The sequence below is a fragment of the Pseudomonas sp. 1 R 17 genome, assembly GCF_900067035.1.
GTDB classification, from domain to species: Bacteria; Pseudomonadota; Gammaproteobacteria; order Pseudomonadales; family Pseudomonadaceae; genus Aquipseudomonas; species Aquipseudomonas marginalis.
The window spans coordinates 2,501-58,553 of the sequence record NZ_FKLB01000032.1; the positions used below are offsets into that span (position 1 = coordinate 2,501).

Annotated in this window: 58 protein-coding genes (2 of these 58 cut by a window edge); 30 read left to right on the forward strand and 28 right to left on the reverse strand. The window is 60.8% G+C overall.

Annotated features, from left to right (window positions below; translation table 11 throughout):
• The 3 genes from BFP99_RS10065 to BFP99_RS10075 form a co-directional block, all read left to right on the forward strand.
• Window positions 1-34, forward strand: partial view of a hypothetical protein gene (locus BFP99_RS10065; protein ID WP_065926021.1) — the 3' portion only. 296 nt of this gene lie to the left of the window's left edge; 34 of the gene's 330 nt are visible here — the last part of the coding sequence; its start codon lies off the left edge, out of view; it ends in the stop codon at window positions 32-34.
• Between the two features lie 24 nt (window positions 35-58).
• The gene (locus tag BFP99_RS10070; protein ID WP_065926020.1) at window positions 59-430 is read left to right on the forward strand and encodes a PH domain-containing protein; all 372 of its coding nucleotides are present in this window, start codon (window positions 59-61) and stop codon (window positions 428-430) included.
• A gap of 347 nt (window positions 431-777) precedes the next feature.
• Window positions 778-1,356, forward strand: coding sequence for an RNA polymerase sigma factor (locus BFP99_RS10075; protein ID WP_065926019.1), 579 nt, complete (start codon window positions 778-780; stop codon window positions 1,354-1,356).
• Between the two features lie 62 nt (window positions 1,357-1,418).
• Here BFP99_RS10075 and BFP99_RS10080 read toward each other — a convergent pair whose 3' ends face one another.
• The gene (locus BFP99_RS10080; RefSeq protein WP_065926018.1) at window positions 1,419-2,111 is read right to left on the reverse strand and encodes an EndoU domain-containing protein; all 693 of its coding nucleotides are present in this window, start codon (window positions 2,109-2,111) and stop codon (window positions 1,419-1,421) included.
• Window positions 2,112-2,325: 214 nt separating this feature from the next.
• Here BFP99_RS10080 and BFP99_RS10085 point away from each other — a divergent pair, with 214 nt between their 5' ends.
• The 3 genes from BFP99_RS10085 to BFP99_RS10095 all read left to right on the forward strand — a co-directional run bounded on the left by BFP99_RS10085 (window position 2,326) and on the right by BFP99_RS10095 (window position 4,670).
• Complete coding sequence (locus BFP99_RS10085; protein WP_027607593.1) at window positions 2,326-2,949, forward strand: hypothetical protein; 624 nt, start codon at window positions 2,326-2,328, stop codon at window positions 2,947-2,949.
• Between the two features lie 301 nt (window positions 2,950-3,250).
• Window positions 3,251-4,405: an S-type pyocin domain-containing protein gene (locus BFP99_RS10090; protein ID WP_065947191.1), complete on the forward strand. Its 1,155-nt coding sequence runs from the start codon at window positions 3,251-3,253 to the stop codon at window positions 4,403-4,405.
• Between the two features lie 19 nt (window positions 4,406-4,424).
• Window positions 4,425-4,670, forward strand: coding sequence for a colicin E3-like toxin immunity protein (locus tag BFP99_RS10095; protein WP_370737660.1), 246 nt, complete (start codon window positions 4,425-4,427; stop codon window positions 4,668-4,670).
• A 228-nt stretch (window positions 4,671-4,898) separates the two neighbouring features.
• Here BFP99_RS10095 and BFP99_RS10100 read toward each other — a convergent pair whose 3' ends face one another.
• The 3 genes from BFP99_RS10100 to BFP99_RS10110 form a co-directional block, all read right to left on the reverse strand.
• The gene (locus tag BFP99_RS10100) at window positions 4,899-5,465 is read right to left on the reverse strand and encodes a hypothetical protein (RefSeq protein ID WP_065947193.1); all 567 of its coding nucleotides are present in this window, start codon (window positions 5,463-5,465) and stop codon (window positions 4,899-4,901) included.
• Window positions 5,466-5,589: 124 nt separating this feature from the next.
• The gene (locus tag BFP99_RS10105) at window positions 5,590-6,942 is read right to left on the reverse strand and encodes a sensor histidine kinase (protein ID WP_065947194.1); all 1,353 of its coding nucleotides are present in this window, start codon (window positions 6,940-6,942) and stop codon (window positions 5,590-5,592) included.
• Window positions 6,939-7,601: a response regulator gene (locus BFP99_RS10110; protein ID WP_065926015.1), complete on the reverse strand. Its 663-nt coding sequence runs from the start codon at window positions 7,599-7,601 to the stop codon at window positions 6,939-6,941. Before BFP99_RS10110 ends, BFP99_RS10105 begins: the two co-directional genes overlap by 4 nt.
• Before the next feature lie 147 nt (window positions 7,602-7,748).
• Between BFP99_RS10110 and BFP99_RS10115 the strand changes: the two genes are divergently transcribed.
• The 5 genes from BFP99_RS10115 to BFP99_RS10135 are packed head-to-tail and all read left to right on the forward strand — an operon-like array spanning window position 7,749 to window position 12,471.
• Window positions 7,749-8,015 carry a PepSY domain-containing protein gene (locus BFP99_RS10115; protein WP_065926014.1) on the forward strand — a complete coding sequence of 89 codons (267 nt, stop codon included), beginning with the start codon at window positions 7,749-7,751 and terminating at the stop codon, window positions 8,013-8,015.
• Window positions 8,015-8,560, forward strand: coding sequence for a cytochrome b/b6 domain-containing protein (locus BFP99_RS10120; protein WP_065947195.1), 546 nt, complete (start codon window positions 8,015-8,017; stop codon window positions 8,558-8,560). The genes BFP99_RS10115 and BFP99_RS10120 overlap by 1 nt, the downstream gene beginning before the upstream one ends.
• A 22-nt stretch (window positions 8,561-8,582) precedes the next feature.
• A complete protein-coding gene (locus BFP99_RS10125; RefSeq protein WP_065947234.1) occupies window positions 8,583-9,851 on the forward strand; it encodes a sialidase family protein in 1,269 nt (422 codons plus the stop codon).
• On the forward strand, window positions 9,851-10,450 hold the full coding sequence (locus BFP99_RS10130; RefSeq protein ID WP_065926011.1) for a hypothetical protein: 600 nt from the start codon (window positions 9,851-9,853) through the stop codon (window positions 10,448-10,450). The genes BFP99_RS10125 and BFP99_RS10130 overlap by 1 nt, the downstream gene beginning before the upstream one ends.
• Entirely contained in the window at window positions 10,450-12,471 is a 2,022-nt protein-coding gene (locus BFP99_RS10135) for an LTA synthase family protein (RefSeq protein ID WP_065947235.1), read from the forward strand. The genes BFP99_RS10130 and BFP99_RS10135 overlap by 1 nt, the downstream gene beginning before the upstream one ends.
• On the opposite strand, the gene BFP99_RS10140 is transcribed toward BFP99_RS10135, so the two are convergent.
• A complete protein-coding gene (locus BFP99_RS10140) occupies window positions 12,472-12,846 on the reverse strand; it encodes a c-type cytochrome (protein WP_065926010.1) in 375 nt (124 codons plus the stop codon). It lies immediately after the preceding gene.
• A gap of 42 nt (window positions 12,847-12,888) precedes the next feature.
• Window positions 12,889-13,431: a demethoxyubiquinone hydroxylase family protein gene (locus tag BFP99_RS10145; RefSeq protein ID WP_256098116.1), complete on the reverse strand. Its 543-nt coding sequence runs from the start codon at window positions 13,429-13,431 to the stop codon at window positions 12,889-12,891.
• Window positions 13,432-13,629: 198 nt separating this feature from the next.
• On the opposite strand from BFP99_RS10145, the gene BFP99_RS10150 reads away from it, so the two are divergent.
• From BFP99_RS10150 to BFP99_RS10160, 3 genes are all read left to right on the forward strand, one after another.
• Entirely contained in the window at window positions 13,630-14,010 is a 381-nt protein-coding gene (locus tag BFP99_RS10150; RefSeq protein ID WP_065926009.1) for a response regulator, read from the forward strand.
• Window positions 14,011-14,206: 196 nt separating this feature from the next.
• Entirely contained in the window at window positions 14,207-14,821 is a 615-nt protein-coding gene (locus BFP99_RS10155; RefSeq protein ID WP_065947196.1) for a biliverdin-producing heme oxygenase, read from the forward strand.
• Window positions 14,818-17,061 (forward strand): ATP-binding protein, encoded by a 2,244-nt coding sequence (locus BFP99_RS10160; RefSeq protein ID WP_065947197.1) that lies wholly within the window; start codon window positions 14,818-14,820, stop codon window positions 17,059-17,061. Before BFP99_RS10155 ends, BFP99_RS10160 begins: the two co-directional genes overlap by 4 nt.
• Window positions 17,062-17,083: 22 nt before the next feature.
• Here the strand turns inward: BFP99_RS10160 and BFP99_RS10165 are convergent, their stop codons facing one another.
• A complete protein-coding gene (locus tag BFP99_RS10165) occupies window positions 17,084-18,403 on the reverse strand; it encodes an ATP-binding protein (protein WP_065947198.1) in 1,320 nt (439 codons plus the stop codon).
• Complete coding sequence (locus tag BFP99_RS10170; protein ID WP_065926005.1) at window positions 18,400-19,110, reverse strand: response regulator; 711 nt, start codon at window positions 19,108-19,110, stop codon at window positions 18,400-18,402. The genes BFP99_RS10165 and BFP99_RS10170 overlap by 4 nt, the downstream gene beginning before the upstream one ends.
• A 164-nt stretch (window positions 19,111-19,274) precedes the next feature.
• Here BFP99_RS10170 and BFP99_RS10175 point away from each other — a divergent pair, with 164 nt between their 5' ends.
• The 5 genes from BFP99_RS10175 (at window position 19,275) to BFP99_RS10200 (ending at window position 25,770) form a co-directional block, all read left to right on the forward strand.
• A complete protein-coding gene (locus tag BFP99_RS10175) occupies window positions 19,275-20,063 on the forward strand; it encodes an MlaA family lipoprotein (RefSeq protein ID WP_065947199.1) in 789 nt (262 codons plus the stop codon).
• A gap of 454 nt (window positions 20,064-20,517) precedes the next feature.
• A complete protein-coding gene (locus BFP99_RS10185; protein ID WP_065947200.1) occupies window positions 20,518-22,416 on the forward strand; it encodes an alkaline phosphatase D family protein in 1,899 nt (632 codons plus the stop codon).
• A gap of 135 nt (window positions 22,417-22,551) precedes the next feature.
• Window positions 22,552-23,553: a diguanylate cyclase domain-containing protein gene (locus BFP99_RS10190; RefSeq protein WP_065947201.1), complete on the forward strand. Its 1,002-nt coding sequence runs from the start codon at window positions 22,552-22,554 to the stop codon at window positions 23,551-23,553.
• Between the two features lie 148 nt (window positions 23,554-23,701).
• Window positions 23,702-24,952, forward strand: coding sequence for a 2-aminoadipate transaminase (locus tag BFP99_RS10195; RefSeq protein ID WP_065947202.1), 1,251 nt, complete (start codon window positions 23,702-23,704; stop codon window positions 24,950-24,952).
• A 101-nt stretch (window positions 24,953-25,053) separates the two neighbouring features.
• Window positions 25,054-25,770, forward strand: coding sequence for a hypothetical protein (locus BFP99_RS10200; protein ID WP_065925999.1), 717 nt, complete (start codon window positions 25,054-25,056; stop codon window positions 25,768-25,770).
• A gap of 50 nt (window positions 25,771-25,820) precedes the next feature.
• Here the strand turns inward: BFP99_RS10200 and BFP99_RS10205 are convergent, their stop codons facing one another.
• From BFP99_RS10205 to hmpA, 9 genes are all read right to left on the reverse strand, one after another.
• Complete coding sequence (locus BFP99_RS10205) at window positions 25,821-26,903, reverse strand: pyoverdine biosynthesis transaminase PtaA (protein WP_065947203.1); 1,083 nt, start codon at window positions 26,901-26,903, stop codon at window positions 25,821-25,823.
• Window positions 26,904-27,063: 160 nt separating this feature from the next.
• Entirely contained in the window at window positions 27,064-27,762 is a 699-nt protein-coding gene (queC, locus tag BFP99_RS10210) for a 7-cyano-7-deazaguanine synthase QueC (RefSeq protein WP_065925997.1), read from the reverse strand.
• A gap of 104 nt (window positions 27,763-27,866) precedes the next feature.
• Window positions 27,867-28,754, reverse strand: a complete 888-nt coding sequence (cyoE, locus tag BFP99_RS10215) for a heme o synthase (RefSeq protein ID WP_027607620.1) — start codon at window positions 28,752-28,754, stop codon at window positions 27,867-27,869.
• 11 nt (window positions 28,755-28,765) lie between these two features.
• Complete coding sequence (cyoD, locus tag BFP99_RS10220) at window positions 28,766-29,107, reverse strand: cytochrome o ubiquinol oxidase subunit IV (protein WP_010206434.1); 342 nt, start codon at window positions 29,105-29,107, stop codon at window positions 28,766-28,768.
• A complete protein-coding gene (locus BFP99_RS10225; RefSeq protein WP_010206435.1) occupies window positions 29,107-29,733 on the reverse strand; it encodes a cytochrome o ubiquinol oxidase subunit III in 627 nt (208 codons plus the stop codon). Before BFP99_RS10225 ends, cyoD begins: the two co-directional genes overlap by 1 nt.
• Before the next feature lie 3 nt (window positions 29,734-29,736).
• Window positions 29,737-31,755, reverse strand: a complete 2,019-nt coding sequence (gene cyoB / locus BFP99_RS10230) for a cytochrome o ubiquinol oxidase subunit I (RefSeq protein WP_065925995.1) — start codon at window positions 31,753-31,755, stop codon at window positions 29,737-29,739.
• A 3-nt stretch (window positions 31,756-31,758) separates the two neighbouring features.
• Entirely contained in the window at window positions 31,759-32,700 is a 942-nt protein-coding gene (cyoA, locus tag BFP99_RS10235) for a ubiquinol oxidase subunit II (protein WP_027607622.1), read from the reverse strand.
• A gap of 792 nt (window positions 32,701-33,492) precedes the next feature.
• A complete protein-coding gene (locus tag BFP99_RS10240; RefSeq protein ID WP_027607623.1) occupies window positions 33,493-33,999 on the reverse strand; it encodes a disulfide bond formation protein B in 507 nt (168 codons plus the stop codon).
• A gap of 198 nt (window positions 34,000-34,197) precedes the next feature.
• Window positions 34,198-35,379 (reverse strand): NO-inducible flavohemoprotein, encoded by a 1,182-nt coding sequence (gene hmpA / locus BFP99_RS10245; RefSeq protein ID WP_065925993.1) that lies wholly within the window; start codon window positions 35,377-35,379, stop codon window positions 34,198-34,200.
• A gap of 147 nt (window positions 35,380-35,526) precedes the next feature.
• Here hmpA and norR point away from each other — a divergent pair, with 147 nt between their 5' ends.
• Window positions 35,527-37,071, forward strand: a complete 1,545-nt coding sequence (gene norR, locus BFP99_RS10250; protein WP_065925992.1) for a nitric oxide reductase transcriptional regulator NorR — start codon at window positions 35,527-35,529, stop codon at window positions 37,069-37,071.
• A 66-nt stretch (window positions 37,072-37,137) separates the two neighbouring features.
• On the opposite strand, the gene BFP99_RS10255 is transcribed toward norR, so the two are convergent.
• A complete protein-coding gene (locus tag BFP99_RS10255; RefSeq protein ID WP_065925991.1) occupies window positions 37,138-38,049 on the reverse strand; it encodes a DMT family transporter in 912 nt (303 codons plus the stop codon).
• Between the two features lie 138 nt (window positions 38,050-38,187).
• Here BFP99_RS10255 and BFP99_RS10260 point away from each other — a divergent pair, with 138 nt between their 5' ends.
• Window positions 38,188-39,060 carry a helix-turn-helix domain-containing protein gene (locus tag BFP99_RS10260; protein WP_065947204.1) on the forward strand — a complete coding sequence of 291 codons (873 nt, stop codon included), beginning with the start codon at window positions 38,188-38,190 and terminating at the stop codon, window positions 39,058-39,060.
• Here the strand turns inward: BFP99_RS10260 and BFP99_RS10265 are convergent.
• The 8 genes from BFP99_RS10265 to BFP99_RS10300 all read right to left on the reverse strand — a co-directional run bounded on the left by BFP99_RS10265 (window position 39,057) and on the right by BFP99_RS10300 (window position 49,417).
• Window positions 39,057-41,558, reverse strand: a complete 2,502-nt coding sequence (locus BFP99_RS10265; protein ID WP_065947205.1) for a LuxR C-terminal-related transcriptional regulator — start codon at window positions 41,556-41,558, stop codon at window positions 39,057-39,059. The two genes, BFP99_RS10260 and BFP99_RS10265, sit on opposite strands and share 4 nt — an antisense overlap.
• A gap of 160 nt (window positions 41,559-41,718) precedes the next feature.
• Entirely contained in the window at window positions 41,719-43,077 is a 1,359-nt protein-coding gene (locus BFP99_RS10270; RefSeq protein ID WP_027607629.1) for a DUF1329 domain-containing protein, read from the reverse strand.
• Window positions 43,078-43,103: 26 nt separating this feature from the next.
• Window positions 43,104-44,885, reverse strand: a complete 1,782-nt coding sequence (locus BFP99_RS10275; protein ID WP_074847597.1) for a DUF1302 domain-containing protein — start codon at window positions 44,883-44,885, stop codon at window positions 43,104-43,106.
• A 482-nt stretch (window positions 44,886-45,367) separates the two neighbouring features.
• Window positions 45,368-46,279 (reverse strand): SDR family oxidoreductase, encoded by a 912-nt coding sequence (locus tag BFP99_RS10280; RefSeq protein WP_065925987.1) that lies wholly within the window; start codon window positions 46,277-46,279, stop codon window positions 45,368-45,370.
• A 237-nt stretch (window positions 46,280-46,516) separates the two neighbouring features.
• Complete coding sequence (locus BFP99_RS10285; protein ID WP_065947206.1) at window positions 46,517-47,419, reverse strand: alpha/beta fold hydrolase; 903 nt, start codon at window positions 47,417-47,419, stop codon at window positions 46,517-46,519.
• Window positions 47,419-48,201 carry a class II aldolase/adducin family protein gene (locus BFP99_RS10290; protein WP_065925985.1) on the reverse strand — a complete coding sequence of 261 codons (783 nt, stop codon included), beginning with the start codon at window positions 48,199-48,201 and terminating at the stop codon, window positions 47,419-47,421. Before BFP99_RS10290 ends, BFP99_RS10285 begins: the two co-directional genes overlap by 1 nt.
• A gap of 153 nt (window positions 48,202-48,354) precedes the next feature.
• The gene (locus BFP99_RS10295) at window positions 48,355-49,041 is read right to left on the reverse strand and encodes an LrgB family protein (protein ID WP_065947207.1); all 687 of its coding nucleotides are present in this window, start codon (window positions 49,039-49,041) and stop codon (window positions 48,355-48,357) included.
• Entirely contained in the window at window positions 49,031-49,417 is a 387-nt protein-coding gene (locus tag BFP99_RS10300; protein WP_065926023.1) for a CidA/LrgA family protein, read from the reverse strand. The genes BFP99_RS10295 and BFP99_RS10300 overlap by 11 nt, the downstream gene beginning before the upstream one ends.
• A 98-nt stretch (window positions 49,418-49,515) precedes the next feature.
• On the opposite strand from BFP99_RS10300, the gene BFP99_RS10305 reads away from it, so the two are divergent.
• Window positions 49,516-50,412 carry a LysR family transcriptional regulator gene (locus BFP99_RS10305; RefSeq protein ID WP_065925983.1) on the forward strand — a complete coding sequence of 299 codons (897 nt, stop codon included), beginning with the start codon at window positions 49,516-49,518 and terminating at the stop codon, window positions 50,410-50,412.
• On the opposite strand, the gene BFP99_RS10310 is transcribed toward BFP99_RS10305, so the two are convergent.
• On the reverse strand, window positions 50,393-50,848 hold the full coding sequence (locus tag BFP99_RS10310; protein WP_065925982.1) for a flavodoxin: 456 nt from the start codon (window positions 50,846-50,848) through the stop codon (window positions 50,393-50,395). The genes BFP99_RS10305 and BFP99_RS10310 overlap by 20 nt on opposite strands.
• Before the next feature lie 129 nt (window positions 50,849-50,977).
• Here BFP99_RS10310 and BFP99_RS10315 point away from each other — a divergent pair, with 129 nt between their 5' ends.
• Window positions 50,978-51,445 (forward strand): PAS domain-containing protein, encoded by a 468-nt coding sequence (locus tag BFP99_RS10315; RefSeq protein WP_065925981.1) that lies wholly within the window; start codon window positions 50,978-50,980, stop codon window positions 51,443-51,445.
• Window positions 51,446-51,504: 59 nt separating this feature from the next.
• Window positions 51,505-52,110 (forward strand): hypothetical protein, encoded by a 606-nt coding sequence (locus tag BFP99_RS10320; protein WP_065925980.1) that lies wholly within the window; start codon window positions 51,505-51,507, stop codon window positions 52,108-52,110.
• A 2-nt stretch (window positions 52,111-52,112) separates the two neighbouring features.
• On the opposite strand, the gene BFP99_RS10325 is transcribed toward BFP99_RS10320, so the two are convergent.
• Window positions 52,113-53,072: a MerR family transcriptional regulator gene (locus BFP99_RS10325; protein ID WP_065947208.1), complete on the reverse strand. Its 960-nt coding sequence runs from the start codon at window positions 53,070-53,072 to the stop codon at window positions 52,113-52,115.
• A gap of 214 nt (window positions 53,073-53,286) precedes the next feature.
• Here BFP99_RS10325 and BFP99_RS10330 point away from each other — a divergent pair, with 214 nt between their 5' ends.
• The 6 genes in view from BFP99_RS10330 to BFP99_RS10355 are tightly spaced (at most 57 nt apart) and all read left to right on the forward strand, a layout consistent with a single transcriptional unit that may run on beyond the window.
• On the forward strand, window positions 53,287-53,847 hold the full coding sequence (locus tag BFP99_RS10330; protein WP_065925978.1) for an antibiotic biosynthesis monooxygenase: 561 nt from the start codon (window positions 53,287-53,289) through the stop codon (window positions 53,845-53,847).
• 57 nt (window positions 53,848-53,904) lie between these two features.
• Entirely contained in the window at window positions 53,905-54,615 is a 711-nt protein-coding gene (folM, locus tag BFP99_RS10335; RefSeq protein WP_065925977.1) for a dihydromonapterin reductase, read from the forward strand.
• Between the two features lie 20 nt (window positions 54,616-54,635).
• Window positions 54,636-55,196 (forward strand): GTP cyclohydrolase I FolE, encoded by a 561-nt coding sequence (folE, locus tag BFP99_RS10340; protein WP_025858052.1) that lies wholly within the window; start codon window positions 54,636-54,638, stop codon window positions 55,194-55,196.
• 2 nt (window positions 55,197-55,198) lie between these two features.
• A complete protein-coding gene (gene folX, locus BFP99_RS10345) occupies window positions 55,199-55,570 on the forward strand; it encodes a dihydroneopterin triphosphate 2'-epimerase (RefSeq protein ID WP_003194073.1) in 372 nt (123 codons plus the stop codon).
• Window positions 55,571-55,593: 23 nt separating this feature from the next.
• Entirely contained in the window at window positions 55,594-55,890 is a 297-nt protein-coding gene (locus BFP99_RS10350; protein ID WP_027607644.1) for a DUF1244 domain-containing protein, read from the forward strand.
• Window positions 55,883-56,053 carry the start of a HopJ type III effector protein gene (locus BFP99_RS10355; RefSeq protein WP_065925976.1) on the forward strand. Its footprint extends 171 nt past the window's final position, so the window shows 171 of its 342 coding nt (coding positions 1-171); it begins with the start codon at window positions 55,883-55,885; the stop codon falls past the right edge of the window. The genes BFP99_RS10350 and BFP99_RS10355 overlap by 8 nt, the downstream gene beginning before the upstream one ends.

Here is a 56,053-nt window from a genome sequence, read left to right on the forward strand (position 1 = left end):
GACACTGAAGGACTACCTTAAAGCCATTCAGTAACGGACTCACCACAAGGACCTTCACATGATCGACTTCAACAACAAAGGCTTCTTCAAACTCAAGCAAAACAACGAATACGCCGAACGCGTCGCGGCCCTGCTGCTGGACGGCGAAGAAGTCATCGACGCCTACAAAGCCATGCGCGATGGCGTGGTCTTCACCACCAAACGCATCATCGCAGTGAACGTACAAGGCATAACAGGCAGCAAGAAGGACTTCACCTCGCTGCCGTACAAAAACATCGTCGCGTACTCGGTGGAAACGTCCGGGACGTTTGACCTGGATTCGGAACTGGAGATTTACTTTTCGTCGCTGGGAAAAGTGAAATTTGAATTCACCGGCAAGACCTCGATTGTCGAAATCTCCCGCTTGATCTCCAAGCACTTGCTGACCTGATCAGCAGGCATGCTCAGAGCATCAAAGATGACGCCTATTGATCGTCATCCTGCTGTTGAACCGAGCCCGATTACCTAAAAGTAAACCGCCGCTTACTACACGCAACCTCATCAACTAAGTGGAGCCCCCAGTCAACAGCTGACGCTACCCACATTCACCAAGCCAGAACTCAGGAGCATGAGGCTACCGCCCCCCAATCTGCATTTCCTACACCGTCTCCCCTTATTTCACTAGCCCACGTTCACAAACCCTGTCGTTATTCCGTCCTGCTTGCTCCGGCCAGTGCCTCACACGCTTTGCAAAAAAAGCCTGTCGGGCCTGGCGCCGCAGTTGATCAGGGAATGATTATGGCGAGTGACAGGGATGCGAAGCCGCACGGTGTCGAGCACGGCTGTGCGCCGAATGAAATTTGGCTGTTCTTGATCCATCACGACGCAATCATTCGTCAGCGCTGTCGACGGTTGCTGCGCCGCCCCCAGGATGCAGAGGACGCCTTGAGCGAGGTGCGCCTGCATTTGTTCAACCTGTTGAGCAAGGCCCCCGAACGCTTGAATAGCGTGGAGAATGTGCCCGCCTGGCTCAAGCGGGTGGCGCACAACTTTTGTATCGACCGCCTGCGCAAAACGCCGGTCACCTGCAGCCTTGAATGGCTTGATCACGATCTGTATGAAAGCGTCACCTGGCAACCGCCGCATGATGACCCGGAGCGCAATGCGTGCGGACAAGAAGCCTTGCAGGCCCTTAACCTGGCCATCGGCCGGTTGCCAGCGACACTTTCGCAGGCGTTGGCGCTACGTTGCATCGATGGCCTGGAATACGAAGGTATGGCAGGCACGTTGCTGATCAGTGAGTCCAACGCCCGAAAGCGTGTGCAACTGGCACGGCAGCAATTACGGGGTTTACTCGGTCCGATTTGCGGCACTTGATCCATTGGCAAGCCCCGCAAGAACAAGCCTGCCCCAAATCATTGGGGCAGGCTTTTCCATACTCAGAAAGCCGCGATCGGGAAGGCGGAATTCACCCACCAAACCAAGGCAGCACCAGGTGCAGGGGGAATACCGTTGAGATAGCCGCCAACTGTAAATGCCAGCCCTTGCTCATCAACACAATAAGGATTGGGAACGACGGCGATCACCGTCGGCGCGGAAGGCCCGAAGAAAATCTGGCTGTTTCCCCCACCCATCACCAGGCCAGAGCTCAGGTGCATGAAGGCATAGCGAATCGACGTGACAACCTGCTGTTGCGTGCAACTGTCGGGGAAGAACGTGGAAGGCCCTGCCTTGGCCACCCACGTCCCCGTCGCCACGTTAAGCACTTCTACGTTGGCGTTTGCATAACGGTAATCGTTAGGTGGATTAAGCCCGTAAGGCACCATGTATGTACGAGGACCGATGGTACGAGCGGCAACCGGGTCAAGCGCCAGTGGCCCCACCTGCGGATCATGGTTACCGGGCCGAGAGTGAAACCCCACCGCATTGCCAGCGGCGTTGATCTCGCCACAGAAGATATGCCGTTGGTTTATCTGCGGGTTGCTACGGCTGTTAGGGATAGCCACGTTGCTGACCTGCACCGGTAGCGGGATCACCGCGGCTGAAGCCGCAGCGCAGTCCATCTGCGCAGCAGCCGACAGGCTCAATAGTGCGCTGGCCACACCCGTGGCAACGACGGTAAGTGCGTGCATGACAATACTCCTTTCTGACAATCGGGACGGAATGTCCCTTCGTCAGGACGCAACGCGACTACAGTTGTGAAGCGTACATGACCGCGTCTGCACGGCTTTCTTGCACCGCGAGGAAGAAGTTGAAACAGATCTTCACAAGCGGTGACTCGGTACGTCAGGAGGGATAAGCCAAGGCATGTTGCTCCGGCTTGAACAGGGAACAAGGAGAAGGACAATGACCACATTCAATGTGAACTTTGCTGTCGATGATATGGAAGGCAAGACCGTTCTGGTATTTCTCAAACCCCAACAGCCTCAGCGCGATTATCGGATTCACGCCTGGCAGATCCTGACCGGCTCTGCCGGTGCCACGGAGTCGTTCGACTACGAGGCCATTATTGAAACCGATGTCACCACCCTTGGTGAAAAAGACAGCAATACCATCATCTCGGGCCGTCGCACGCTTAACCCTGGTACCTTGCTTCAGGCGGTCAGCCCTAACGGATTGTCGCCGTACCTTGAGCCGGCGGCGCTTTCACTGGCCAAGGAGAAACTCACACCGCAGCAGTGCGGCATCATCAACAAAACCAACCCGTACCTGCAGTTCGACAGCAACTGGTACGTCAACGGTCGGCCTGTAGTGACCATGCCAAAAGTGGACTCGAGCATGACCGTAAGCTTTGAATACGAGCCCAACTTTTACTTCATGGTGGCAACGCCTCCGATGGTCGGGCAGACCTATATCGTGCAGAACTTCTCGGACATGACCCAGTTCATCGCCCCCATCACCGCCACTGAGGTGAACGTGACGGTAAGCCGTGCCAGCGGCCTGTGGTCGTTCGATTTCGCGCCGATGTAACGTTGAACCACGCGGCGAGCAAATCGCCGCGTGCCTTACCTGACCACACCCGTCCCCTCGCTGCGTGGCGTCTCGCCGGGTTGGATACGGAGAGTGTCATGCCAGTTGAAAACCCGGGCTTCACCGATAATTCCCACATTTGAGTCACTGAACGAAACAAACGAAAATCGAAATAATCGAAGCAGCGCGACTGACTCAAACATCAGTCTACTTTTCCGACACTAGCCAACGAATTAAGCCGATATCAGCTTCTGATCCCCCCTCGTAGCCTCACTCCCTAGCACAAGGAAGTGAGCCATCCATGTCAGAACGCTTTTACCCCCCCACCGAAGAAGAGTTACTCAAACAGCGAATCCTGACCCCACAGCCGTCGCGGGCGCCGTATTCGCCATCTGTTGATTTTTACGAGCCATCCCCTGCTCCGGCACCCACGCCAGCCAAACCTCCCGGCTGCGTCTTCATCAAGCCCTGCCAACTGCCTGACGGCATCACCCATTACTTCAACCCCGCCGATTATGTCCCGTTGGAGCTGATCAAAGAGTACGGCAATTTAAGCCTGCTGGGTGGGCGTGAGGTAGACGGTCGGCGCGCAGTTGCCTTGCGCAAGATCGGTGGCAGTGCACTACCGGCGGGTCTAGGACAGTTGGCGTTGCGTTCGGCGTTTTTTGAGTCGGCAGCCACTGCAGTCGGATCCGTCGCCGGTGGCCTGTTGACGGGTTTGGTGGCGTTGGCCTGGCCATCAGAGTTGGGAGATAGCGCGCTCTACAGCGAGGCGCAATTGCGTTCGATGCAAAGGGCGCGTTCGCAGATGCGTTTGCATATCGAGCAACGCGAGGACGGCACGCTCAAGGGGTATGGGTTTTACACCGGCAATAATCCTGATTGGCAAATGATTGATGTGGTGCAGTTCCAAAGCCGTGGCGATCAATTTGTGGCGGATTTGGGTGAGGGTGTCGAGCTGATCTGGACGCCCGCCGTTGATCCAAGTGACACGCTGGGTATTCCGACCCTGGAGGCTGCGCCGCAAGCACCGGTGATCTGGATTTACCCACCGACGGAGAAAGCGGCGCAGATTCTGGTAAACCCGATTTATCCGCCGGAGTATCGGGATTTTATCCTGGTGTTCCCGGTGGAGTCGGGGGTTCGACCACTGTATGTGGTGGTTAGTGTTAAGGCTGGGGATCACAAGTACCACAGGGCTCCAAATACTGAACAAATAACTGGCTTTGGAAACCTGATAAAAGCAAAACCCATGACTCCCAGACAGGGCGGTGCCGGGCTGAGAGAGCGTTGGATTGAGGAAAAAGGCAGGAGAGTTTATGAATGGGATTCCCAACATGGAGAGTTGGAAGTTTATCTTGCAAGTGATGGGAGCCATTTAGGTGCGTTCAGTCACATAACCGGCGAGCAGCTAAAAGAGCCGAAGAAAAAACGAAACATCAAAAAATATCTATGAGGGACACATGGGACTAAAAATGAGATTGGAATGGTTCGACAGAACCACAGAGCGGCTACGCGGAACGGAGGACTCAGCGGACCTAGGAAACGACTACTCCGTGATTTCTAAACTTGGACTGTCGATAGACGAGGACGTCAATAACGGTATGTTTGAACTGCGGCGGGAATGGCTATCACAGATACAGACACACTTCTCTCATGAAATTGCTCTTTCAGAAAGCGACTACTTCATCGCGTTTGATTACGAAGGTGCAAACGAATAACACAGACTTAGAGAATTCATCTTCATGCGCAGACTGTCGTTCAGGCAGGCCTCCACGAAGTTGGCTTTCACTTCATCCACGAGGACGAAAAAGGAAACGTTTTCGAATCAGAGCATTGGTACTTCGGCGAAGTCAGCACGACCGATGAAGACCCTGGCGGAGAGCGCTGGAAGTATCAAACCTTCAGGTCCTTCCAAGCGCAGCATCCGCATTTGTTCGGCCGTCCAACTAACCCTCTTTCGCCTCACTCCCCTCCCCCCCAATCAGAACCCGTTTCCCCGGATCCGTAATATCAAACACCTGCTGCGCACACGCCGAAGGTTTGAACTGGAACTCCACCAGATACACCTTGCCCTTTTCAGGCTGGAAGCTACTTAGCAGAGGCCCGCAAATGGCGTAGATGCCAGGGCGTGAGTCGGTGGACGAACTGGCAACGGTCAACTTCTTGCCAGGATCTGCCTGGATCTCCAACTGCGGGAAGCGCTTAAACCCAGCGCTGGCCACCGTCTGGTTGAGCTTTGCAATCCAGTTGAAGACGCGGCCTTCACCTGTATCCATCACCGTGCCCAGGGTTTCCATGCGTTGATCGAGGTCGCCTTCGCGACGTATCGAGAACTCGACGGGAGCGGTGCCGCCGTAGGCTTTCATGATGACTTTGGCGTGCTCAGCATCGACAGCCACGGTTTTCTGGCGCAGCTGGATGCCGTCCTTGAGCAGGCTGGGCGATGAGTCACGTGGGTTGGATTGGCAGGCACACAGCGCCAGGGCCAGGGAGAGCAGTGCGATTCGCTTCACGGGAGGATGTCCTTATCAGGGTGACAGATGATGATGACTGGACCAGTGATTAAACAGAATGTTCCGCAGTGGAGCGACCGCGATGCAGGGGCTCGACAGCGCCCACATTTGAGCCGTGATCGATTCAGGCCTCGCTGAACACCAACCGTGCGCACAAGCCGCCCTGCTCACGGTTATGCAACGCCAACCGGCTGCCGATCTTGCCCACGATCATCTCCACAATCGCCAGCCCCAGCCCTGCGCCATTGGCATTGCCACGGCTGTAGAACCGCTCGAACAAACGCCCCATTTCCGCCTCATCAATGCCCGGCCCCTGGTCCTCCACGCTAAGGCAATGGGCACCAATCACCACTTTCACTTCGCTGCCCGGCGGGGAGAAGTTGAGGGCGTTGGTCACCAGGTTTTGCAGGGCGATGGCCAGTGCTACAGGCTCGGTTTCGATCCAGCAGTCTTCATCCCCTTCCAACACCAACTCCACGCCTTTTTCCATGGCCAGCGGTGTCAGTTCGGCGAGTTCTTCGCGCACCAGCTCGGTGAGTTGTACGCGGCTGCGCTTGGGATTGTTCAACTGCGGTTCGATACGCGCCATGGTCAGCAGTTGGCTGCCAATGCGGGTGGCGCGGTCGACGCCGTTGACCAGGAAGTCCAACGCTTCGCGCCGCTGGGCCTCGGTACCGGCGCTTTGGGCGTTCTGCGCGTGGATGCGCAGGATCGCCAGGGGGGTGCGCAGTTCGTGGGCGGCGTCGGCGATAAAACGGCGTTCGCGTTCCAATAGATCATCCACTTGAACCAACAGTCGGTTGAGCGCGGTTTGCATCGGCTCCAGGTCACTGGGCAGCGGCTTGAGGTGCAGCGGTTGCAAAGTCTCGGCGGTTCGCCCGCGAATTTTACGGGCCATGGCGCGCAAGGGTTTGAGGCCCCAGCCGATCACCAGCCAGATCAACACCGTGAGCAGCGGCACGCCGATCAAGGTGGGCCAGAGGGTGTGGCGCATGATGCGCTGGATCACGTCCTGACGAATATCGTCGCGCTCGCCCACCCATATCAGCAGGCCTTGCTGCGGGTCGGCAAGGAGAAAGGCGCACCAGTCGTTGCCGTTGTCCATGATGTCGTGGGAGCCCAGGGTAGCCGGCGGTGCGGCCAACACTGGCGCTTCGGCGGAGCGTACGAGTAATTGGCCGTCGCTGCGCCACACCTGGAAGGTCAACCGGGTTTCATAAGGGTGGGCAACGCCGTCTTCGCCGACACGGCTCATGGCCTGATCGAAGGCCTGGTACAGGCGGTCCCAGTCGGCTTCGCCAGGGTCGCGCTGGCGCAATACGCCTTGCAACAGGCGTGCGCTTTGGGCGAGTTGAGCGTCGTAGACTTCTTCGATTTCATGGTGGCTGTCGCGCAGCACCAGCCAGCTGATCAGCGCGTCGCCCAACAGGATCAGCACCAGGACAGGGATGAGGATACGAGCACGCACGGAGGTCATGGTTTAAGCGCCAGTACATAGCCAACGCCGCGCACGGTGCGGATCAGCTCGGTGGATAACTTTTTACGCAGGTTGTGGATCAACACTTCCAAGGTGTTGCTCTCGACCCGGTCCTGCCAGCCATACAACGCGCGGGACAGGCGCTCGCGGGTCACCACTTTGCCTGGGCGTACCATCAGTTGGTGCAGCAATTGGTATTCCATCGGGGTGACGATGATGTCCGCGTCCAGGTACCGCACTTGCTGGGTAGCTGGATCGAGGCTGACGCCGGCATGTTCCAGCATCGGTTGCGCGCGGCCCTGACTGCGGCGCAACAAGGCGCGCACGCGGGCCTTGAGTTCTTCCACATCGAAGGGTTTGACCAGGTAGTCGTCGGCACCGGCGTCCAGGCCGGCGATGCGCTCGGCGGTGCCGTCGCGGGCAGTGAGGATCAGCACCGGCAGGTCGTGCTGCTCGGCGCGCAGTTGCTGCAACAGGTCCAGGCCATCGAGGCGCGGCAGGCCGAGGTCGAGCAGCAACAGGTCGAAGCTTTCCATGCGCAGGGCATGCAGGGCCGCAACGCCATCCTGCAACCAATCCAGGGTGTAGCCTTCAACGCCCAATGCCACGCGAATCCCTTGGCCAAGGGCACGATCATCTTCGACAAGGAGTAGGCGCATAGCAAAACCTCTGTAGGAATCGGCGGCATCATGCCGGGTTCTGGCCGAGGCTATTTCGGCAAAGATGTTACCGCGCGTTGCCAACTAAGGTTGCGCTAAGGTTGATTTTGCACTGTGAAATCTCCCACATCTGCTGAGAGCTTTTCCATGCGCAAAATTCTCCTGCTGTCCCTGATTATCGCCAGCCCCCTGGCCCTTGCCGGTCCGCAATGCACCACCGCCGAACGCTCGCAATGGCAAGACGAAAAAGCCTTCCAGGACAAGCTCAAGGCCGAAGGCTACGAGATCAGCAAGTTCAAGGTCACCGACGGCAACTGCTACGAAATCTACGGTTTCGACAAGGACAAGCGCAAGGTAGAGATCTACCACGATCCGGTCACCGGCAAGGCCGTGAAGACTGAGATCAAAGGCTGATGCCAGGCGAATCCCTGCGCCTGTGGGACCCGCTGGTGAGGCTGTTTCATCTGTCGATCGCCGGGGTCTTTGTCGCCAATTACTTCTTTAACGAAGCAGGCGACGACTGGCATGTCTGGCTGGGCTATTACGCCATGGCCTGGCTGCTGGTGCGCGTGGTGTGGGGATTCATCGGGCCGCGCAGTGCACGTTGGGCGGATTTCTGGCCGACCCCGAAACGCTTGAAAAACCATCTGCGCTCGCTGCTCAACCGCCGCCCGCAGCATCGCCTGGGCCACTCGCCCCTCGGCGCGCTGGTGATGCTGTTGATGTTGCTGGCGTTGCTGGTCGTCGGCATCAGCGGCTTTTTGATGCAGGAAGTGGATGCCCTGTGGGGCGCCGATTGGCCCCTGCAAATCCATGAGACCGCCGCCAATGTGCTGTTGGGCCTGGTGTGCATCCATGTGCTGGCCGCGGTGTTTGAAAGTATCCAGGTGCGGGACAACCTGCCGTTATCCATGCTCACCGGTCGCAGGAAGCGCCTGCCGGATGAGCCTGCGCAGTAATCCTTTTCTCGACAGGTTCTCTATGCGCTCCGCCTTACTGATCTGCAGCCTGCTCGGCGTGTTCCTGGCCGCATGGCTAAGCCATCCGCCCCATGTACTGGCACACTTTGCCCAAGTGGCGCCGAACACCTCGAAGGTGGCGGCGGCCCCGCAATACACCAGCCGTTTTGTGTCCTCGCAGCTCACTGACTTTGTCCACGCTTCCTCGGTCACCGCCCTGCCCGGCGGCGACTTGATGGCCGTGTGGTTTGCCGGTTCCCGTGAAGGCGCCGCCGATGTGCAGGTGCGCACCGCACGCTTCGATGCCCGCAGTGGCGAATGGGGTGCCGAGCGGGTGCTGGCCACGCGGGAAAGCACCCGCGACGGCACCCAGCGTTATATCCGCAAGCTCGGCAATCCGGTGATTGCCCTGGGGCCGGATAAACGCCTGTGGATGTTTTATGTGTCGGTGTCGGTCGGTGGCTGGGCCACCAGTGCAATCAACCTGATGGTGTCCGACGACCTCGGCGCCAACTGGTCCGCGCCCCGACAGTTGGTGACCTCACCGTTTTTCAACATCAGTACCCTGGTACGCGCCGCGCCGGTGTTCCACGCCGACGGCTCCATCGGCCTGCCGGTGTACCACGAGTTCATGGGCAAGTTTGCCGAGTACCTGTACTTGAGTGCCGACGGCGCGGTAATCGACAAATTCCGCATCAGCCGCGGCAAGAATTCCCTGCAACCCACTATCGTGCCGCTGGATGGCAAGCGCGCGGTGGCGATGTTGCGCTACGCCGGCGACACCCACCACCGCGTCCTGGCCAGCCGCACCGAAGATGCGGGGCAAACCTGGAGCGAGCCGTACCCGCTGGAACCGGCAAATCCCAATTCATCGTTGGCGGCGGTGGGTACCGAGGACGACGGGCTGCTCGTGGCCCTCAACGACCTGCAGGACGGCCGCTTCAAGCTCAGCCTCTACGGCACCGACGCCCAGCTCAGCCAATGGCGCACCGTGGTGCAACTGGATGAGTCACCCGACCCGCTCGGCCAACCGTTCTCCCCCGAGGCCTATAAAGCAATCATCGGCGAAGGCTTCCGCGCCTCCAGCGGCGCCAAACGCCTGCCGCTGGAACAGCGCTTTCTCAGCAACCTCGATTACCGCGTATGCAAACCCCAAGGCTGCGATTTCGAATACGAGTACCCGTACTTCAGCCGCAGTCCGGACGGCATGTACCACGTGGTGTACTCGTGGAATAACACCTTCATCAAACATGTCAGCTTCAACGAAGCCTGGCTGGCGGAGCGTCTGTGATGGTTTCTGTGTGGCAGGCCCATTTGAGTTTTGTGCTGCTGGGGTTTGTGCTGTTGAGCGCGCTCAGGTTTACCGCTCCCTGGCGGCCATGGCTGCTGCCGGTGCTGGTAGCGGTCAGTTTTATCCCGGTCAACGAGCTGCCGCTGGCGGCGTATGTGCGCAGTTTTACCGATGACCTGGCCATCTGCACATTGGTGCTGTTGGCGTGGGTCATGCTCAGCCGCCTGGGCTTAGTGCAACCGCTCGCTCGTCGGCATCAAGTGCAGACGTTGCTGCTGTTTGGCCTGCTGAGCCTGGTGCTGTACCCGGCCACGTTGGGCCTGACCTACTTCGACCCGTACCGTTGGGGCTTCAACCCGCGACCGATGATCGCCCTGATGGCGGCGGCCGCACTGTTGATGCTGTGGCTGCGTAATACGCTGGCGGTGTGGATGCTGGCGATGGGCACGTTGGCTTTTGCGTTACGGCTCAAGGCGTCGGAAAACTATTGGGATTATCTGGTCGACCCGTTGCTGACCGGTTACTGCCTGATCGCCGGCGCGGGGCTGCTGATCAGCGCCGCCTGGCGCCCTCTTTTGAAATGGCACCGGGGTCAATGATGAGTGCGTTGCAATCACGCCGCCTGCGCTACGGCCTGGGCGCGATCGGGTTGGTATTTGTGTTGCTGGCTGCGTTGCGGCTGGTGTTTGTGCTGGTTTTTTCCGGCCTGGACTTGAACACCCCGGCGCTGCTGGAAACCCTGGGAATCGGCCTGCGTTTCGACCTGCGCCTGGCGGTGTTGATCCTGCTGCCGCTGGCCGTGCTGGCGTGGTTGCCGCGCTGGAACCTCACCACCCTGCCGGCCCTGCGCTGGCTGGCGCGCGGTTATCTGGTCATCGCGCTGGCGGGGGTGGGGCTGGTGTACATCATCGACTTCGGCCACTACGCCTACCTCGGCGTGCGTATCAATGCGACGGTGCTGCGTTACCTGCAGGATGCGCAGATTTCCCAGCAGATGGTGTGGGAAACCTACCCGGTACTGTGGATAACCGCCTGCTGGCTCGCGGCGGTGGCGCTTTGGGTCTGGGCGTTGGTCTGCCTGGAGCGGTTGACCCTGGATCGAGCGCCCACCGCCATCAGCAAACCGGCACTGGCGCTGGTGAGTGTGATGGGCGTCGTCGCGGTGCTGCTGGCCCTGCTGGGCCGTGTCGCCCATCTCAACCTGGAAAACCCGGTGCCCCTGCGCTGGAGCGATGCCTTCTTTGCCGGCAACAGCCAACTGGCCGCCGTGGGCCTGAACCCGGTGCTGTTTTTGTATGACACGCTCAAGGTCGGCCAATCGCAGTTCGATGAGGCCCAGGTCCGCCAGTATTACCCGCAAGTCGCCGAATACCTGGGAGTGCCCCAACCCGATGCCCAGTCCCTGGACTTCATCCGCGAACAAGGCGTGCAGCCCTATCGACTGGCCGGCGAGCGCCCGCCCAACGTGATTTTCGTGATGCTCGAATCCCTCGGCACCAGTGCCGTGGGTGCCTATGGCAACCCGCTCAACCCCACGCCGAACCTGGACAAACTGGCGACGCAAAGCTGGTTCTTCAAACACTTCTACGTCCCCGTCACCGGCACCGCGAAAACCGTGTGGGCCAGCATCACCGGCGTGCCCGACGTCACCCGCCAGGAGACCGCCACGCGCAACCCGTTGATCACGCGGCAACACACGTTGATCAATGCATTCGAGGGCTACCAGAAGTTCTACATGATCGGCGGCAACGCCGGCTGGGCGAATATCAATGCACTGATCCGCCAGAGCATCGACGATGTGCAACTGTTCGAGGAGAGCGACTGGCAATCGCCACGGGTAGACGTGTGGGGGATTTCCGACCTGGACCTGTTCAAGGAAGCTGACGATCTGTTGAGCACGCTTCCCAAGGACCAACCGTTCTTTGCCTACCTGCAAACCTCCGGCAACCATCGCCCCTTCACCATCCCCAAACACAACGATGGCTTCCAGCTCAGCCACGTGACGCTGGAACAGGCCCAGGCCGCGGGCTCCCGCAGTGTCGAGCAGTACAACGCCGTACGCCTGCTGGACTACAACATCGGCCGGCTGATGGAAATCGCCAAGTCCGGTGGCTACTACGACAACAGCATCTTTGTGTTCTTCGGCGACCACAACACCCGCATCAGCCAGATCCCGCACATGGCGCCGGCCTTCGAACAGCTGGGCCTGGAAAGTAACAACGTGCCGCTGCTGATCCACGCTCCCGGCCTTGCGCCTCGGGTGATCGAGGAAGCTGTAGGGCTGGCCGACCTGCTGCCCACCGTGGCCGGCATGGCAGGCGTACCGTTTCGCAACGGTGCGATGGGCCGGGACATCCAGCAACCGGCGCCCGAGGGCGAACGCGTGGTGCCGCTGGTATTGCGCGAAGGCACCTTCCCGATCATCGGCGGCGTGACCCGGCACTTTTTGCTGCAGATGCAGCACGACGGCAGCTCACCCACCTTGCATGACCTGGCATCACTCACCCCGCGTGACGATGTGGCCGCGCAGCACCCCGAGGAATTCCAGCGCCTGCAGGCACTGACCCGTGGGCTGCACGAGAGTGCGCGATTGATGCTGTTCAGGAATGTGCGTGAGTGATTACTTGGATTGGAATGTCTCGAGGTACGCCAGGATATTGTCGATTTTTTCCGGGTCGCTGATGCCCCAGAAAATCATGCGCGTACCACTCACCACCTTTTTGGGCGCTTCGATGTAGGCCGCGAGCTTGTCGCGGGTCCAGACCACACCGGAGTTTTTCATCGCGTCCGAATATTGATAGTCGGCGGTGGTGCCGGCAGGTCGGCCGATGATGCCGTTGAGCTCCGGGCCAAAGCCACCGCGTGCGCCTTCGCCGACGCTGTGGCAGCCGCCGCAGGTCTTGGTGAAGAGTTTGCCGCCGGCCTCGGCATCGCCGGCGGCATTGGCGGCGCTGGTGTTGAGAATCAGCGCAAGGGTCAGCAGGACGTACTTCATGGGTGACTCCACATCGGTGTTGGCGGCGATTATGCCTGTTTGTCAGGAGCGCATGCCCATCCAGATCACCGCTTCGGTCCACGCCGTCACCACCGGCGTCAGCGCACGAAACCAGGGATCCTGCACATCGATCTGCGCAGCCGAGTGGTCATGGTGGTGTTGCTCTTCTTCAACGATGGAAGCAATGGCCGTCACGGCCAGTGGGTCGATTTCGCGTAACGCATGAAGCTGATGAGCCAGGTGCTTGAGCACCACGCTTTCCACCGCGACGGTGGTGACAACAATAGCCTTGCGCCCGCACACCCCGGTGAGCAGGCCCAGCACCAGCCCGCCAAGGCCGCAAAGCCAGTAGCTGCGGCAGCGTCGGTAACCCCGTCGTTGCAACTCGGCCTGGAACACCGCGCGATGGCGACGTTCGTGGGACAGGAATTCCTCGAGCTCACCCACCATGCCGGATACAAACAATCGCGCCATAAACAGCTGGCCGCTGTAGATACAGATCGCGCCATGCTCGCCGGCGTGGTCGACTTTGATCATGCGATTGCCCAGGTCAGGGTCGATCAAGGGGGCTGCGGAAGCGTTCACGGTTGACGACCTTGTGCGAGGGCCCACGGGATTCGGGCCGATCCTGATTGCAGAGCGCCGGTATCCTGCCGTACCTCCGCGCAAATGCGCAACCTAGACCCTCGAAACTGACCACCCATCGCCCCATACGCATCCAATCGAACCTAACCCGCCCCGTTCCACTCCACCTTACTGAACCCTGATGGTGGAGTAAGGATCATGGCTCAGCCATCGATTTTGGTATTGGAAGACGACGAGATCATTCGGTCGTTGATGGTGGATGTACTGGAGGATTTCGGCGCGGTTGTGACGTCTTTTCCTTCAGCCGATGAAGGAATGATTTACCTGGAACGCGGCGATGATCCGGTGGACTTGATTGTCAGCGATGTGCAGATGCCGGGTTTGCTCAACGGCTATGACTTGAGCCGGGTGGTGGCGCACCGTTGGCCATCAGTGCCGGTGCTGCTCACCTCGGGCAACGCCAGACTCGCGGAGCAATTGGGTGGCTCCGTGCGGTTCCTGCCCAAACCGTGGAGCACCGAGCATTTACTTGAGTGCGTGCAAACGGCATTGACCCAGCAGGGGGCGTCCATGCATTGATAGCGTCGCGATATCATTGATGCCGAACTTCGCAGCAGCCCTTATGGTCACTTACTTAAGCAGGGAGCGACTTTTCTGATCCGCTGGTCAGCCTTTTCGCCTTGTGCGTTCAGCTGATGCTTATGTGTTGTGTAGAATCGTCGCCTTTTTCAACGCGTCATTCATGGCCGAAAGGCCCACAGTTCGAGCTCATTGAATGCATTCACAGGCCCATGAAGGTGGTGCGCCCTCATTGCTGGACGCGTTGCGCGCAGGCACCGGCCTATTGCACGTGGCGTTGGAAAAACGACTGCCGTTTTTTTCCGAACATTTGGATGCCGGCTGGTATCAGCGCCTGATCCAGGCGTATTACGGGTTTTACCGGCCGATTGAAGCAGCGCTGTACGGCTGTGAGTTTATCCCTGAAGGCTTCGACCCGACGCTGCGTATGAAAACGCCGACGCTGATCAACGATCTTCACGCCCTTGGTCTGGACGCCTCCGCGATCAACGCCTTGCCGCACTGTGTGCAATTGCCCGGTTTCGATACCCCCGCCGCCTGCCTCGGCGCCTTGTATGTGCTTGAAGGCGCAACCCTGGGCGGCCAGGTACTGCGTCGGGAAATGGCTCGACGCCTGGCGCTGGACGCCGACAACGGAGGGGCGTTCCTCGATGTGTACGGTGCCGAAACCGGTCGGCGCTGGAAAGATTTTCTCGACTACCTGGGCCGCCTGCCGCTGGACACGCCAGCCAAACAGCGCGCGGTGCACGCGGCCCGCTCGACATTCAGCTGCTTTGAGCAATGGCTCGACAGCCAGGAGGTACTGCTATGAAACCCGACGATTTTGAAGAGCTGCTTGCCAACTGTGCCGACGAGCCCATCCGCTTTCCGGGGGCGATCCAACCCCACGGTGTGCTGCTGACGCTGTCGGAGCCCGACCTGAACATCATTCAAGTCAGCACTAACGTCGCCAGCCTGTTCAACCGCGCCCCCGAGTCGTTGCTGGGCCAGCCACTGCACGCGCTGATCGGTGCCGAGCACGCCCAGGCCGTGCAGGCCATGGCCGAACACAACAGCTTCCTTGATGCGCCGCCTTTGCACGTCACCCTCAACGGCGCCGAGTTCGAAGGCCTGTTGCACCGCCATCAGGACGTGCTGGTGCTGGAATTCGAACCGCGGCTCAAGGACTTCCGGCCACGGGCCCTGAAAGGCCGCAGCAGTGACTTGGGCAAGATGCTGCAACGTTTGCAATCAGCGAAAACCCTGCAAGCGCTGTACGAAATCAGCGTGACTGAAATCCAGGCCATGACCGGTTACGACCGGGTGTTGATCTACCGTTTCGAAGAAGAAGGCCATGGCCAGGTGATCGCGGAAGCGTCGGCACCGTCCATGGAGCTGTTCAACGGACTGTTCTTCCCCGCGTCCGATATCCCGGAGCAGGCCCGCGAGCTGTATCGCACCAACTGGCTGCGCATCATCCCGAATGCTGCCTACGAGCCGGTGCCCCTGCTGCCCAAGCTGCGCCCGGATACCGGTGAGCCGCTGGATTTGAGCTTTGCCACCCTGCGCAGCGTGTCGCCGATTCACTGCCAGTACATGCAAAACATGGGCGTGCTGTCGTCCATGAGCATTTCGCTGATGAAGGGCGACAAGCTCTGGGGCCTGATCAGTTGCGGCAACCGCGAGCCGCTGCTGGTGCCCAATGACCTGCGTATCACCTGCCAGACCATCGGTCAGGTGCTGTCATTGCAGATCAGCGCCATGGAAGCCCTGGACCTGAGCCGTCAGCGAGAAGAAAAAGTCGAGGCCCTGGCGTTGCTGGATAAAGCCATGAAGGCCTCCGAAGAAAACGTGTTCGACGGCCTGGCCCAGCGCGGCCAGGTGCTGATGGACCTGACCTTGTCCGGCGGCGTGGCGATCATCGAAGACAAGCAACTGCACCGCTACGGCAACTGCCCGGAACCGGCGCAGATCCGGGCCTTGCACAAGTGGCTGCAGGACAGCGGCGAGCCGGTGTTCTCCAGCCATAACCTGGTGTCGATCTACCCGCCAGGCGCCGAGTTCCAACAGGTGGCCAGCGGTGTCCTGGCCATGAGCCTGCCAAAGCCTGTGGATAACGGCGTACTGTGGTTCCGCCCGGAAGTGAAAGAAAACATTAACTGGAGTGGTGACCCGAAAAAGCCGCTCGACCTGGAAAGCTCCGACGCCGGCCTGCGCCTTCGCCCGCGTACCTCGTTTGAAATCTGGAAGGTGGAGATGGCCGGTATTTCCACCAAGTGGAGCCATGGCGACCTGTTCGCCGCCAACGACCTGCGTCGTTCTGCCCTGGAAAACGACCTGGCTCGCCAGGTGCTGCGCGAGCAACAGGCCGTGCGCGCCCGTGATGACCTGGTGGCGGTGGTGTCCCACGACCTGCGCAACCCGATGACGGTGATCTCCATGCTCTGCGGCATGATGCAAAAGGCCTTCAGCTCCGACGGCCCGCACACCTCGCGACGCATTTCCTCGGCCATCGACACCATGCAACAGGCCGCCGGACGCATGAACGTCTTGCTGGAAGACTTGCTCGACACCTCGAAAATCGAGGCCGGGCGCTACGTGGTCAAACCCGTTGCCCTGGACGTCAGCCAAATGTTCGAAGAGGCCTATTCCCTGCTCGCGCCGTTGGCGATGGAAAAAGGCATCGACCTGTCGTTCAACGCCGAGCCTGGCCTGCAGATCAACGGCGACCCGGAGCGGCTGTTCCAGGTGCTGTCGAACCTGATCGGCAATGCCATCAAGTTCACTCCGCGCCAGGGCAATATCGGCATCAGTGCGATGACCAATGGTGAAGAGATCGTGTTTTCGGTGCGTGACTCAGGCGAAGGTATTGCGCCTGATCAACTGCCCCACGTGTTTGATCGCTACTGGACCCAGTCGGAAAACAATCCCACCGGCACCGGCCTGGGGCTGTATATCACCCAAGGGATTGTCCACGCCCATGGCGGCAAGATCATGGCTGAAAGTGAAGTGGGGCGTGGCAGTGAGTTCCGGTTTACGGTGCCGAAGGTGATTGAGGACTCCCATACCTGACCGCCTCTGTGGCGAGCACCGGTTACACCGGCAATACCACCACCGCCTCTAACCCGCCACCCTGGCGCTCCGACAGGGTGAGTGTGCCGCCGTGTTCCAGCACAATCGCACGGGCGGTAGACAGCCCAAGTCCGACGCCGCCGGTGCTCTTGTTGCGTGAATTTTCGAGGCGGTAGAACGGCAGGAACACCTGTTCGCGATACTGCGCCGCAATCCCCGGGCCGCGATCCAGCACGCGGATCACCACTTCGGCCGGCCCTTGTTGCAGTTCGATTTCCGGCGCCCGACCGTAGTGGATGGCATTGTCCATCAGGTTGGTCATCACCCGCTTGAGGCCCAAGGGCCGGCCAAAGTACACCAGGCGCGGCGGTCCGCTGAAAGCCAGTTCAATCGCCTGGTCGCGGTAGTCGTCGATCAGGGTTTGCAGCAGTTCCGCCAGGTCCAGCTGGGTGGCCTGCTCCAGGCGTGCATCGTCGCGGAAGAACGCCAGGGCCGTGTTGATCATGGCCTGCATTTCATCGACATCATTGAACAGCCGGCGTTGCTGGTCGGCATCTTCGATGAATTCACCGCGCAGGCGCAGGCGGGTCAGGGGCGCACGCAGGTCGTGGGAGATGGCCGCGAGCATTTGCGTGCGGTCCTGGATAAAGTGCCGCAACTGCGCCTGCATGCCGTTGAACGCGAGGATCGCCTGGCGGATTTCGTGGGGCCCGACCGGCTCGATGGGCGGCGCGCGGAAGTCGGCGCCAAAGCGCCGCGCGCCCTGGGCGAAGTGTTGCAGGGGGCGAGCCAGGCGACGGGTCGCGACCAGGGTAACCAGCGCAGTCGAGATCAGCACCAGCAGCACCACAATCACGCTGCGCACGCCCTCGTCCAGCCCCCAACTGCGGGCACGGGCGCTGAACATCAGCCAGGACTGATCGGCCAGTTGCATCAGCAGCACATAGTGGCCATCGCCGCCCGGCCAATCGGAGGGTTCGTAGGCTTCCATGGGACGCACCGGCCCCTGGAGCAGGTTCTTGAAGGCCTGTTCGCCCGAATGAAAATCCGGGTCGGCGAGCACAGGCAGCTCAAAGGCTTCCCGCTGCGCCGCCCACGTCACACTGAAGGATTCGTCGCCTACAACCTGCGCAAGGTGCGCGCGTTGCGCCGGTTGCAAACCTTCAACCACGCGCACCACCACGGCGATTTTTTCCAGCAGCCCGGTTTCGGTCAACGGCGGCCGTGCCCACACGCCCGCCAATTGCACAAACAGGGCGTTGAACGCCAACGCAGTCAGCATCGCCACCAGGATGGTCAGGGCGATCCAGCGGGCCACCGTGTCACGCGGGCGGCGGCTCATGAACGGCTCACGCTGGCGGTGAATTGATAACCGCCATTGCGCACGGTGCGGATCATGGCCGGGCGCTTGGTATCGAACTCCAGCTTGCGGCGCAGGCGGCTGACCTGCACGTCGATGCTGCGGTCGAACGCGTCATGGCTATGGCCCCGCGCCAGGTTCAGCAGTTGTTCGCGGGTCAGCACGCGCTGGGGGTGTTCGACGAAGACCAGCAGCAGGTCGAACTCACCGGATGACAGCGGGATCATCACCTCGTCGGGGGAGCGCAGTTCACGGCGAGTAACGTCCAGTTGCCAGCCCGCAAAGCGAATCAAGGGACGGGCAGACTCGCCCAACACCGGCCGCCCCTCGCCTGCCCGACGCAATACCGCACGCACCCGCGCCAGCAGTTCACGGGCGTCGAAGGGCTTGCTCAAGTAGTCATCGGCGCCCATTTCCAGGCCTACCACGCGGTCACTGAGTTCGCCCATGGCGGTGAGCATGATCACCGGTGTTGCGTACTGCTGGCGCAGGCGCTGGCACAGCAACAAGCCGTTCTCCCCCGGCAGCATCAGGTCAAGAATGATCAGGTCGGCGGGATGACGCTCCATGGCGGCCCACAGCTCGGTGCCACCGGCGACGGTCTCGACCGCATAGCCATGTTGCATAAAGAATTTCTTCAGCAGCGCGAGGACTTCAAGGTCATCGTCCACGATCAAAAGGTTGCTCACAGGCGGGCATCACTGGGTGTTGTCGATGCGCCATCTAAAACCATTCGACGCAGCCCGTCATATATTTCAATCGTGCAATAAAGCGTCAGCGCCGCAATAAACCAGACATCTTTGCGCAAGGGACGGCTGCCAGCATCGGCCTCCCTTTTGCGGAGACCGTGCTTATGCGCTCGCTGACCTATCCCCGGCACCTGGCTCGCCAGGTCGTGCTGTTGTTGACCGTGTCTTACCTCACGGGCTGCGCCAGCCCGGCCCCCTCGGGCACCACCACCCGCTGCGCACAGGTGAATTACCCGGTGTATGACCCGGCCGAACCGCTCAATCGCGGGGTGTTTGCCTTCAACCGGACGGTGGATAACTACGCCCTGGCGCCGATAGCACGTGGCTACCGCTACCTGCCGGATTTTTTCCAGCAGGGTGTGCATAACTTTGCGAGCAACTTCAGCGAGCCGAAGGTGTTTATCAATGACCTGTTGCAAGGCAACCCAAGGCGCTCGGTCAATACCCTTGGCCGTTTTGCGCTGAATACCACAGTGGGCGTGGTGGGGCTGATCGATGTATCAGACCGCGTGGGCATCCCGCGCCATAGCGCCGACTTCGGCCAGACATTCGGCGTGTGGGGCATCGGCAACGGGCCGATTGTCGAACTGCCACTGCTGGGCACCAGCAACAGCCGCGATGCGGCAGGCAAAGTCTTGAGTTTCCTGGTCTCGCCGTTGGGAGACAGTGACACCGTGCAGACCCTGGGCACCCTCAGCCTGGTAGGTGGCACCGTGGATACCCGGGCATCACTGTTGCCGCTCACCGACAGCCTGCAAAAATTGCCGGACTATTACAGCGCAATACGTAATGTCGTGGCACAAAACCGTGCGGCGTTTGTGCTGGATGGCAAGGATGGCGCGACCACTCCCGCGACCGGGGGTTGCGCGAACGGCGCCGCTGATGACTTCTGAGCCGAGTAGCCAAAGGTCGTCATATCTTGCAGCAGGACGTTTATAGCTCGCCAGCGCCCTGCTCTATAAGTTTGGCGGCACTTCGCTCCAAGGGGTGAAGTAACACTCGACTAATAGATAAAAGGACACTGCCATGCTCAGCTCCATCAACGCGACACCGCTCCCCCCTCCTCCCCCCACTACGCCGCAGGACGACACAGCCCTGCAACGCAAGAAACGCAGCATTGAAGACCCTCAGTTGCAACTGGAGCCTCAGGAAGCTGACGGTTCATCGCGCAACCGCCCCAGAAGTGGCGGCCTGGATAGCCTGGGCAAGGGGAACTTGCTCTGAACCGCAGGAAGAAGGGCAGCGTATTGCCCTTCTTCTTTTTTACAGACCGCCCCGCCTTAACAAAACACTGACATCCGTTGCGCTAACCTTGCCGGTTCAACCCTGGCCGGAGCCTGTTACCGCATGCCACATCCCGACACCTTGCCCGCCGTACTCGCCGGCCCTCTGCTGCGGCGCCTGGAACCCCGGCGCCTGGTGCTGTGGCTGGTGGGGAGCCGGGCATTGCCCCTGAGCCTGAAACTGCACTGTGCCGACCAGTGCCTGGACATACCGCTGGGCCAGGACCGGTGCCAGGTCGTGCCAGTGGGGCGCCAGGCGTACATCCATCTGATTGATGTACGCCTGGACGAGGCGCTGCCCCAGGACGTAGTCATCCACTATGATCTGCTGGTCGACGATGCCGGCATTGCCGAATGGGCACCGCACCTGCTGTACACCGACACACACTGCCCAAGTTTCGTACTGCACAGCCACATCCATCAGCTGGTACACGGCTCCTGCCGCAAACCTCACCACAGCGCCGACGAAGGCCTGCTCTGCGTCGATCGGCTGCTGGCCGATGCACAGACCCCGGCCGACCGCCCAGCCTTGCTGATGATGAGCGGCGACCAGGTGTACGCCGACGATGTGGCCGGGCCGATGTTGCGGGCGATCCATGGGCTGATTGCGCGCCTGGGCCTGTTCGATGAGTACCTGGAAGGCGCGGTGGTAGACGACAGCGCCAGCCTCTACGGGCATCACGCCAGCTACTACCACCGCGCAGACCTGCTACCCGCGCTGGACAGCAATGAGACCCTGCGCGAACGTTTCTTTGGCGGCGTGAAAAAGCCGATTTTCACCAGCAGCACCGCCGACAATCACCTGGTGACGTTCGCCGAAGTCATGGCGATGTACCTGCTGGTGTGGTCGCCCATCCCCTGGTCCCTGCTCACCGTACAGCCACCGCAACTGAGCGCCGATGAAGCTGCGCGCTATGCCCGCGAACAGGTGCAGGTGGATAAATTTCGCGACGGCCTGCCGGGCGTGGCGCGGGTATTCGCCCATCTACCCACCTTGATGATCTTTGACGATCACGACATCACCGACGACTGGAACCTCAGCGCGCAATGGGAAGAAACCGCCTACGGCCATCCGTTCTCCAGACGCATCATCGGTAACGCCCTGCTGGCGTACCTGCTGTGCCAGGGCTGGGGCAATAACCCGGACGCCTTTGATGAGCTGGTGGGCCACACCCAGGCACTGGCCAGCCAGGCGCAGAGCAATCACTTGGACGCCCAGGCACAGGATGCTTTGCTCGCGGCGCTGCTGAAGTTCCAGCAGTGGCACTACGTGCTGCCCACCACGCCGGCCCTGGTAGTGCTCGACACCCGCACCCGGCGCTGGCGCAGCGAATTCACCCTCAAGCAACCGTCCGGCCTGCTGGACTGGGAAGCCTTGAGCGAACTGCAACAGGAACTGCTCGACCATCCCTCGGCCATCATCGTCTCCCCCGCACCGATCTTTGGCGTCAAGCTGATCGAGACCGTGCAGAAAATCTTCAGTTGGTGCGGCCACCCGTTGCTGGTGGACGCAGAAAACTGGATGGCCCATCGCGGTGCAGCCCAAGTGATCCTCAACATCTTTCGCCACTCGCGCACACCGGGTAACTACGTGATCCTCTCGGGCGATGTGCACTACTCGTTCGTCTATGAAGTGCTGATCCGCCATCGCAACGCCGGCCCCAGGATCTGGCAGATCACCAGCAGCGGCATCAAGAACGAATTTCCACCGCGCTTGCTGGAATGGTTCGACCGCCTCAACCGCTGGCTGTACTCGCCGCGCTCGCCTCTCAACTGGTTCACTCGCCGCCGCACCATGCAGGTGGTGCCGCATATCCCGGAGCATGCCGAGGCCGGTGAACGGTTATGGAATTCGGCAGGCATCGGCCAAGTGTTCTTCAACGAGCGGGGGCAGCCTGACAAGATCTACCAGCACAACGCCGACGGGAAGGCGCGTACGAGGATGATCGCGCCGAAGCAATAGCCCATGGCCCGCTCCTGTAACCGTCCATCCGCCCTATTCAAAGCGCACAAGCTCCGTTGTACAGTAGCTCCAGCCACGGAGTATCGGCATCAATATGACTGGCCTTGGACGCCAGCCCATGCAAGGAGCGCGCAGATGGACGATATCTCCGACAACGGCAATTTCTCCCACCTCACTGCCGACATGCTGCATACCGTGCTGGAGCTGGTCAGCGACGGGATCTGGGACTGGAACGCCAATACCGGGTTCGTCTACCGCAACCCAGGCTGGTACGAAATGCTGGGCTACCCCCGCCACTCCCTGGAAAACAGCGTGTTCACCTGGGAGACCGTCATCCACCCGGAAGACTACCCCCACGTGATGACGCTGTTCGATGACTACATCCACCGTCGCGCCCCCCATTATCAAATCGAATACCGTTGCCGCAAAAAAGATGGCAGCTACCTGTGGATCGAAGACCGGGGCTACGTGATTGCCCGTAACCCCGATGGCTCGGTGGCGCGGATGGTCGGCGCCCATCGCGATATTCATATACGCAAGTGCTCCGTCGAACAGCTGGAGCGGCGCAACCAATCCCTTGAGGCGCTGGTGGCCGAGCGCACGCGCGAATTGTCCCGGGTCAACCAGCAGTTGCAATTGCAGCTGGACGAAAATCGCTCCCTGGCCGAACGGGATGCCCTGACCCTCGTTGCCAACCGCTACCGCTTGGAAAAAGTCCTGCTGGAAGAGTGCGACCGCGCCCAGCGTTTTCGCTTGCAGCTGGCGTTGATCGCGATGGATGTCGATGATTTCAAGCCGATCAATGACCAGCATGGTCACGGCATGGGCGACCAAACCCTTTTGCAGGTAGTGGAATGCCTGGAAAGCTGCCTGCGCCCAGGCGATCTGCTCGCCCGCTGGGGTGGCGATGAGTTCATCGCGGTCCTGCCCAAAAGCGCACTGGAAACCGCCAGGGAGCTGGCCGAGAAAATCTGCCAAAAGATGCGCAAGATCCCGATGCGCGGCGGCCTCCACGTCACCCTGAGCGTGGGCGTGGCCGAGCGCCGTATGGATGAATCCCCCAGCGCGCTTATGACGCGTGCCGACCAGGCGTTGTATCGCGCCAAGGCGGCGGGCAAGGATGGGGTGTCGGCGTAGCATCGACGGGGCTACGGCGTTGCCAAAAACGAGCTTTTGGCAACAGCTCTTCCGATTTGGAATGACCCGGCGACTTTATTTCGTTTGCGGCAGGGCCTGGCCCACGGCTTAGATAAAAGCACGCCCGCCACTGCCGAGTCCGAGATTCATGAGCCGCGAAACCATCAGCCAGTCGATTTCCATCGTTCATCCCATCAGCCTCAGCCATGGCAGCAACGCCGAGGTCTGGGACACCACGGGCAAACGCTATATCGATTTTGTCGGCGGGATCGGCGTGCTCAACCTTGGCCATTGCCACCCGGGCGTGGTGGCGGCGATTCGTGAACAGGCGACGAAGTTGACCCACTATGCGTTCAACGCTGCACCGCACACACCCTACATCGAACTGATGGATCGCCTGGCCGGGTTTATCCCGGTGGACTACCCCGTCAGCGGCATGCTCACCAACAGCGGTGCGGAAGCGGCAGAAAACGCCTTGAAGATCGTGCGCGGCGCCACCGGCCGCACGGCGGTGATCGCCTTTGACGGAGCCTTCCACGGCCGCACCCTGGCCACCCTCAACCTCAATGGCAAGGTGGCGCCCTACAAACAGAAGGTCGGCGTCCTGCCCGGCCCGGTGTATCACCTGCCCTACCCCAGCGCCGATAACGGCGTGGGCTGCGCTGAAGCGCTGAAAGCCATGGACCGCTTGTTCAGCGTGGAAATCGACGTCGGTGACGTCGCCTGTTTCATCATCGAGCCGGTGCAGGGCGAAGGCGGTTTCCTGGCGCTGGATATCGAGTTTGCCCACGCCCTGCGGCGCTTTTGCGATGAACACAACATCCTGTTGATTGCCGATGAAATCCAGTCGGGCTTCGGTCGCACCGGACAGCGTTTCGCCTTCTCACGCCTGGGCATCGAACCAGATCTGATCCTGCTGGGCAAAAGCATCGCCGGCGGCGTGCCGCTGGGCGCGGTGGTCGGGCGCAAGGCCTTGATGGACAACCTGCCCAAAGGCGGCCTCGGTGGTACTTACTCGGGTAACCCCATCGCTTGCGCGGCAGCATTGGCCACCCTCGATGCGATGACGGATGAACACTTGCAGGTCTGGGGCTCGCAACAGGAAGAAGCGATCGTTGGCCGCTATGCCGCCTGGCGTTCGCAGCACCTGTCGCCGTACCTGGGCCGCCTGACCGGCGTCGGTGCCATGCGCGGCATCGAACTGGCCAACGCCGACGGCACGCCCGCGCCCCGGCAACTGAGCCAATTGCTGAGCCTGGCGCGAGACGCCGGGCTGTTGTTGATGCCCAGCGGCAAGTCGCGGCACATCGTGCGCTTGCTGGCACCGCTGACCATCGAGCCTGCGGTGCTGGAAGAAGGACTGGATATTCTCCAGGCGTGCCTGAAGCAGTTGGTTTGACGCCCTGCATTCGCCGGTCGGCAGCCTTGACCTGATCCCCCTCCCCGCTGAAAATGCGCGACGCTTTTTTGTCTTCCGTTTACTGAAGTAGTGAAATTTCAATGTCCGATTCTTACACCGAACACTCCGCCGAAGAATCCGTAGTCGCCTTGCACGCCAAGGCTGAATACGAAAACGCCATCAATCTTTCACAGCATGTGCCAGCCGCCAAGATCATCAGCGAGATGGTGCTGGACGCCTTTCACACCTCCAAGGAAAGCGACCAGATCCGCGAACTGCGCGTGGCCATTCGTCAGGCCCACGACGCCTTCGACGACGACAAGGCCTACGACCTGATGGGCCAGCTCAAGCAGCTCAAGGACGCCGAAGCCGCTGACAACCTCGCCCTTGAAGACCTGAGCGGCAAGTTCTCCATCAGCCGCATCCTGTCGAGCTTCAAGGATGATCCAGAGTTTCAGGAGCTGGTCTACGGGCTGGCCCTCAAAGTGCTGAACCAGTCTCACCAGGCCATCAGCAACCCAAGCGCCGGCAAAGGTAAGGCCGCTCGCCCCAAGAAAGAAGCCGAAGTGTTTGTGATCAGCAAGGACGGCATCAGCGTCACCCTGCCGCTGCGCACGCCACGCTCGCGGTTGAACGTCGACCGTGAGGCGTTTGAGTTCCTGGGCTTCAGCTTTGTAGGCGAAGGCGACGAAGCCGAGTTGGAGGTTGAAAGCTTTGTGGATAACGCCGGCGTCGAACAGCCGCTGAGCCGCAAGAGCGTGATTACTGCGCTGCAACAGCAGACGGCGTTTGAGGGCTACAGCATCGCGCAGCAGTGACACCCCTGAACTGAATGTGGGAGGGAGAAAGCCCCCCTCCCACATCGGCGTTAGACCGTCGCCGCAAACACCTCGCGAAACCGCTCCATCTCCCGCTTGTTCCCCACCGTCACGCGCACCCACTGCGGCCAGTTTTTCCACACCCGCCCGATGAACACGCCCTGTGCGGCAAGCTTGTCGATGACCTGCTCGGCCGGTTGCTTCACATCGATCATGAAGCAGTTGGCCTGGGACGCCGTGCAGGTGAAGCCACGGCCCTTGAGCCAGGTGATTGTTTCATCGCGCAGCTGGACATTGAGCGCCTTGCGTTGTGGCAGCAGCTTCACGTCTTCCAGGCTGGCGATGCCGCCGAGCAGGGAGGAACCCGCCGGGACATTGTCACCGCCGAACACCGCCAGCCGTTCCAGCAGCGCCGGGTGGCCGATCGCCAGGCCCAGACGGGCGCCGGCCATACCGTAGATTTTCGAGAAGGTGCGCAACACCAACAGGTCGTCATGGTCCTTGACCCAGCTCACCACGCTTGGGGTGTCGGCGAAGTCGATGTAGGCCTCGTCCACCACCAATACGCTGCCTTTGGGCTTGTTCGCCAGCGCCTGGCGAATAGCCTCGGTGGAGGTGATGGTGCCCGTCGGATTGTTGGGATTGCAGACATAGAGCATCCCCGCCTGGGGATCGGCGGCGAGCATGGCGGGAACGTCGTGGGCGTGATCGGCGTCAAGGTCCACTTCGCGCACCGGCGCCTTACGGGACTCGGCGGCCTGGCGCGGTACTTCGTAGGACGGCGTGGCCATCACCAGGCCGCGGGTTTCGCTGGTGAACGCCAGCACCGCGTAGCGCAGCGCGGCCATGGAGCCGGCGAACACCGCCACCTGCTCTTCGGCAATCCCGTGCTGCTGGGCAAACAAGCCGGCCAAGGCGTACATATGTTTGTACGGATACCGCCCGGCTGTCGCGATGCCGCGCTGCATCGCTTCGCGGGCCGCCGTCGAAGGCCCGTAGGGGCTTTCGTTGTAGTTGAGCAGTACCTTGTCAGCCTTGGTCGGCGCGGGTGCGGCGAGCGCCCAATCCAGGCGCCCGAGCAAAGGCAGGGCGGCGCCAAGAGCGAGAAGGGATCGACGACTAACGCTGACCATGGTGACTACTCCTTGTAGACGGGTGAGGAATTCGCACAGCTCGTATAGAAGGGTATGACGAGACAAGGAACAAATGATTTAACCGACCCGCCATAAAAAAAACCCGTACGACTTGCGAAGACGGGGCTTTTTTCTGGCCAGGGTCTGCTACGTATTGGGGTCAGTTCAGCTGCAATTTCTGCTTCAGGCTCTGCATGACCACTGCCTTGTTCTGCAGGTAGTCATTCAAGCCACGTGCACGCAGGTTGCACGCATCGCATTCGCCACAGCCGGTGCCGATAATGCCGTTGTAGCAGGTCAGTGTCTGCTCGCGGACCAGGTCCAGTTGCCGGTGGTAATCCGCCAGTGCCCAGGTCTCAGCCTTGTTCAGCCACATCAACGGGGTTTCCAGGCGTACGTCGTACTCCATGCCCAGCTTGAGCGCCTGGTTCAAGGCTTTGACGAACTCATCGCGGCAATCGGGGTAGCCGGAGAAGTCGGTTTCACACACGCCGGTGATGACCGTCCCGGCCTTGACCTGATACGCGTAGATAGCCGCCAGGGTTAAAAACAGAATATTGCGGCCCGGCACGAAGGTGCTCGGCAGGCTTTCGCCGGAGCTGTTCACGGTCGGCACTGGAATGTTGTCGCGGGTCAGGCTGCTGATCGCCAGTTCGTTGAGCAGCGACACGTCCATCACTTTGTGAACGGTGGCCCCCAGTTGCTTGGCCAGCTTCCGGGCGACTTCGATTTCCGCGACATGGCGCTGACCGTAATCGAAGGTGATGCAGTGCACTTCGTCATACAGCGGCAGCGCCTGGATCAGGCAGGTCGTCGAATCCTGACCGCCACTGAACACCATAACGGCTTTTTTACTCATCACTTTGCTTCCTGCAGGGGTAGGGTTTGGTCGTAGTTTAAAGGTCACTCAATAAAAAACCCCGCGCTTCTTTCGAAGGCGGGGCCTTTTTATTACTCAGACACTCAGTGGGCGTAGGTCAGCAACAGCTCTTTCGGCACTTGGAAATCCAGGGACATCATCACGCTCAGCGCGGTGATGGTGAAGATCGAGAACACGAACAGCTTGCGCGCCCAGACGGTGTCGTCCACCGCCTTGTAGCCGGTCCAGGCCATGTACAACCAGTACATGCCCATGGCGGCGGCGACGGCAAGGTAGCTCATGCCGGCGTAGCCACTGAAGGTCAACATCAAGGTCGCCACGAGGAAGGCCAGGATGTAGAGCAGGATGTGTTTCTTGGCGACCTGGATGCCACGCTTGACCGGCAACACCGGAATCGAAGCAGCCAGGTAGTCGTTGAAGCGGAAGATCGCGATGGCGTAGGAATGCGGCATCTGCCACAGGCTGAACATCACCAGCAGCACCAGCGCAGCCATGTCGAAGCTATTGGTCACAGCCACATAACCAATCACCGGCGGCATCGCCCCCGACAGACTGCCCACCAGCGTGCCGTGCACCGACTTGCGCTTGAGGTACAGGCTGTAGAGGCCGACGTAGATGACAAAACCGATCACGGCAAACAACGCCGCCAACGGGTTGGCCACCTGGTACAACAGGGCCACACCGGCAACACCCAGGACGGTCGCGAAGATCAGCGCCAGTTTCAGGGAGATCAGGCCCTGGACCAGCACGCGATTCTTGGTGCGCTCCATCTTGATATCGATGTCACGGTCGATGCAGTTGTTGAACACACAACCGGAAGCTACCACCAGGGACGTACCGATCATCGCAGCCAGGAAGATGGCCAGATCGACATGTCCCTTGGAGGCCAGGAAGAAACCGCCCGCCACAGAAAGCACGTTACCGAAAATGATCCCCGGTTTGGTGATTTGGATAAAGTGCTTAAGCGACATCGGGTCTTACCTCACTTCGCCATCATGAACGTATGGATGCTGAACATGATCCATATCGACAGGCCAACCAGCAGCAGGATCACAAGACCTGCGAACACAAACGCAATCACGTTATCGCGCTGCTCTTTCGAGCGATCCAGGTGCAGGAAGTACACCAGGTGAACCAGCACCTGAATCACTGCGAACGCCAACACGATCATCAAGGTGATCGACTTCGGCAGGGTCGGGTACATCACCAGACCGAACGGGATAAGCGTCAGGATTACCGACAGGATGAAGCCGATGGCGTACGACTTAACGCTGCCGTGGCTCGCATCATGGCTGTCATGGTCATGGGAGTGTGCATTAGCCATTACAGAGTCCCCATCAGGTAAACAACGGTGAAGACGCAGATCCAGACCACGTCCAGGAAGTGCCAGAACAGGCTCAGGCAGCTCAGGCGAGTCTTGTTGGTGTTGGTCAGGCCGTGTTTATTGACCTGATACATCATCACCGCCATCCACAGCAGGCCGGCCGTTACGTGCAGACCGTGGGTACCTACCAGCGTGAAGAACGCCGACAGGAAGCCGGAACGGTGCGGGCCGTAGCCTTCGGAGATCAGCAGGTGGAACTCGTTGATCTCCATGCCGATGAAGCCCAGGCCGAACAGGAAGGTCAGTGCCAACCAGCTCAGGACGCCTTTCTTGTTGCCCTTGTAGAAGGCCAACATGGCGAAGCCGTAGGTGATCGAACTGAACAACAGCAAGGCGGTTTCGCCGAGCACGTAAGGCAGTTCGAAGATGTCGTGGCCCGACGGGCCACCCGCTACGTTGTTTACCAGTACCGCGTACACCGCGAAGATCGACGCAAACAAGATGCAGTCGGTCATCAGGTAGAGCCAGAAACCGAAAACGGTCATCGGCCCCGAGTCGTGGTGATGGTCATCGTGCCCATGGTCATCGACATGGGCGTGTCCAGCATTGGTCACTAAGTTCGACATGGTTTAAGCCTGTTCCAACGAGGTTTCTACACGGTTGGCCGGGATTTTCTTCTCGGCGACCAGGCGAGCGTGCTGCTCGGCTTCGATGCGCTCGATCGTTTCGACCGGCACCATGTAGCCTTGATCATCACGTGCTGCGTGGACAATGAAGTAGCCGATGGTGCCCACCAGGCTCACGATTGCCAGCCACCAGATGTGCCAGATCATCGCGAAACCGAACACGGTCAACAGCGCACCCATCACCACGCCAGTGGCGGTGTTGCTTGGCATGTGGATCGGTTCGTAGTGCTTAGGTTGCTGGTACGCAGTACCGTCTTCCTTGGCTTCGGTGAACGCATCGATGGTGTTCGCAGTCGGGATCACCGCGAAGTTGTAGAACGGTGGTGGCGACGAGGTCGACCATTCCAGGGTGTGGCCATTCCATGGGTCGCCGGATTCGCAAGCATTCTGCTTACGGTCCCGGATGCTCACGTACAGTTGGATCAACTGGCAGGCGATACCCACAGCGATCATGATTGCACCGAACATGGCGACGTACAGGTACGGCACCCACTCAGGGTTGGTAGTGGCGTTCAGACGACGGGTCATGCCCATGAAGCCCAGTGCATAGAGCGGCATGAACGCAACGAAGAAGCCCGAGATCCAGAACCAGAATGCAGCCTTGCCCCAACCTTCGTGCAGCTTGAAGCCGAACGCTTTCGGGAAGTAGAAGCTGAAACCAGCGATGTAGCCGAATACAGCACCACCGATGATCACGTTGTGGAAGTGAGCGATCACGAACAGGCTGTTGTGCAGTACGAAGTCAGCACCCGGGATGGCCAGCAGTACGCCGGTCATGCCGCCGATGGCGAAGGTCACCATGAAGCCCAGGGTCCACAGGACCTGGCTGGTGATACGCAGACGGCCGTGGTAGATGGTGAACAGCCAGTTGAATAGCTTCACCCCCGTCGGGATGGAAATCAGCATCGTCGCCAGGCCGAAGAAGGCGTTGACGCTGGCCCCCGAACCCATGGTGAAGAAGTGGTGCAGCCACACCATGAAGCCCAGTACGGAGATTGCGCCCGATGCGTAGACCATCGAGTGGTGACCGAACAGGCGCTTGCCGGTAAAGGTCGAGATCACTTCGGAGAAGATACCGAACGCTGGCAGGATCAGGATGTACACCTCAGGGTGACCCCATGCCCAGAACAGGTTCACGTACATCATTGGATTGCCACCAAGTTCATTGGTGAAAATGTGGAAATCCAGGTAACGGTCAAGCGACAGCAGCGCCATGGTAGCGGCCAGGATCGGGAACGAAGCCACGATCAGGACGTTGGCCCAGGTGCAGGTCCAGGTGAAGATCGGCATGTCCATCAGTTTCATGCCAGGGGCGCGCATTTTCAGGACGGTGGCCAGGAAGTTGACCCCCGTCAGCGTCGTCCCGAGTCCTGATAACTGTAGCGCCCAGATGTAGTAGTCCACACCCACGCCAGGGCTGTACTGGATGCCCGACAATGGCGGATACGCAACCCAACCGGTCTTGGCGAATTCGCCGACACCCAGGGACACGTTGATCAGCACCACGCCGGAAACCAGCAGCCAGAAGCTCAGGGAGTTCAGGAACGGGTAGGCAACGTCACGCGCACCGATCTGCAGCGGCACTGCAAGGTTCATCAGGCCGGTGAAGAAAGGCATCGCCATGAAGATGATCATGATCACACCGTGGGCGGTGAAGATCTGGTCATAGTGTTCAGGCGGCAGGTAGCCAGGCGAACCTTCGGTGGCCATGGCCAACTGGGTACGCATCATGATGGCGTCGGCAAAACCACGCAGCAGCATGACCATGGCAACGATGATGTACATCACGCCGATTTTCTTGTGGTCGACCGACGTCAGCCACTCGGTCCACAGGTAGGTCCACTTCTTGAAATAAGTGATTGCTGCAAACAGTGCCAGACCACCCAGCGCGATCATGGCGATGGTAATCATCACAATCGGCTCGTGGAACGGGACCGCATCCCAACTTAATTTACCAAACATCGTTTACTCCTCTGCCCCAGCAGTTGAATGCGAGCCCGTGTCAGAACCTTCAACCGCGGCCACTTCTTTCTTCTCGTGCTTGACCGGCTTGCCTGGCTTCATACCTTCGTACTTGTCGACGATTTTCTGAAACAGGTTCGGCTCATACGCGGAGTACAGGGCGACAGGGTTGTTCTGGCTTGGTTTGGTCAGGGCGTCGTATTCAGCTTGATCAAGCTGTTTAGGTGCGGCCTTGACTTCGGCTACCCAGGCGTTGAAATCTTCCTGGCTCGTCGAGATCGCTTTGAATTTCATGCCGGTGAAGCCAGCGCCGCTGTAGTTCGCGGAGATGCCTTCCATTTCAGCTTTTTCGTTGGCGATCAGGTGCAGTCGGGTCTGCATGCCTGCCATCGCGTAGATCTGACCGCCCAGGGCAGGGATGAAGAACGAGTTCATCACGGCGTCGGAGGTGATCCGGAAGTTAAGCGGGGTGTTCTCAGGGAAGCGAATCTGGTTAACCGTGGCGATACCCAGGTCCGGGTAGATGAACAGCCACTTCCAGTCCAGCGCGACCACTTCGATGTTGATCGGCTTGACGTCGGACTCCAGCGGACGGTATGGGTCCAGCTCGTGGGTCGACTTATAGGTGATGTAACCCAGGGCGATGATGATGAGGATCGGGACCAGCCACACCGCGATTTCGATCTTGGTGGAGTGCGACCACTTAGGCGCGTAGGTCGCGCTGGTGTTCGACGCGCGGTATTTCCAGGCGAAGGCAAAGGTCATGATGATCACAGGCACCACGACCAACAGCATCAGCAGGGTGGCAGTGATGATCAGGTTTCGTTGATCCAGACCGATCTGTCCTTTTGGGTCCATCAAGGTCCACTTGCAGCCTCCCAGCATTAACATCATGCCAAGCAGCGGCAAAAAGCCTAGTAATCGGGGGTACCTGTTTTTACTCATCTCACGACCTCTAAAGCAGCTTGCGCAATGCAGTTGGGTTTTGATCGCCAACACTTCACCCTGCCAAGGGTTGGCATTTCTCTTCGATTGAATAAGAGCCTGCCCGTCACGTCATATAGGTACGCTTCACGAGCCTGCGGTGAGTTCTTATTCGATTTCGTGGTTAAAGGCCTTGTTACAGACCAATTCCCTTTGGTGCGGATAGTTGAAAGGCTGCCGGAACCTTGGGGTCGCACAGAGCCGTCCATCTGCCCCTCGACCGCTCCAGTGCTCAAAGATTGAGCAGCACCGGACATTCAGTGCGGGCGATTGTAGTTAGCTAGCGATGTATAAACCATGTCTTATAAAGAAATAATTTTTATCGATTACAGCAATAATCCTTCACCAATATTGCAATGGTTCGCGATCTTATCGCGTTCGATTCTCAACAAAAACCACAAAAATTGCCGTGTTATAGGGCAAACCGTCACAGCCCTTACACCCCGTAAGGGCCTGCAAAACCTATGCAACCCCCCATAAAACAAGGCATTCGGACATCACTCAAAGCCTTGTACGACGTGAGGTACGTGGCGGCGTCCAAACCACGAACTGACAGCACATCCTGGAGGTTTTTTGCAAATTTAAGCGCGGGTTTGGCAGGTCAGAAACGTCCTGCCGCGGCTTCCGTGTGACAACATGTCGCACATTGCGCGCACCCAAAATTGTCCGGCGTCACGCTCTGTTCACAAAAGCCTACATGCAAAAACGCCCCGGCCTTCCTTGAAGAAAGACCGGGGCGTTTCACTGATGGGTTCAGCCTTTGTGGCGGCGATTGCGATAGATGCCCAGGGGCACCAGGATGACCGTCAGCACGAACGCCACCAGTGCCCATTGCGCCAGGGACAGGCCGAGCACCGGCGGGTAAGGGGTGCTGCAGAAGCCGTCGACCTGGAAGCCCAGTGGGAAGACCTTGGCCAGGGGCAGGTCGTCGACGATAGGTTGCAGTACATCGACGCCGCAGCTCACCTGCGGGAAGAACTGGGTGTACACATGGTGACCGGCCGCGGCCACCCCACCGAGAGCGCTGAGTACCACCAGGCCTTCGAACAGCGTGAGGGCGCCCTTGGTGCGCATGGCGGCACCGATGAACGCGAAGATCGCAATCAACAGCAAGGCATAGCGTTGCAGGATGCACAACGGGCACGGCGCCTCGCCCAACACCACCTGCATGTACAACGCCCCACCGATCAGCGCCAGGCAGATGATGCCCAGCAACACCAGAAAGCGCCGCTCCCTGCCTAAACGCAATTCGTCACTCATCCCCGTATCCCTTTGTTTGGTTGTGCCAATGGCCGCAAGTTTACACACAGAGAGTGGTTTAAACAGAGAGGGGTTAACAGGGGATTAATTGGGGGATAGCGACAGGCTGCAAGCTGCAAGCCTCAAGTAAAAAGCGGGCTTCGATGCGGCCTTTACTTGAAGCTTGCGGCTTGCAGCTTCCTACTCCCCCAAAGGCGGTTACTCCAACGCGGCAGCCGGGCCGAAGAATTCGTAGCGGCTTTGTTTCTCGGGTACGCCCAGGGCCTTGAGGTGGCGCTTGATCGCCGCCATGAAACCTTTGGGGCCGAGGAAGTACGCGTCCAGGTCACGCTGCTTCGGCAACCATGCGGCCAGTTGCTCCTGGCTCAGCAGGCCGACCTTATCCGCCGCAGGGCTCACGCCGTCGTCCTCGGCATAGCAATAAAAGCGCTTGAGCTGCGGGTGCTTGGCCGCCAGTGCATCCACCCAATCGCGGAACGCATGCACCCCGCCATTGCGCGCGCAGTGGATAAAGTGCACCGGGCGCTCGGTGGCCAGCGCAGCCTCCAGCATCGGCAAGGTCGGGGTGATCCCTACCCCGCCGCTGATCAGCACCAACGGCTTATCGCTGGCCGCCAGGGTGAACTCGCCCGATGGTGGAAACAGGTCAATCGTCGCACCGACCTGCAACTGGTCATGCAGGTAGTTGGAAACCCGCCCACCGGCCTCGCGCTTGACGCTGATGCGGTACTGACCTGCATCACTCAGCGCCGACAGTGAATAATTGCGGCGCACTTCCTCACCGTCGAGCACCAGCTTCATGCCGATGTATTGGCCCGGCGCGGCAGCGAGGATCGCCCCGTTGTCCGCCGGCGCGAAATAGAAGGAAGTGATCTCGGCGCTCTCCTCCACACGCTTGACCAGGGTAAACGCCCGCGCACCGCGCCAGCCGCCGGGGGCCTGGGCTTTCTCTGTATAGATAGCGGCCTCGGCACCGATCAGGATATCCGCCAGTTGGCCGTACGCGGCGCCCCAGGCATTCATCACCTCAGGGGTGGCGATCTCACTGCCCAGCACCTCGGAAATCGCCCGCAGCAGGCAAGCGCCCACGATCGGGTAATGCTCCGGCAGGATCTGCAAGGCGACGTGCTTGTTGATGATCTTCGCCACGAGGTCGCCCAGTTGGTCGAGCTGGTCGATATGCCGCGCGTACATCAATACGCCATTGGCCAGGGCCCGGGGCTGGTCACCGCTGGCCTGGTGGGCCTGGTTGAACAGCGGGCGAACCTCAGGGTACTCGGAGAGCATCATGCGGTAGAAATGGGTGATCAGCGCTTCGCCGCCGCTTTCCAGCAGGGGCACGGTGGATTTGACGATGGCACGGTCTTGGGCACTAAGCATGGGAGCCTCCTGGGCTTCTTTACTGATTGCCCTTAGCTACTCAGTATTCATGCCAACTAATAAATCATTTAATTTCAATAGCTTGAGCGATATGTAGTCAGTATGACCTCCTACACCTTATAGTCATACGGACCACAAGGAGTCATTATGACTGCACACTCACTGCTCACCACCCTGCTGCCGCTGGTCGCCGACCTGTCGCGGGAACTGCCCGAAGGCGAACGCTATCGACGCCTGCTGCAAGCCATGCGCGCCCTGTTGCCGTGTGATGCGGCCGCCCTGCTGCGCCTGGACGGCGAATCGCTGGTGCCGCTGGCGGTGGATGGCTTGAGCGCAGACACCCTGGGCCGCCGCTTCAAGGTCAGCGAACATCCGCGCTTCGCCGTGCTGCTCAGCAGCCCTGGGCCCACACGCTTTGACAGTGACAGCGAATTGCCCGATCCCTACGACGGCCTGGTCGATGGCGTGCACGGCCACCTGGAAGTCCACGACTGCATGGGCTGCCCGCTGTTTGTCGACGATCTGCCCTGGGGCCTGTTGACCCTGGACGCGCTGGACACCGAACGCTTCGAACGCGTGGAACTGGACGCGCTGCAAGCCTTCGCCAGCCTCGCTGCCGCAACGGTGAATGTTGCCGAACGCATCGAACGCCTGGCCCTGCGGGCCGAAGACGAACACCAGCGGGCCGAAATCTACCGCCAGGCCAGCGGCCAGCAGCACAAGGAAATGATCGGCCAGAGTAAAACCCACAAGCGCCTGGTGGAGGAAATCAAGCTGGTGGGTGGCAGCGACCTCACGGTACTGATCACCGGCGAAACCGGGGTGGGCAAGGAACTGGTGGCCCAGGCCATTCACGCGGCGTCGTCCCGCGCGGACAAACCACTGATCAGCCTCAACTGCGCGGCCCTGCCGGAAACCCTGGTGGAAAGCGAGTTGTTCGGCCATGTGCGTGGCGCCTTCACCGGCGCGCTGAATGAACGGCGCGGCAAGTTCGAGCTGGCCAATGGCGGCACGCTGTTTCTGGACGAAGTGGGCGAGTTGTCCCTGAGCGTGCAGGCCAAGCTGCTGCGGGTGCTGCAAAGCGGCCAGTTGCAGCGCCTGGGCTCGGACAAGGAACACCAGGTGGATGTGCGCCTGATCGCCGCCACCAACCGCGACCTCGCCGATGAAGTGCGCAACGGCCGCTACCGCGCCGACTTCTACCACCGCCTGAGCGTGTACCCGCTGCAAGTGCCGGCCCTGCGCGAGCGCGGGCGTGATGTGTTGCTGCTGGCCGGCTTCTTCCTCGAGCAGAACCGCTCACGCATGGGCCTGGGCAGCCTGCGCCTGACCAGCGATGCCCAGGCGGCGCTGCTGGCCTATAACTGGCCGGGCAATGTGCGGGAGCTGGAACATTTGATCGGGCGCAGTGCGTTGAAGGCACTGGGTAACTGTCGCGAACGCCCGAAGATTCTGAGCCTGAGTGCCCAGGACCTGGATTTGCCCGACGTCAGCACGCCGGTGATCGAAGCACCGGCAGAAGCAGCCCTGGCCGTCACCGGTGACCTGCGCCAGGCCACCGAGCACTACCAGCGCCAAGTCATCAACGCCTGCCTGGAACGCCACCAGCACAACTGGGCCAGCGCCGCCCGCGAACTGGGCCTGGACCGCGCCAACCTCGGCCGGATGGCCAAGCGTTTAGGGCTCAAATAAACCAGACAACTCGGTCAAATGTGAGAAATGCAGGAAATGTGGGAGGGGGGCTTGCCCCCTCCCACACTAGACCTGCTTTGCCTGGAGGATCGGATTCACCGGCTGAGCCACCTTGGGCTTACGAAACACCAACACATTCCCCAGCATCACCAGTACCAACCCCGCCAACGCCGGCGCGGTCCACTGGTAGCCTTCGGCAAACGCCGACACATTCAGCGCCACCACCGGGAACAGCACCGTGCAATACGCCGCACGCTCCGGCCCCATGCGCCCGACCAAGGTCAGGTACGCGGTAAACCCGATCACCGAACCCGGAATCACCAGGTACCACAACGCACCGATGTACCGTGCGCTCCAGTCCATCTCAAACGGAATACCGCGCACCACGCAGTAGGTCGCCAGCATCAACGAACCATACAACATGCCCCAGGCATTCGTGGTCAGCGGCCTCAGACCGGCCTTCTGCTGCAGGCTCGAGAGCATATTGCCCGCCGAGAAACACATCGTCCCCAGCAACGCCAACCCCAACCCCAGCAAGGTCTGCGGGCTGGCGGTATGCCCCACCAGTTCCGGCCAGAACAGCAGGCCCAAGCCCGCCAGCCCGAGGCCGCCTCCCATCAACACAGTGCGTGCCACCCGCTGGCCGAAAAACACCCGGGCGTTCAGCGCATTCCACAGCGTGGCCGTGGAAAACACCACCGCCACCAGGCCGCTGGGGATCCATTGGCTGGCGGTGAGAAAGCACATGAAGTTGACACAGAACAGGCACAACCCCTGGGCCAGGCAGATAAGGTGCCCACGCCGATTCATCACCTGCAACTTGCGACTGACCAGCAGCAACGCAAACAACACCAGGGCCGCCAGGCCGAAGCGGTAGACGATGGACACGGGAATCGCCACCACGCCCAATTGCCATTTGAGGGCGATCCAGGTGGTGCCCCAGATCAGCACGGTGAGTAAATACAGGGAAAGGTTCATAGCGGGCTCCATCGATTGAGCCACAGTGTCGCCTTCAACCCGGGCAAGGCTCTTGCACAATCTTGCGCTTTTGTCGGGCGATGGGATCACAGCGCCAGCCTCGCGGAGTAGGATGCAAGGCGTCGGAGAACACACACCATGCCAGACCTGGAATCCCTGCAAGTCTTCCAAGCCCTTAACCGCTCGCCCAACGCACGCCTGGAAGCCTGCGCCGAGCTCGGTGACGGCTTGTCTGCGGCCTTGTGGAGCAACCATCATGATTCCCAGGACTACCAGGCGCCCAGCCATCACACCTTGTCCTGCTATGTCGGTGGCGGCACCGGCACGTTTCGGCGTGACCGGCCGGGCACCAAGGGCGGCCCCGACAAGCTGTGCATCCTGCCTGCCGAGCACCAATCGGCCTGGGTGATCAACGGTGAGATCCGCCTGGCCCACGTGTATTTCAGCCCGGAGCAATTTGCCCTGGGCTGCGTCACCCTGCTTGACCGCGAACCGCGCACGCTGGAGCTGCGGGAAAGTACCTTTCTGGAAGACCAGCGCCTGGCCCAACGCTTCCACCAACTGATCGCCCTCAACTGGCACGAGCCCGCCGAACGCCTGCTTACCAGCAGCCTCGCCCATGAAATGCTCAGCCACACCCTGCTCAGCCAGGTGGGCGCCCGCGAAGGCCTGCGGTTGAAAGGCGGGCTGGCCGCCTACCAACGACGGTTGCTGGTGGACTACATCGACCAGCACTTGGAGGAGCCCATCAGCCTTGGGCAACTGGCTGGGTTGTGCGCGTTGTCGGAGTACCATTTCGCACGGATGTTTCGCCAAAGCTTCGGACTGCCGCCCCATCAGTACCTGCTGGCGCGCCGGCTGACACGCGCGCAAAACCTGCTGCGTGGCGGCGCCCTGCCGTTGGGCGAGATTGCCCTGCTGTGCGGTTTTTCCAGCGCCAGCCACTTTACCCATCGCTTCCGCCAGGCCATGGGCGCCACGCCCGGCGAATACCGTCAGGCGTTCATCTAAACCATCAGGCCCAAGGTCTTGGCCTTGGCCACCGCCTGGGTACGCCGCTCTACGCCGAGCTTGCTGTGAATGCGCCGCGCGTGGGTCTTGACGGTGTGCAGGGAGATAAACAGCCGGTCGGCGATCTCCAGGTTGGAACTGCCGAGGGCGATCAGTTGCAGCACTTCCAGTTCGCGCTGGCTCAAGGGGTTTTCCACCGTGCCGGGGGTTGATGCCTGAGGTTCCAGGCCCAGCTCACTCAGCAGTCCCGGCGCGCGCAGACGCAGTTCGCGAATCGCTTGCTGCACCTGGCAACGCCCGGCCAACTCCAGGCCGGCTTGCAGCGAGCGGCGCGCCAAGGCCTGATCACCCAGCTGCCAGGCGACTTCGCCCAGCACCAGGTGCAGTTCGATTTCCAGGCACAGCATGCCGCGCTGATGGGTGGCTTGCAGCAAGGCGTTGAGCCGTTCCAGCGGTTGCTCGGCGCAGCCCAGCTTCACCTCCGCCAGCACCAACAGGTATTCAAGACGCGGGATCAGTTCCAGGGTGGCCGGCGGCGCCTGCTTGCCCTGGGGCCCACGGAAGTGACGCAGCACGCGACGCACCGCTTCCACGGTCAATTCGGCGCGCCCCTGCTGCAACCAGAAGTGCCCGCTGACCAACAGCAGCACCGCGCGGTACACCGTGTCCGGCACCTGGCGTTGCTGCATCAGCCGCTCGGCCTCACGCAACTGGACAAAGGCCTGGGCGTAATCGCCACGGTTGGCAGCCAACAGCGCCAGGCCGAGAAAGCCGTAGAGCACGCGCTTGTCCTGGCTGTGCAGGCACATCTTCAAGCCCGTATCGAAACACTCGGCGGCCAGGCTGTCCTGGCCCTGGCGCAAGGCCAGGTGCCCGCGTCGCAAGGCGATACGCCCCACCAAGGGGCCGGCCTTGAGCCGCTGTTCAAGCAACATGGCCTGTACATTTTCCAGCAGGCTCTGGGCCCGGTACGGTGCCCCGCGCTGTTCCAGCAGTTGAGCGTGATCCAGCTCTAGCAGCGCCTCCAGCAGCAACGAACCATGGGCGCGCGCCAGGCACAGCGCTTCGCGGTTCAGGCTTTGGGCCACGTCCAATTCGCCGCGCAACAAGGCTTGCTGGGTCAGGCCAGACAGGCACATCAGCCGCGAGGTCCACGCGCTGTCGGGCAAGGCTTGCAGCGCCTCCAGAAAATGCAGGCGCGAGCCCTCGGCATCGCCGCCCAGGTGCAGCAGCCAGCCCCATTGCGCCTGCCAGCGCGCCAACAAATACCGCTGTTGCGCCGCCGTCGGTTGCGGGGCAAACCGGGCCAGTTGATCGATGCACACCGCTGCCTGCTCGAAACGCCCGGCAAACAGCAACGCCGCCGTCACCAGCCCCACCAGTTGTGCCGAGCCGAGCATCAATTCATCGCCATGCTGCTCATGCAGGTGCAACAGCAAGACGGCGTTCTGCTGGCGGAACAGGTCCTCGAAACTGAAATGCTGCAACAGGCTCACCGCCATTTCATATTCTTCGGCCAACAGCGCCTGTTCGAAGGCGGCCTGCCAGTCCTGTTCGGCGCAGAACCATTGGCAGGCGCGTCGATGCCAGGAGCGTTTGGCCGGCCAGGGCTCGTTTTGCATCAGCTGCGCCAGGGGCGGAAAAACCTGCAGCCAGTCGGTGTCTTCCCACGGCTGGATAAAGGCGCCGAGCACCTGCAGATCCCTCAGGTACTGGTCACCGTCCCCCGCGCCGAACAAGTGCTCGCACAGGCCGGCGTTGAAGCGCGGCAGATGAGCCAGTACGCGCCAGGCCTCCGCCAGCTCCGGCGGCAGTGTGCTGAACAGTTCGTGTCGCAGGTAGTCGAGCAAGGTCTTGTCGGGGTGCCCATCCCCCAGCAGGGCGATGCGCACGCCCGCGCACCAACCGGCGCTGAATTGCTGCACGCTGTCGACCGAATGCCCGGGTGCATGGCTGAGCAGTTGCTGGATTTCCCCAGGGCTGAAGGCCAGTTCGGCGCCACATTCGAGCAACTCATCGTCGAGCAGCAGGCGCGGCCAGTTGCACGTCGGTCGCCGCCGCGCGCCCAGCCACCAGGTCAGGGCCGGGCTGCTGGCGGTGAGCAGGCGGTCGAGCAAGGCGTCGGTGTCGGGCGTGGGCAAGCGGCAAAAATCATCGAGGAACAGCCACGCCGAGGCCTGCCAGCGGCTGAGGTCGAGCAGCAAGGTGGTTTCATCGGTAAACGTCAGGCCCAGGTTTTGCGCCAGCCGCAGGCACAGGTCGAGGGGGCTGAGCACCGCGCCATTGAGCGGCAACCAGTACACCTGGCAACCCGCAGGCGCCTGCAACGCACATTCGGCGAGCAGCGCGCTCTTGCCACTGCCGCCGGGGGCGCAGAGTAATTTGACCCTGGCCTGGTCCGTCAGCAACGGCTCGGCCAGGCGTGGGCGCAGCAGATGGTGAGCGGACAGCCGGGGCATGAATCCAGGACGGTCCAGGCAGCGTGTCATGGCAGTCATTGCTGCATCCTGCTTTTTTATTGTTATGCAACCTGGTGCTTACCCTAGTCCTATGGCGGGGGGTTGTTGAAGAAGTATTCAGCGGGGTGATTGAAGGCCATGCACAGAAGTGGGAGGGGGCAAGCCCCCTCCCACATTTTGACTCCGCTTCGATCCGGGATCAGCGTACGCCTTCAGCCCTCAACGCCGCCGGGGTGTAGTCCGCTGCCTTGGCCGCAAAGCCGAACACGAAGCTGCTCTTCTCCTCGTTCTTCATGCCCAGTGCGATGTAGCGCCCGGCAATGATGTCGTACAGGGTCTCGACGGTGTAGGCCGGCACCTGGTGGTCGTAGTAGAACTGCGCATGGCCTTCGGCGACGCGCCACAGTTGGCCACGACCGTCGTAGTGATCCACCAGCGCGACTTGCCAGCTGTCTTCGTCGATGTACATGTGGCGCTTGGCGTAGATGTGCCGCTCGCTCGGCTTGACCGTGCCGACCACTTCCCACACGCGGTGCAGTTCGTAACGGGTCAGGTCCTGGTTGATGTGACCGGCCTTGATGATGTCGTCGTATTTGAGCGACGGCGAATCGAGCTTGTAGCTGTTGTAGGGGATGTACATCTCTTTCTTGCCCACCAGCTTCCAGTCATAGCGGTCAGGGGCGCCGGAGAACATGTCGAAATTGTCGGTGGTGCGCAGGCCGTCGGACGCGGTGCCCGGGCCGTCATAGGACACTTGCGGCGCGCGGCGCACGCGGCGCTGGCCGGCGTTGTAGATCCAGGCCAGGCGCGGCTCCTTCACCTGGTCGAGGGTCTCGTGCACCAGCAGCACGTTACCCGCCAGGCGTGCCGGGGCGGTCACCGATTGCTTGAAATAGCTCAGCACGTTGGCCGCCTTGGCCTGGTCGATATCGGGAATCGCCTGGGGCACCGCCACTTCCTCCTCGAAGCGGATCGGCGTGTAGCTGCCATTGGTCTGCGGGGTAGCCTGGGTGATGATGCGGCGCAGGTTGCCACCGTGGTAGCGGGTGATGTGGTTCCACAGCACTTCCACGCCATTCTTGGGAATCGGGAACGCGTAGTAACGGTTACCGGTGAAGTTTTCCAGGCCGTTGCCGTCGTTGATCGTCTTGACGTTCAGCGCGCTGCGCTTGATCGACTCGTAGATGTCCGGTGGCAGGTTGACCGTACGGTGGCTCGGGTACACCGGGATCTTGTAGGTCTCGGGGTAGCGCTTGAACATCGCCACCTGGCCGTCGGAGAGTTTGTCCTTGTACTTGTCCACCGTGGCGGCGGTGATCACGAACAGCGGTTTTTCATTGGCGAACGGATCGGCGAGGAAGCCCTTGCTGTCCACCGCGCCGGCGTTTTTCGGGATACCGCCGGTCCACGCCGGGATCGAGCCATCGGCGTTGCCGGCTTTTTCGGCGCCGACCGGTGTCAGGGTGGTGCCCAGCTTGGCCGCCTCTTCCGGCGACACCGCCGCCATCACGTGGGAAGCCAACAGGCTGAGGGCCAATACTGCAATTGTCTTACGCATGGATTCTTGTCCTTCTTTAAGCCAAATCAGAAGTTCACGCCGAAGCTGAGGGCGAGGAAGTCGCGGTCGGTCAGGGTGTTGTAGTCGCCGCCAAAGAAGTCGGTGTAGCTGAGGCTGGCGGTGTAGGTGCTGCGATAGTCCGCATCCACGCCGACGCTGAGGGCCTTGGCGCCTTTATTGAAGATCCCGTTGGGCCCGTAGCCGGCCACGTCATGGGACCAGGACAGGTTGGGCTTGAGGTTCACCCCGAAGAGCGCGTTGTTGTAGTCGAGGATCGCCCGCGCGCGGTAGCCCCAGGAGGTGGAGGTGACAAAACCGTCGGTGTCACCCTGGAAACCGTAGGCGCCATAGACCGAATCACGGCCGTAACGCAGTTTGGATTTGTCCTCCAGGCCCGCCACGTGCACGACGGCCGCCTCGCCTACCAGGGTCAGGCGTTCGGCGCCGAGGACCTGGTCGAAGAACTGGGTCATGGTGCTTTGGATCTGAGTGATTTCCTTGCGGCGGTAGCCCTTGTTGTCGTCACCGAAGTTGCTGCGGATGGGTGAAGCGAGTTGGCCGGCGATCGGATTGATCAAAGCCAATGTCAAGTCGGTGGTGTTCAACTGCACCGGGGCATTGGGCCGGTAGCTGATTTCCCCGGTCCACGCGGTGCCGGTGGGCAAGGTGGTGGAGAAGCTCGCGCCGAACAGGCGAATGTCTTCCGGGTAGTCGAGATAGTACTGGCCACGGCCGAGCATGGTGCTCTGGGCCAGGGCCGAACCGAAGCCCGCCGGAGCAGCCGCCGCGATACCACCGATGGTCGCCAGATTGGTGTTGGCGGTAATCGTGCCCACAGTCGGCGTACGGCTGTGGTAGTTCATGAAATACAGGCCGTACTCCGTGTCATCGCCCAGCCAGCGCAAGGCTGCACCGAATTGGCCGGAATCCCGTGCATCGCGATCACCGGCACGCTGCACCACCACACCTTCGCGGGTCACCACAAAGCCTTGGCCGCGAGCCGCTGCGATCGGTTGGAGCGGAGCAATCGCCGGACTACCCACCGTGTAGTTGCCGGTGCAGCCATCCGCCGCCACGTCATTGCCAAAGAAGGTGCCGCAGTTATCCAGCACCGTCTGGTCCCACTCCAGCTGGTAGAAGCCTTCCACGGTCAGTTGGTTGGTCAGGCTCTGGGACGCGAACAGCATGTTGACCGGGATCAGCCCTTCCTTGATCTCGGCACCGGGCCGACGGAACGCCGACACGTCAATCGGGTTGATGCTGTTGATGGAGTTGCCGATGAAAGTACTTTCGCCCCAACTGACCACCTGCTTGCCGGCACGCACGGTGCCCGGCAGGTCGCCCAGGGAGTAGTTGTGGTAGACGAACGCATCGAGGATCTGCGCACCGCTGGACTTGGCGCCTTCCTTGCGGTTGTGGTCGCTGATCTGCTTGAACTCGCGGTCTTCGTCCTTGAGTTCGAAGTCGTACCAGTATTTGCCGCGCACGAACACACCGGTATCGCCGTATTTCAGCTCCAGGTCATGCAGGCCTTTGAAGATCTTGGAGAAGGTCTCGCCCTTCTTGAAGTTGAGACGCCCGTCATCCCCCGTGGAAGCCTGGCCCGTGCCGCCATTGACGGTGCCCACGAGCTTTTTATCGGCATCGCGCATGCCCCAGCTCGAGCCGACCGACAGCGAGGAGTCGAATTGCCCTTCGATCTCGCCAATGTTGAAGGAAACAGCCTGTGCCTGGGCACAGCAACCCAACGCAACCGCAGCGGCCAGCGCCTGTGGCGTGAAGATGGCGCGCATTGTTGTTTTTGTCATGCGTCTTCCCCGGTGAGTGACAGAAGGCCTCACCCTACTGCCGCGCATCAGGAGCGATAAGCGCACCAAGGAGGGATTCGCTCTATCGCTCGAAAGGATGACAAGCCGCTCTGGCCGGGGTGTGGGCGGGCCCATGGATTGGGTGGATGGCGGGTTATCAGGGGAATGGATGGCTCGCCCTCAAACTGTTGCGCTTTCAGTAACAGTCCTTGTCATGAATCGGGATTACTCATTTTGTAACAACCGACTATTCTTGCCTCGCTTTCAGGGCAAACAGCCCGTTTCCCCATCGGGAAGAACAGCCAGACTCGAATGGATTGATGCCTGTTTTCAATCTGTTACCCGTGTTCACTGACGTTGATTTGTCGCTCCTTGATCCAACGTCTGACTTCAGCCGCTGCGTTTGCAGCGGCTTTTTTTTGCCTGAAATAAAACGGGGCGCCATCAGCGCCCCGTGGGATTCAAGCTTTTTCAAGCAACGATCACAGGCTGTACTTCTGCAAGTTCGCCATCATCTCCTTCAACGCTTCGATGTTGTCGTTGGGGTGGGCTGCGCCTTCAAAGTCGCAGATCTGCGCCCAATGCGCCGCCACATCATCGGGGGAGAACCCGGCTTCAGGGTCGAAGCCCACGCCCAGGCTGCGCTCCCAGCGGGTCTTGCCGATCCAGCCGCCACCGACCTCGAACAGCCCGGACGTTTCCTGGCACGCTTCGCTGCCCAGGTACACCACCAGCGGGCTGACCAGTTCCGGCTTGAGGCGCTCGAACACTTGCGGCGGGATCAGGCCTTCGGTCATGCGCGTACCGCCGGTAGGGGCAATCGCATTGACCAGGATGTTGTTCTTGCGCCCTTCCAGGGCCAGGGTGCGGGTCAGGCCGTACAGCCCGAGCTTGGCCATGCCGTAGTTGGACTGGCCGAAATTGCCGTAGATGCCCGAGGTAGACGCAGTGAAGATCACCCGGCCGTAGCCTTGCTCACGCAGGTAAGGCCAGGCGGCGCGGGTGACTTTGTAGGCACCTTCGACATGCACGCGGTAAACCAGGTCCCAGTCGGCGTCGTCCATTTTGTGGAAGGTTTTGTCACGCAGGATGCCGGCGTTGTTGACCACCACGTCGATGCGGCCGAAGACGTCGAGGGCGTTCTGGACGATCTTGTCACCGTCGGTGACAGAGTCATGATTGGCCTCGGCGACACCGCCCGCAGCACGAATCTCGGCCACCACTCGGTCGGCGGCGGACGCATTGGCGCCCTCGCCCTGGGTAGAGCCGCCGAGGTCGTTGACCAGGACCTTGGCCCCGTGCCTGGCGAACAGCAGCGCATGGGCCCGGCCCAATCCGCCGCCGGCACCGGTGACGATCACGACCTTATCCTGGAACTGCACTGACTCACTCATACCGAACTCCGCTGGCGACAATGGGAATGGTTCGAGTGTCCGGCAACGCGCCTGCGGTCACAATAAATACGGCGGAGGCTGAATGGTGCCCGATAAGGCTGGGGGATGATGACTCGTCTATCTGTAGGAGCGAGCTTGCTCGCGAAAAATCCCAGAGCGCCGCGTGGTGTCAGGATTCCCACGTTATCGTTGACGATTTTCGCGAGCAAGCTCGCTCCTACAGAAAAGGATTCGGGATCAGGAATAGGCCACTTGCGAGGCCGGCTGCCGGAGCCGATCACGAAAGGCCTGGTAGTGCCTGAGCACCTGCACCGGCGCCTCGATCTGCGGGTAGTGGCCGATATTGGCCAGCAACACCGTGTCGGCGTCGGGCACCAGTTGCTGGTAACGCTCGACCATATGCGCGCCGGAGATCGGGTCCACTTCGCCGTCGATCACCCGCAACGGCACTTCGCCGCGCTGCATGGCGGCGACCCAGCGATCACGCAGGCGACGGCGCTGGGGGACGTAGGCGATCAGTTTGTGCAGGATGCGCGTGCCGTCGTTGACGTTGATCAGGCTCCAGAAATCATCCAGGGCACTTTCACTGGGGCGGGTGTCGGGGCCGAATATCTGGCTGAAGTTGTCCGCCAGGGCATTGCGCCCGAAGGCGCGGCCGATCATCCAGCCCAGGGGGCTGAGCAAGAGTTTTTGCACCAGCGCCAGGCGATGGGTTTCGGGGAACAACCCGCCATTGAGGAACACACAGCTGGCCATCTCAAACCGGCCTTCGTAGTGCCGGGCCAGGAGTTCCTGGGCGACGCTATCACCGTAGTCGTGGGCCAACACATGCACCGGCTGTTCCACTCGCAAGTGTTCGAGCAGGGCCTGTTGCAAGTCCGCCTGTTCCAGCAGGCAGTAATCGTGGTCCAGCGGCTTGGCCGAGTCACCGAAGCCGAGCATGTCGCAGGCGATCACCAAGTGACGCTGGGCCAGGGGTTGCCACAGGTAATGCCAGTCCCAACTGGCGGTGGGGAAGCCATGGATCAGCAGCAGCGGTTCGCCCTGCCCGGCCACCCAATAGCGAAGGGTACGGCCGCGAAAGACGAAATCCTGGCCACGCTTGCGCCAGACTCTGAGCGGGATTTCGGCGAGTGGCATCAGCGGTTATACCCCGGGTCTTGCAGGTCCAATTTGCGCAGCAAGGCCGGCCAGGCCAGCGCGCCGCCCATGCCTTGGGCGCTCTTTGTGACAGCCGCCACCATCGCCTTGGCACCGGCAAGAATCTGCGGCCCGATGGCGATCAATTCGGCGCCGCCGCTCTGCGCCAGCACCTGAATATCGCAGGCACGCTGGAAGGTGAACATCATCAGAAAGGTGTCGGCAATGGTACTGCCGCAGGTCAGCAGGCCATGGTTGTGCAGCATCAGGAAATTGCTATCCCCGAGGTCGGCCTGCAAGCGGGCTTTTTCTTCATGGTTCAAGGCCACGCCTTCGTAGGCGTGATAGGCCAGGCTCGACAGCACGAATAGCGATTGCTGGCTGATGGGCAACACGCCCTGCTTCTGCGCAGCGACGGCCACCCCCGCGGCCGTGTGGGTGTGCAGCACGCACGTCACATCATGGCGAACTTCATGGATGGCACTGTGAATGGTGTAGCCCGCCGGATTGATGTCGTAGGGGCTGTCCATCAGTTTGTTGCCGGCCTGATCGACCTTGACCAGGCTGGACGCGGTGATCTCGTGGAACATCAGCCCATACGGGTTGATCAGGAAATCATCGGTGCCCGGCACCTTGGCCGAGATATGGGTGAAGATCAGGTCATCCCAGCCATGCAGCGCCACCAGGCGATAGCAGGCTGCCAGGTCGACGCGGGTCTGCCATTCGGCAGCGCTGACCTGGTCTTTGACATTCTGCGGCGATAGAACGGGGGCTAGGCTCACGGCGATGACCTCCTTGGCGCACTGTCTTATTGTTGTTTTTTTGTGTGATGGGCCAGTCTAGTCAGACCTCATGGCCGCCGGAGTTGCCTTGGCAGCCAGCTTGATGACCGAGCGGGTCAGTTCAGAGAATAGTTGAGGTTTGTTTAAAGCGCGTCAGAGAAGTGCCGCCAGAAAAGGCACGGCAAACAGGTTGAGCAACCCCGTCAACACCATCACCAGGCCGGCGACCGAGCCCTCTTCGCCGCCCACTTCATGGGCGCGGCTGACACCCGCACCGTGGGCTCCCACGCCAAACAACGCGCCACGTGCCAGGGGTGTCCGCAGCGGCAGCCATTTGAGTAATACACCACCGAGCATGGCGCCGAACACACCGGTGAACATCACGAACACCGCCGTCAGCTCCGGCACGCCGCCCAGGTCGGAAGACACCGGCATGGCGAACGGTGTGGTGATCGAGCGCGGCACCAGCGACAGCGTCACCGCACCGTCCAGCGCCAGTGCCTTCGCCAGGCCGAACGAAGTCGCGATCGACGCCACACTGCCCGCCACCATACCCAGCAGCAACGCCGGCCAGTGCCGCGCCAGCAAGCGGCGCTGCTGCCAGATCGGCACGGCAAACGCCACGGTCACCGGGCCCAGCACCAACATCAGCCAGTGGGTGTCGGTGGCGTATTCGGCATAGGCGGTGTGCATCGGCACGGCCACCGCCAACAACAATGCCGGCACCAGGATCAGCGGCGACAGCAGGTAGCGCCCGGTACGCCGGTAGAGCCAGCGGCTGAATACGTAGGCGCCCAGGGTCAAGGCGAGCCAGAACACCGGCATCAGTTCAAGCTTCATGGCGCAACCTCCAGCGGCACACGGCTTCCACCGTAAATGCCGTGACCAGCATCACCGCCAGCGTGCTCAAGCCGATCACCAACAGGATGCGCCAGCCATCGTTGCGCAGCAGGCCGCCGTAATCGAGCAGGCTCATCAGGGCCGGGATGAAGAACAGCAGCATCTCGGCCATCAACACCCCGGCGCCCAATTGCAGTGCCGCCGGCTTGACCAGGCCGCTGGCGAACGTTGCCAGCAACAGGCCCAAGCCCACCACGCCACCGGGAATGGGCCAGGCCAGCCAGGTCGCCAACTGGGTGCCCAGCAGATAAATCGCGAGCAGCACAACCAATTCAGTCAGCAAACGGCCAAGGTGTTTGAAGGAAAAACGTTTCATGGGCTTTGGGTCCTCGCAGGCCCCCATTTTAGAGCGCGGCCTTCCATCCCCACAGCGAATTGTTAGACTGCCAACCATTCCAAACTGGAATCAGGCCGATGGAATTCAAACAGCTGCGCAGCTTTGTCGAAGTGATCCACCGAGGGGGCTTTACCCAGGCAGGGAAAACCCTGCATATCAGCCAGTCCGCCGTCAGCAAGCAAGTCGCGCAATTGGAGCAAAGCCTTGGCACGCCGCTGCTCGATCGTATCGGCTCGCAGATCCGCCTAACCGCCGCCGGCCAGGTCGTGCTGCAACGCGCCGAAGCCATGTTGCGCCTGCAAGCCGAACTGCTGAGCGAGCTGGACGATATGCAGCAGCTCACCCGCGGCGAGTTGCGCCTGGGCCTGCCGCTGCTGGCGGGTGACACGCTGTTCGCCGGGTTGTTTGCCGAGTACCGCCGGCGCTACCCGAACGTCATCATCCAGTTGCTGGAGGGTGGCAGCCGCAATATCGAACAGGCCATCCTGAGCGGTGAGCTGGAAGTGGGCGGCAGCTTGAAACCCAATGACCCGGCGTTTGCCTGGCAAGCCTTTTGCGATGAACCCCTGGACGCACTGCTGCCGATTGACCATCCCCTGGCGGACAACGCCCAGGTGCGCCTTGAGGAATTGGCGGACACGCCGTTCCTGATGTACCAGCGCAGCTTTGTGCTTAACGACCGCCTGATGCAGGCGTGTCAGCAGTTGGGTTTTACCCCGAAGGAAATCGGCCGCAGCGGCCAGGCGGACTTCCTCGCAGCCTTGGTGGCCGCCGGCCAAGGCGTGGTGCTGCTGCCCAGCGTGGTCGCCCGTGGGCTGGTGCGACCTGGGGTGGTGCGCCTGACGTTGAAGGCGCCCGACTACCTGCGCTGGGACATTGCCTTTATCTGGCGTGAGGGCGCCTACCTGTCGAAAGCCGCCCAGGCCTGGCTGGCGTTGTTACGCGAGTTTCCGGTCAAGCGCGCAGTGCAGTGACCAGCTCGGCCAGCCATGGCTCGGCGTCGGCTTCCGGGGTGACGCTTTCGCTGGCGTCCAGGCGCAGCATCGGCAGCACTTCACGCACACCCAACTCGCCGAACAGCTCGCGCATTTGCTCGCCACCGCCACAGAAGGTGTCGCCGTAGCTGGCATCGCCCAGGCCGATCACTGCGCCGGGCAGGCCGCGCCAAGCGGCGGGCAGTTGGTCGCGAATGGTTGAATACAGGGGTTGCAGGTTGTCGGGCAATTCGCCCATGCCGGTGGTGGAGGTCACCGCCAGAAAGGCTTGCGGACTGAAGGCTATTACATCCGCCAAGGTCGCACGGGGATTGTGCCAGGCCTCAAAGCCGGCCTTGTTGAGGAGGTCGGCGGCGTGGCGCGCGACTTCTTCAGCCGTGCCGTACACCGAGCCGGAAAGGATGGCGACTTTCATCAATCTGATCCTGTAGTTGAGCGAAAGCCTGGGATATTAGCAGCTGGCGCAAATATTTCGGCGCCCGCCGTGCAAGATTCAAGGCATGTCTTAAACTGCCCACTCCAATCACAAGCCATGGACCGCTCAATGATTAACGCCAAGCTGATGCAAATGGTGATCAACGCTTCCAACGACGGCATCGTCGTCGCTGAAAGAGAAGGCAAGGACAAGCCGCTGATCTACGTGAACCCTGCATTCGAACGGCTGACCGGCTACACCCTCGACGAAATCCTCTACCAGGATTGCCGCTTCCTGCAATCCGGCGACCGCGACCAGCCGGCCCTGATGGCCATCCGTGACGCGTTGGAGAACGGCGGTGCCTGCCGGGAAACCCTGCGTAATTACCGCAAGGACGGCAGCCACTTCTGGAACGAACTGTCCCTTTCAACGGTTTACAACGCCGCGGACAAGCAGACGTATTTCGTCGGTGTACAAAAGGACGTCACGCTCCAGGTCAAGGCCCAGCAGCGTGTCGCGCAGCTGGAAAGTGAACTGGCCGAGGTCAAGGCCGAGCTGGCAGCGCTCAAAGCGACAAGCGGATTAAACAAAATTTAGAAACTGCGGCCATAACAGCGGATAATGGCACTTTAACACCCCTCCATTGAGCAAGCACGATGCAACGCAATGCGCTTCTGACCCAGGATGAGCTGGATTTCATTCAGAGCATGCAGCACAACCCGCAACTCAACCTGCGGGATGCTTCGTCGAGCCTGACCGTCAACGGCGGTGCACAGATTCGCGACTTGCTCACCCGCCTGGCCGCCCACGACCACCTCACCATCCAGGCGCAGTTCGACAACCAGCAACTGACCTTCCCCCTGCATCTGGTAGAGGATGAGTTCAATGCGGTGCATCTGCGTTTGGGCGTGCCGAGTATTTTCGAAGACGGGCCAATGATACGCCCGTGGCGCCTGGCGCTTGAAACGCCGGTGGCGCTGGAGAATATCCGTGGCGCTGCTGGCGCCCTGCGGGTGCATGAAGTGTCATTCAAGGGTGTGCTGGTGGAGATTCGCGGCCGGATCAAGCCGCCAAAAACCTTTTCCCTGTGGTTCAGCCCGTCGGGCTACGAACGCATCGCGCTGCGCGGCGCATTCGAGCGGGAAACGGCGCGGGGTTTGTTTGCCTACCGCTTGAGCCAAAGCGACGTGGATGAAACCGAGCGTCTGCGTCAGTTCATCCTGCACCAGCACCGCCTGGTCCACCCGCACATGCATGCCTGAAATCAGGTATCCAGCCCGCCGCTGAGAAACTGTTGCAAGCGCCGCCGCATCAAGCGACCTTCATTGCCCAGGCAGCCGAGGGACGTGCCGGCCAGGCCGTCCTCGGCAAGATCCGACGCCGCACCTGCAAGCAGCAGCGGGCAATCCAGGGTCAACGCCAAGCGGTTCAAGCGCCCCGCAAGATCATGGTTATGCGAGTAATTGGAAAAGAGGATCAGCGCCTGTGGGTGAGTCTTCTCGCAGACCAGCGTCAACTCGTCAAACGGCTGTCCCATGCCCAGCACTTTCACGGCCAGGTCATCCCGGCTCATCAGGAGCGCCGCCACCAGCAACTCCAACTTGCGGCACTCACCCGCCATGGCCGCCAGCAATACCCGCGGCACGGGTGAAGCACACGCCAGTTGCAGGCGCTCCAAGGCACGTACTCGCAGGAAGTTGTCGAAGAACAGCCACTCGCTGGCCTGGCCAAAACGCCCCTGATGACGCAACAGCTCATTCCACAGGGGCATCAGAATGTCCTGGAACACCACGTCGAGTGGGTAGGTCGCCAGGACCTGCCCATACACACGCTCCAGCTGACGGTCGTCGAAGTCGCTGACGGCCTGCATCAACCGCGCCTGCCACTGCGGCCATTCGCTTTCCTCGACCGCATCGCGCTGCGCACGAACGGCTTCGGCCTGCTGATCGTCGCGAGCGAGGATCTTGCCCACTTTGCTCACGGCGACGCCGCGCTCGATCCAATCGAGAATACGATGGACTGTCTGTATATCGGCCTTGGAATAGAGGCGATGCCCACTTTCGGTGCGCGTGGGCTGTATCAGCCCATAACGGCGCTCCCAGGCACGCAGGGTGACCGGGTTGACGCCTGTCAATCTCGAGACTTCACGGATCGGAAACAGCTCATCGGAATCAGTGGAATCCAGATGCGAAACACTTTCAAGCGGAGCAGTAATCACGGGCATTTTTGACCAAAAAACCAACGTTAACTGGGCGCTCATTTAACCCCTTTACACCTGTCTTTTTCAAGTTTCCCGCTTTTCGGACCAATGTCGCTGGTGTATTCGGGTAAAACAGGAATAATCCTTGCCTGCTTTTTACACGTCGCTGCAACACCCCGCAGCTTCGTCTGTGCGCCACCTACACGGTCCAGTGCACCCGTACATTTGGAGATACACAATGTCTACCTCTCCCGTCACCTTGATGGTTGCGCGCCGCGTGGCCAAAGGGCGCTATAAAGAACTGATGGCCTGGCTGCGCGAAGGCGAGCAATTGGCCACCGACTTCCCCGGTTACCTGGGCTCCGGCGTGCTGGCCCCACCGCCCAATGACGATGAATTCCAGATCATTTTCCGCTTCGCCGATGAGAAGACCCTGCACGCCTGGGAGTTTTCCGCCTCACGCAGTGCGTGGTTGAGCCGTGGCAGCGATTTGTTCGCCGACCCGTCCGAGCACCGTGTACGGGGCATCGATGGCTGGTTTGGCGCAGCGGGTGCGCGTCCGCCACGCTGGAAGCAGGCGGTGGCGATCTGGCTGGCGTTTTTCCCGGTGTCGCTGCTGTTCAACTTCGTCCTGGGGCCGCTGCTCAGTGAATTCGAACTGGGGCCACGTGTGCTGGTCAGCACAATGGCACTCACGCCCTTGATGGTGTACTGGTTCATTCCGCTGTCGACCCACCTGCTGGCGAACTGGCTGCACCCAGCGCCAGCCCCGCGCAAGGCCTCCGAAGCGGCGGCGTGAGTACAGGGGCGGCCCGTCGCTGGTATGATTTGCGCCTGCCAGCGACGCGAGCCTCCCATGACTGCAACGAACGCCCCGATCCTGATCACCGGCGCCGGCCAGCGCGTCGGCCTGCATTGCGCCGAGCGCCTGCTGGACGAAGGCCAGCCGGTGATTTTCAGCTACCGCAGCGAACGCCCCGGCGTGCAGGCCCTGCGTGAGCGTGGCGCAGTCGGCGTGTTTGCCGACTTCTCCACCGAAGCCGGAATTCTCGCGTTTATCGCTGAACTGAACAGCCAAACCCAAAGCCTGCGTGCGATCATCCACAACGCTTCGGCCTGGGTCGCAGAGGCGCCGGGCGACGAAAGCCGTGCCTTTACCGACATGTTCAGCGTGCACATGCTTGCGCCGTACCTGATCAACCTGCATTGTTCACCCTTGCTGCAACGCTCGACACCTGCCGACATCGTGCATATCAGCGATGACGTGGTGCGCAAGGGCAGCCGCCAGCACATCGCCTACTGCGCCACCAAGGCCGGGCTCGAGAGCCTCACGCTGTCGTTCGCCACGCAGTTTGCGCCGCTGATCAAGGTCAACGGCATCGCCCCGGCGATGGTGATGTTCAACGAAGGCGACGACGCGGCCTATCGCACCAAGGTGCTGGCCAAGTCGGCCCTGGGCATCGAGCCTGGTCCCGAGGTGATCTACCAGAGTGTGCGTTACCTGCTGGACAACCCCTATGTCACCGGTACCACCCTGACCGTCAACGGCGGGCGGCATATCAAGTAAGCCGTTTGTGAGGATGTTGTATGACCTTATCTCTGCCCCACCATTACCGCGAGATCCTCAAGGGCCTGGGCGAAGACCCGGAACGCGAAGGCTTGCTCGACACCCCCAAGCGTGCCGCCAAGGCCATGCAGTACCTGTGTCATGGCTATGAACAGAACCTCGAGGAAATCGTCAATGGCGCACTGTTCGCCTCCGACAACGACGAGATGGTGATCCTCAAGGACATCGAGCTGTATTCGCTGTGCGAGCATCACCTGCTGCCCTTTATCGGCAAGGCCCACGTGGCCTATATTCCGACCGGCAAGGTGCTGGGCCTGTCGAAGCTGGCGCGTATCGTCGACATGTTCGCCCGGCGCCTGCAGATCCAGGAAAACCTCACCCGGCAAATCGCCGACGCCATCCAGGACGTGACCCAGGCCGCCGGTGTGGCCGTGGTGATCGAAGCCAAGCACATGTGCATGATGATGCGCGGCGTGGAAAAACAGAATTCAACCATGAACACCTCGGTGATGCTCGGCGCGTTCCGCGAGTCGAACACCACGCGCATGGAGTTCCTGCAACTGATTGGACGGAGCAAGTAGCAATGCCACAACTTCAACCAGGCATGGCGCGCATCCGGGTCAAGGACCTGTGCCTGCGCACCTTCATCGGTATCAATGAGGACGAAATCCTCAACAAGCAGGATGTGCTGATCAACCTGACCATCCTGTATGCCGCCCAGGAAGCCGTGCGCGACAACGACATCGACCACGCGCTGAACTACCGCACCATCACCAAGGCCATCATCGCCCACGTGGAAGGCAACCGCTTTGCCTTGCTGGAGCGCCTGACCCAGGAACTGCTGGACCTGGTGATGAGCAACGAATCGGTGCTGTACGCCGAAGTCGAAGTGGACAAGCCCCATGCGCTGCGCTTTGCCGAGTCGGTGTCGATTACCCTGGCGGCCAGCCGCTAACCCCTGAATTGTCAGTGAGCCCTATGAACGATCAACAACGCCTCGAACTCGAAGCCGCCGCCTTCCGCCGGCTGGTGGCGCATCTGGACAGCCGCAAGGATGTGCAGAACATCGACCTGATGAACCTCGCCGGTTTCTGCCGTAACTGCCTGTCCAAGTGGTACAAGGCCGAGGCCGACGAGCGCCAGATCGAGCTGAGCCTCGATGACGCCCGTGAAGTGGTGTACGGCATGCCGTACGCCGAGTGGAAAGCCCAATACCAGCAAGAAGCCAGCGCCGAACAACAGGCGGCGTTCGCCAAAGGAAAGACCCATGACTGATTTGAACACCCTGCGCGCCAGCCTCGACAGCGGCGCACACGTTTTTGCCGACACCCTGGCGTTTGTCGCTGCCGGTTACGATTACCAGCCGCAGGCCTTCACCAACGGCGATGTGGAAAACGCTGCCGGGCAGAACGAAGGTTCGTGCAAGACCTTGGGCCTG

Coding starts and splice junctions, on each gene's coding strand:
- cyoB (WP_065925995.1), bottom strand. CDS start 31,755: ATGTTTGGTAAATTAAGTTGGGATGCGGTCCCGTTCCACGAGCCGATT.
- BFP99_RS10265 (WP_065947205.1), bottom strand. CDS start 41,558: ATGACTGCCATGACACGCTGCCTGGACCGTCCTGGATTCATGCCCCGG.
- BFP99_RS10310 (WP_065925982.1), bottom strand. CDS start 50,848: ATGAAAGTCGCCATCCTTTCCGGCTCGGTGTACGGCACGGCTGAAGAA.
- BFP99_RS10205 (WP_065947203.1), bottom strand. CDS start 26,903: ATGGTCAGCGTTAGTCGTCGATCCCTTCTCGCTCTTGGCGCCGCCCTG.
- BFP99_RS10135 (WP_065947235.1), top strand. CDS start 10,450: ATGAGTGCGTTGCAATCACGCCGCCTGCGCTACGGCCTGGGCGCGATC.
- BFP99_RS10190 (WP_065947201.1), top strand. CDS start 22,552: ATGGACGATATCTCCGACAACGGCAATTTCTCCCACCTCACTGCCGAC.
- BFP99_RS10160 (WP_065947197.1), top strand. CDS start 14,818: ATGAAACCCGACGATTTTGAAGAGCTGCTTGCCAACTGTGCCGACGAG.
- BFP99_RS10140 (WP_065926010.1), bottom strand. CDS start 12,846: ATGAAGTACGTCCTGCTGACCCTTGCGCTGATTCTCAACACCAGCGCC.
- BFP99_RS10315 (WP_065925981.1), top strand. CDS start 50,978: ATGATTAACGCCAAGCTGATGCAAATGGTGATCAACGCTTCCAACGAC.
- BFP99_RS10185 (WP_065947200.1), top strand. CDS start 20,518: ATGCCACATCCCGACACCTTGCCCGCCGTACTCGCCGGCCCTCTGCTG.
- BFP99_RS10085 (WP_027607593.1), top strand. CDS start 2,326: ATGACCACATTCAATGTGAACTTTGCTGTCGATGATATGGAAGGCAAG.
- BFP99_RS10260 (WP_065947204.1), top strand. CDS start 38,188: ATGCCAGACCTGGAATCCCTGCAAGTCTTCCAAGCCCTTAACCGCTCG.
- BFP99_RS10295 (WP_065947207.1), bottom strand. CDS start 49,041: ATGAAGCTTGAACTGATGCCGGTGTTCTGGCTCGCCTTGACCCTGGGC.
- BFP99_RS10350 (WP_027607644.1), top strand. CDS start 55,594: ATGAACGATCAACAACGCCTCGAACTCGAAGCCGCCGCCTTCCGCCGG.
- BFP99_RS10240 (WP_027607623.1), bottom strand. CDS start 33,999: ATGAGTGACGAATTGCGTTTAGGCAGGGAGCGGCGCTTTCTGGTGTTG.
- BFP99_RS10200 (WP_065925999.1), top strand. CDS start 25,054: ATGTCCGATTCTTACACCGAACACTCCGCCGAAGAATCCGTAGTCGCC.
- folX (WP_003194073.1), top strand. CDS start 55,199: ATGCCACAACTTCAACCAGGCATGGCGCGCATCCGGGTCAAGGACCTG.
- BFP99_RS10080 (WP_065926018.1), bottom strand. CDS start 2,111: ATGCACGCACTTACCGTCGTTGCCACGGGTGTGGCCAGCGCACTATTG.
- BFP99_RS10280 (WP_065925987.1), bottom strand. CDS start 46,279: ATGAGTGAGTCAGTGCAGTTCCAGGATAAGGTCGTGATCGTCACCGGT.
- BFP99_RS10110 (WP_065926015.1), bottom strand. CDS start 7,601: ATGCGCCTACTCCTTGTCGAAGATGATCGTGCCCTTGGCCAAGGGATT.
- BFP99_RS10300 (WP_065926023.1), bottom strand. CDS start 49,417: ATGAAACGTTTTTCCTTCAAACACCTTGGCCGTTTGCTGACTGAATTG.
- BFP99_RS10325 (WP_065947208.1), bottom strand. CDS start 53,072: ATGCCCGTGATTACTGCTCCGCTTGAAAGTGTTTCGCATCTGGATTCC.
- norR (WP_065925992.1), top strand. CDS start 35,527: ATGACTGCACACTCACTGCTCACCACCCTGCTGCCGCTGGTCGCCGAC.
- BFP99_RS10165 (WP_065947198.1), bottom strand. CDS start 18,403: ATGAGCCGCCGCCCGCGTGACACGGTGGCCCGCTGGATCGCCCTGACC.
- BFP99_RS10320 (WP_065925980.1), top strand. CDS start 51,505: ATGCAACGCAATGCGCTTCTGACCCAGGATGAGCTGGATTTCATTCAG.
- BFP99_RS10090 (WP_065947191.1), top strand. CDS start 3,251: ATGTCAGAACGCTTTTACCCCCCCACCGAAGAAGAGTTACTCAAACAG.
- cyoE (WP_027607620.1), bottom strand. CDS start 28,754: ATGTCGCTTAAGCACTTTATCCAAATCACCAAACCGGGGATCATTTTC.
- BFP99_RS10105 (WP_065947194.1), bottom strand. CDS start 6,942: ATGACCTCCGTGCGTGCTCGTATCCTCATCCCTGTCCTGGTGCTGATC.
- BFP99_RS10115 (WP_065926014.1), top strand. CDS start 7,749: ATGCGCAAAATTCTCCTGCTGTCCCTGATTATCGCCAGCCCCCTGGCC.
- BFP99_RS10270 (WP_027607629.1), bottom strand. CDS start 43,077: ATGCGTAAGACAATTGCAGTATTGGCCCTCAGCCTGTTGGCTTCCCAC.
- BFP99_RS10330 (WP_065925978.1), top strand. CDS start 53,287: ATGTCTACCTCTCCCGTCACCTTGATGGTTGCGCGCCGCGTGGCCAAA.
- BFP99_RS10255 (WP_065925991.1), bottom strand. CDS start 38,049: ATGAACCTTTCCCTGTATTTACTCACCGTGCTGATCTGGGGCACCACC.
- BFP99_RS10130 (WP_065926011.1), top strand. CDS start 9,851: ATGGTTTCTGTGTGGCAGGCCCATTTGAGTTTTGTGCTGCTGGGGTTT.
- BFP99_RS10225 (WP_010206435.1), bottom strand. CDS start 29,733: ATGTCGAACTTAGTGACCAATGCTGGACACGCCCATGTCGATGACCAT.
- BFP99_RS10275 (WP_074847597.1), bottom strand. CDS start 44,885: ATGACAAAAACAACAATGCGCGCCATCTTCACGCCACAGGCGCTGGCC.
- BFP99_RS10285 (WP_065947206.1), bottom strand. CDS start 47,419: ATGCCACTCGCCGAAATCCCGCTCAGAGTCTGGCGCAAGCGTGGCCAG.
- BFP99_RS10175 (WP_065947199.1), top strand. CDS start 19,275: ATGCGCTCGCTGACCTATCCCCGGCACCTGGCTCGCCAGGTCGTGCTG.
- BFP99_RS10095 (WP_370737660.1), top strand. CDS start 4,425: ATGAGATTGGAATGGTTCGACAGAACCACAGAGCGGCTACGCGGAACG.
- folM (WP_065925977.1), top strand. CDS start 53,905: ATGACTGCAACGAACGCCCCGATCCTGATCACCGGCGCCGGCCAGCGC.
- cyoA (WP_027607622.1), bottom strand. CDS start 32,700: ATGAGTAAAAACAGGTACCCCCGATTACTAGGCTTTTTGCCGCTGCTT.
- hmpA (WP_065925993.1), bottom strand. CDS start 35,379: ATGCTTAGTGCCCAAGACCGTGCCATCGTCAAATCCACCGTGCCCCTG.
- folE (WP_025858052.1), top strand. CDS start 54,636: ATGACCTTATCTCTGCCCCACCATTACCGCGAGATCCTCAAGGGCCTG.
- queC (WP_065925997.1), bottom strand. CDS start 27,762: ATGAGTAAAAAAGCCGTTATGGTGTTCAGTGGCGGTCAGGATTCGACG.
- BFP99_RS10195 (WP_065947202.1), top strand. CDS start 23,702: ATGAGCCGCGAAACCATCAGCCAGTCGATTTCCATCGTTCATCCCATC.
- BFP99_RS10120 (WP_065947195.1), top strand. CDS start 8,015: ATGCCAGGCGAATCCCTGCGCCTGTGGGACCCGCTGGTGAGGCTGTTT.
- BFP99_RS10305 (WP_065925983.1), top strand. CDS start 49,516: ATGGAATTCAAACAGCTGCGCAGCTTTGTCGAAGTGATCCACCGAGGG.
- BFP99_RS10075 (WP_065926019.1), top strand. CDS start 778: ATGGCGAGTGACAGGGATGCGAAGCCGCACGGTGTCGAGCACGGCTGT.
- BFP99_RS10150 (WP_065926009.1), top strand. CDS start 13,630: ATGGCTCAGCCATCGATTTTGGTATTGGAAGACGACGAGATCATTCGG.
- cyoD (WP_010206434.1), bottom strand. CDS start 29,107: ATGGCTAATGCACACTCCCATGACCATGACAGCCATGATGCGAGCCAC.
- BFP99_RS10125 (WP_065947234.1), top strand. CDS start 8,583: ATGCGCTCCGCCTTACTGATCTGCAGCCTGCTCGGCGTGTTCCTGGCC.
- BFP99_RS10155 (WP_065947196.1), top strand. CDS start 14,207: ATGCATTCACAGGCCCATGAAGGTGGTGCGCCCTCATTGCTGGACGCG.
- BFP99_RS10070 (WP_065926020.1), top strand. CDS start 59: ATGATCGACTTCAACAACAAAGGCTTCTTCAAACTCAAGCAAAACAAC.